The sequence below is a fragment of the Streptomyces sp. NPDC059010 genome, assembly GCF_042740355.1.
In the GTDB taxonomy this organism is placed as follows: Bacteria; Actinomycetota; Actinomycetes; order Streptomycetales; family Streptomycetaceae; genus Streptomyces.
In genome coordinates this window covers 1-42,469 of sequence record NZ_JBHYJA010000010.1, presented here as the reverse complement: position 1 = coordinate 42,469, position 42,469 = coordinate 1, and the positions used below count along the sequence as shown (strand labels likewise).

The following is a 42,469-nucleotide window of genomic DNA, read 5'->3' as shown; positions in this document are numbered from 1 at the left end:
GCCCGGGCGAGGGGCGCGCCGCCCCCCCCGCCGCTTAACCCGCCCCGGTCCGCGACCGCGCCCCCCCCCCCCCCCCCCACCGCTACGTTGGGTCCCCGGGCGCGCTCGCCCTGGGCCCAGGAGACGAACCAGGCGTACGGCGTCCCGGAGTTGCCGAGGCCGTGCTGGGCGGTGCCGGTCTTGCCGCCCACCGTCGCACCCGGGATCCAGGCGTTCGAGCCGGTGCCCTCCCGCACCACGTCCACCATCAGCTCCTTGACCAGACGGGCGGTCGACGGGCGCATCGCCTGCCGCGCCGGGCCCGACCCGGCCGCCGCGACCGTGGAGCCGCCCGCCCGGGTCGTGCGCTCCACCAGATACGGCGAGCGCACCTGCCCGCCGTTCGCCACCGCCGCCGAGACCATCGCCATCTGCAGGGGGGTGGCCCGGGTGTTGTACTGCCCGATCGACGACAGGGCGAGCTGCGCCCGGTCCACCTTCGTGTCGAAGGTGCTCTCGGCCACCGAGAACGGGATCCGCACACCGGGGTCGTTGAAGCCGAAGGCCTTCGCCGTCTCCGCCATCCGGTCCACGCCCACCCGCACCCCGAGCTTGGCGAACACCGTGTTGCACGACCACTCGAACGCCTTGCGCAGCGGAACGTCCTTGCAGCCCTTGGACGAGTTCGTCAGCGAGGTCCTGGTGCCCGGCAGACGGTAGGGGTCCGGGGAGTCGGTCGGGTCGTCCAGCTCCTCGATCACCCCCGAGTCCAGGGCCGCCGCCGCGGTCACCACCTTGAACGTCGAACCCGGCGGATACGTCTTGCGCACCGCCCGGTTGAGCATCGGCCGGTCCGGATCGCGGTTCAGTGACTGCCAGGACCGGGGGACCGCCGAGCCGTTGCCCGACAGCACCGACGGGTCGTACGACGGCGACGACACCAGGGCCAGGATCCGCCCGGTCGCCGGCTCCACGGCCGCGACCGCGCCCTTGCGGCCGCCCAGCCCCTCGAACGCCGCCTCCTGCGCCCCCCGGTGCAGGGTGGTGAGGACGTCGCCGCCGGGGTTGCGGTCGCCGACGGCGGCACCCCGCCACAGCGGGAACGGCGACAGCAGCGGGTCCGTGCCCGCCAGCACCCCGTCCTCGGAGTGCTCCAGGAGCGTCGTGCCGTACACCTGCGAGGCGAAGCCGGTGACGGGGGCGTACATCGGGCCGTTCGTGTACGTCCGCTCGTAGCGCAGATGCTCGCCGGTGTCCCGGGATCCGGTGACCGGTTCGCCGCCGACCTTGATGTCGCCGCGCGGCTGTCCGTAACGGGCGATGACGGGGCGGCGGTTGGCGACGTTGTCGTCGTAGGCGCGGGCCTCGAAGAGCTGGATGCGGGTGGCGTTCACCAGCAGGGCGACCAGCAGCAGGGCGCAGAAGAAGGCGGCGTGCCGGATGTGCCGGGTCATCGGGCCGCCTGCGCACGGTCCTCGGATCCCGTCACCACCGCGGCCTCCTCGCCCTTGGGCACGCCGAACCGGCTGCGCGCCTTGTCGCTCACCCGGATCAGCAGCGCCACGATCGCCCAGTTGGTGACCACCGACGAGCCGCCCTGCGCCAGGAACGGCATCGCCATGCCGGTCAGCGGGATCAGGCCCGTCACGCCGCCCGCGATCACGAACACCTGGAGCGCCACGATCGAGGCCAGCCCGACGGCGAGCAGCCGCCCGAAGGGGTCCCGCAGCGCGAGGCCGGCCCGGTAGCCCCGCTCCACCAGCAGTCCGTAGAGGATGAAGATCGCGGACAGGCCCGCGAGGCCCAGCTCCTCCCCGGCCGTCGCCAGGATGAAGTCCGACTTGACCGCGAAACCGATCAGGATCGAGTGGCCGAGGCCGAGTCCCGTACCCACCAGACCGCCCGCCCCGAAGGCGAACAGCGACTGGGACAGCTGGTTGGGGCCCTGACCGGCCTCGATCGACGCGAACGGGTGCCGCCAGTCCTCGACCCTGCTGTGCACATGCGGCTCCAACTGCCCGACGGCCACCGCGCCCAGCACCGCGAGGAGCAGGCCGACCGCGATCCAGCCGGTGCGCCCGGTGGCGACGTACAGCAGGACCACGAACAGTCCGAAGAACAACAGGGAAGTCCCCAGGTCCCGTTCGAGGATCAGCACTCCCACGCTCAGCAGCCAGATGGCGACGATCGGCCCGAGGACCCGCCCGGTGGGCAGCTGCATCCGGCGCAGCCCCGGAACCCGACGGCCGGTGTACGCCAGCGCGTTGCGGTTGGCGGCCAGATACGCCGCGAAGAACACCGCGAGCAGCACCTTCGCGAACTCGCCGGGCTGGATGGAGAATCCGGCGATCCGGATCCAGATCCGGGCGCCGTTCACCGACGGGAAGAAGATCGGCAGGGTGAGCAGCACGAGCGCGGCGACGACACACACGTAGGAGTAGCGCTGCAGCACTCGGTGGTCGCGCAGCAGCAGCACGACCACGATGAACAGCCCCACCCCCAGCGTGGACCACACGAGTTGGGTCGGCGCCGCCAGGTCGTCCGGCGTCTCCAGGTCGAGCCGGTAGATCAGGACCAGACCGAGCCCGTTGAGCAGCACCCCGATCGGCAGCAGCAGCGGGTCCGCGCAGGGGGCGCGCAGGCGTACGGCCACATGCGCGAAGAGCGCGAGTACGCCGAGCCCGGCGCCGTAACCGGCGGCACCGGGCGGGACGGTGCCGTGCTGGGCGAGGCCGACCGCACAGTAGCCGTACACGGAGAGCAGGACGGCCACGACGACGAGGGCCAGTTCGATGCCACGGCGCCGGGGGAGACGTACGGCGGGAGCGGGCGTGTCCGCTGCCACCAGGGTGGTTCCGGCCTTGGTCATGTCCGGAACTTACCCAAATAGTCCGTCTTGTGTGCCTAACGCCTCAGCACCAGCGCGGCGAGCGCCGGGTCTCGATGAACTGGGCCGACCCCCAGGCCCAGGTGCCGTCCGCGAGGAGGTACCAGCGGTTGTTGCCCTGGACGCTCTCGCCCACCCACTGGCAGAAGATCCTGACGATTTCCCCTTGGTGGGCGGTCCGGATCACCTGGCTGCCCCGGTTGGGCGCACTGCGCAGCAGCAGCGTGCTCGCGGTGACCCGCCCCCGGGTGAACTGCTGGTCCCCCCAGTCGCCCCCGTCCCCGCCCCAGTCCTCCTGGGACGTGGTACCCAAGTCCCCCTCGGCCTCCCACCCGTCGTCGGCGACAGCGGGCGTGACGGCAGCCGCACCGGCGAGCAGGCCGGCGGCTATGGATATCGCGAAGCGGGAGCACAGGGCCATGGGGACCTCCTGGGCAGGGGAACAAACCTGACTATCCGCCACATTAGGAGCGATATCGCCCTGTCGCTCGTCCTAATGGGCCATAGGAGAAGCGCCCCAGCAGGGGCGCGGGGCTGCATTTGATTTGCGGCTCCGCCGCGTGGGCGCGAACAACCCCCACGACCCGCAGCCGACAAACAACCCGCGGCCCCGAGCTCTCACCCGCCCAACCCACTCACGGCAGGACAAGAGTCGCCACGGCCCCACCATCCACCGCATTCGCGAACGTCAGCCGCGCCCCCAGCACCTCCGCCTGCCCCAACGCGATGGTCAGCCCCAGCCCATGCCCCTTCGCTCCCCCCTCCGTACGAAACCGCTGCGGCCCGTGCGCGAGCAGATACCCCGGATACCCGTCACCGTGATCCCGCACGGTGACCACCGCCCCGTCCACCGTCAAGGTCACCGGCCCCCGCCCATGCTTGTGCGCATTGGCCACCAGATTCCCCAGCACCCGCTCCAGCCGCCGCCGATCCGTCTCCACCACGAGATCCCGCCCGACGACGACCTCCGTGACACCTTCGGAGGAACCCCGCACCACCCGCTCCGCCAGCGCGGCGAGCGGCTCGCTGTCCAGCTCCAGCCGCTCCCGCCCGGTGTCCAGCCGCGAGATCTCCAGCAGATCCTCGGTCAGCGTGCGCAGCGCGGCCACCCGGTCCCGCACCAGCTCCGTCGGCCGTCCCGTCGGCAGCAGCTCGGCCGCCGCGTGCAGCCCGGTCAACGGCGTCCGCAGCTCATGCGCCACATCCGCGGTGAACCGCTGCTCGGCGAGCAGCTTGCTCTGCAGCGACGACGCCATGGAGTCCAGCGCCGCGGCGACCGAGGCCACCTCGTCCTGCGGCCTGCTCGGATCCTGGGTACGGGGATCATCGACCCGCGCGTCCAGATCGCCGCCGCTGATCCGCCGGGCCACCCGGGCCGTGGCGTGCAGCCGCCGCGTCACCCGCGTCACCGCGAACACGCCCACCAGTACCGTCGCCCCGATCGCCAGCACCGACGACCACAGGATCGCCCGGTCCAGCCCCTCGATGGTGCGGGACTGCTGCGAGTAGTCGATCCCGACGGCGAGGACCCGCTCGTCGTCGACCGGGCCCGCCGCCCACATCATGGGGCGCCCCCGGTGATCGGCGACCATCGTGCCCCGCTCCCCGGCCAGCGCCAGGTCCCGCAGCGACCGCGGCAGCTCCGGCGGATCGACACGGGCGCCCGGCATGAGCGGGTCCCCGGCCTCGAACGCCGCCGTCGCGTCCGCCAGCCGGGACAGCGCGCGGTCGCGGGCCTGGCCGACGGTCTGGTTCGTCACCGAGACGTGCACCAGGATGCCGAGCAGCGCGGCGAGCGCACAGCACATCACCGTGATGAAGACGGCGGCCTTCACGGCCAGCGTGCCCGACCACCGGGGCAGCCCGAACCTCATGGGGTGCTCGCAGTGGGAGAGGCCGAGCGCGAGGGCGAGGCGGAGGGCGACGGCGAGGGGGTAGGCGTCCGGTGCGGATTCTTCCGGTGCGTGCCGGTGCGCAGCATCTCGTCGTGCGTGAGCAGCATCGCCTTCTGGTCCGCGTCCCAGGTCCACTGCAGCCGGTACTCGTACCCGGCGACCTCGGACGGCGAGCGTATGATCACCGACCGCCCGGCCAGCTCGACGGCGCTGACGGCGTCGTCCCAGCTCATCACCTGCACGAGCCGGTGCTTCTCGATTGTGTACACACGCACCGCGGTCGTCATGCCGGGCATCAGCCGGAAGCCCAGCGTCAGCTCGGGGCGCCCGTCGCCGGTCAGATCCCGGTAGTAGGGCTGGAGCACCGGGCACTTACCGCGTCCGGCGCCCCTGGCGCACTGGGCCATCAGCCGGCCGGTGTCGCGGTACTGCGCGGCCTTGCCCTCGTAGTCCCCGGGGCTCTTGGCCATCTCCTTGCGTACGACCGTCACCGGGTCCACGTCGCGGATGTCGCCCCCGGGAACGGTGACGCCCTTCACGGCCTCCCGGACCACCTCGCCGATCTCATAGGCGGGCCGGGACGCCGGCGTCAGCTGGGGCCAGAGCTTGTCCGGGCTGACCGCGGTCTCGGTCGGCCCCGCGCCCTTGAGCCCTCCGGCGTCGTCGCAGGCCGTGGCGGCCGCCAGCAGCAGTGCGACAAGGGCGCTGCACACGGCGATGCGCGTGGTGCGGCTGCTGGGCACGGTTCTCCTGGTACTGGCGACAGGGCTGGGGCTTGGGCCGGGGGTTGGGCTGATGCTAGGGCTGGGCTGGAAATGGGTGTCGGCCCGCCCACCCTATTCGTACGGAAGTCCTTTTTGCGCACCCGGTGGGCGGACGGGCGAACCGGCTACTCGGCGAGTTCCTCCAGCAGCCGGGCGGTCGGCAGCCCGGCCCTGAGGTACTCCACGAACAGCTCGTTGTGCAGGGCCCACGGAGAGCGGCGGGAGCGTATCAGCCGGATCGCCCGCTCGGCGGAGTGGTTCCGGCGGATCAGGGCGTGGGCGACGACCAGCCCCGAGCGGTTGTACCCGTGGTAGCAGCGGACGAGGACCCTGCGGCCCTCGTCCAGTGCCTCGCAGGCCGCCTCGGCGAGCCGGATCACCCCCGCGAGCTGGGTGCCGTCCAGCGGCCCGTCCGGGATCGGCCACACATGGTGCTCGACGCCGGGGGCGGGTCCGTGGCCGGGCAGTCGCAGCAGGGTCTGCACAAGATCGAACTCGTGCCGTACGACGGCGAACTCCAGTTGTCCCGACTGGCCCCGGAACTCGTGTCCGCCCATCCAAAGGCCGGGCACGATCTCGCTCCACGGGCTCTCCGGAGCCGGTACGTCGGGTTGCTTCCTGCGGGTACGCAACGGCGCCTCCCCAACCACCCCTCCCGGGGGGTCTGCCCAACTCCTCACAAAGGTAACCGGGTTCTTGCCCGCGCAGCACCCCGCCTGTTCCCATGGTCAGTGGGGTGATGGTGCATGAGCGGACTGCGCGTCATACCGACCTGGCGACACGGCCAGGAGCGGCTCTACGTATGCCTCAAGGACGGGCGCAACCTCGCCTGGTACGACCGTGAGGCCGCCAGGATCAACCTGCTCAGCGAGGACCGCAGAGACGATGTGCTGGAGGTGCTCGGACCCTTCCTCACCGGGCCGGTGACGGTGGGCCCGCCGCCGGTCCCCACGCCCGCCGAGCTGGCCCGGCTGACCCTCCACCCGGACGACGACCTGGCGCCCAACCGGCCCGGTGAGGCGCTCCTGGTCGCCCTCGACCGGGACCCGGGCCCCTCTCACCGGCTCCGCGCCGACCCGCGCCGCCGGGCGCTGACCGCCGAGCAGACGGTCGGCGAGGCCCTGGACCGGCTCGACGGCGCCGGCTGGCACGCGCTGCACTCCGTGACGCTGCCCGGTGGTGACCGCATCCACCATCTGGTGATCGGCCCCGGCGGGCTGTTCGCGCTGCACGCCCTGTACGCCCGCAAGCAGAAGGTGACCGTCGCCGACCCGATGGTGTCTCTCGGCCGCCGGGAACCGTATCCCCTGCTGCGCCGCGTCCGCGCCGACGCCGACCGCGCCTCCTACGCCCTGACCGCCGAGGTCCACCCGGTCCTGGTCCTGGTCGCCCCCTCCGACGTGGCGATCCCCGGGCCGGTGCGGGAGGTACGGGTCCTCAGGGACACGGAGGTGGCAGGGCTGGCCCGGCTGGGCGGGGTGCTGAAGCCGGCGGACGTGGAGGCGCTGCATGCGATGGCGAGGGACCGGCGGGTTTGGGGTGCCGTCGGCTGAGCTGCGCGGTCGGCTTCGGCGGCCGTCACTGGGGGCTGCCGCCCCCAGACCCCCGCTTCGGCCCTGAAGGGGGCCTCGTCCTCAACGCCGGACGGGCTGGATGATGCCGGGCGGCACTGGGAGCTGACCGTTGCGGTCGTGCAGTCAGGGCAGCGCGCCCGCACGGTCCCCGTCGAGCAGCGGGGCCAGCAGGTCGCCGTAGTCCTGCAGGCGCGGTGCCAGGTCCGCGGCGAGGAAGGTCAGGGAGGTGGGGGAGCGGCAGTCCTCCACCTCCTCCCAGGTGACCGGGGCCGACACCGTCGGCTCGCTGCGGGCCCGCAGGGTGTAGGGGGTGGCCGTCGTCTTGCGGGCCGCGTTCTGGCTCCAGTCGACGAAGACCTTTCCGGGCCGCAGGCTCTTGGTCATCCGGTGGATCACCAGCCGGGGCAGGGCCTTCTCGGCCGCCACGGCGAGTTCCTTGGCGTAGTCGGTGGCCTGCTGGGAGGGGGCCGGCCGGATGGCCGCGGTGAGATGCAGCCCCTTCGAACCGGACGTCTTGGCGTACGCCTCGATGCCGTCGGCGGCCAGCCGCTCCCGTAGCCACAGGGCCACCTCGCAGCACTCCACCACGGTCGCGGGCGAACCGGGGTCGAGGTCGAGGACCAGCCGGTCGGCCTCACCGGGCGCGTCGATCACCCACTGGGGCGTATGGAACTCGGTGACCAGGTTGGCCGCCCACATCAGGCTCGCGAGGTCCTGCACGAACACCATCCGCGCCGGCCCCTCGACGCGCGGCACCTCGGCCGTGGTGATCCAGTCGGGGATGCCCGGCGGCACGTTCTTGGTGAAGAACACCTGGCCGTCCGGGCCGTCCGGGTAACGGAGGAAGGACACCGGCCGGTCGCGCAGATGCGGCAGCAGCACCTCGGCCGTGGTGGCGTAGTAGTGCAGCAGCTCGCCCTTGGTGAAGCCGGTCGCCGGATACAGCACCTTCTCCAGGTTGCTGAGCGCGAGCCGACGCCCCTCCACCTCTGTGATCGGCGTCATACGATGAGAATTCCAGAAATCGTGGTGAATGTCCGGACAGGGCGAGTGAACCGACCGAAAGGGTGCTGCACGTGCGATCCATATGGAACGGCGCCATCTCGTTCGGGCTGGTCAGCATCCCGATCAAGGTGGTGAACGCGACCGAGAGCCACTCGATCTCCTTCCGCCAGATCCATACGGAGGACGGCGGGCGTATCCGCTACCGCAAAGTCTGCGAGCTGGACGACCGTGAGGTCACCCAGTCGGAGATCGGCAAGGGGTACGAGGACGCCGACGGCACGATCATCCCGATCACCGACGAGGACCTCGCCCACCTGCCGCTTCCGACCGCGAAGACGATCGAGATCGTGGCCTTCGTGCCGGCCGACCGGATCGACCCGCTGCACATGGACAGCGCCTACTACCTCGCGGTGAGCGGGGCGCCGGCCGCGAAGCCGTACACCCTGTTGCGGGAGGCGCTGAAGCGCAGCCAGAAGGTGGCGATCGCCAAGTTCGCCCTGCGCGGCCGTGAGCGGCTGGGCATGCTGCGGGTGGTCGGCGACGCCATCGCCATGCACGGCCTGCTGTGGCCGGACGAGGTCCGGGCGCCCGAGGGCGTCGCGCCGGACACCGAGGTCACGATCAACGACAAGGAACTGGACCTCGCGGACGCCCTGATGGACACCCTCGGCGAGATCGACCTTGAGGAACTGCACGACGAGTACCAGGAGGCCCTGGAGGAGGTCGTCGCCGCGAAGGCCGCCGGTGAGGCTCCGCCGCAGGCCCCCGAACCGGCCGCGGGCGGCAAGGTCCTCGATCTGATGGCGGCCCTGGAGAGCAGCGTACGGGCGGCCAAGGAGTCGCGCGGTGAGGCGCCGGCCGAGGAGAAGGGGCAGGTCAGGAGCCTGTCGCAGCGTAAGACGGCGCGGGCGGCCCCTAAGCAGGCCACGGGCAAGAAGTCGACGGCGACGAAGAAGACGGCCGCGAAGAAGACGGCGTCCTCGGCCAAGAAGTCGACCTCGAAGACGGCCCAGGGGGCGAAGAAGACGGCGGCGAAGAGCACGACCAAGAGCACCGCGAAGAAGAGCACGGGCAAGAAGACGGCGTCCCGTAAGCGCACGGCTTGATCGGCACGGTGGGCGCCTGAGCGTCTGCCCGGGGCCGTCGTCGTGCGAGTGCGGGTGGTGTGTGGTTGTTCGCGCAGTTCCCCGCGCCCCTGGGGGCGTCGTCGTGCTGTCCGGTGATCAGCGACGGCGTCGTAGTGCCAGTACCGCGTTGTGGCCGCCGAAACCGAACGAGTTGCTCAGGAGCAGGTCGCCGTCCTCCGGCAGGGCCCGGGGCGCTCCTCTCACCACATCCAGGTCGATCGCGTCGTCGACCTCCCCGCATCCCACGGTCGGCGGCACCAGTGCGTGATGCAGGGTCAGTACGGCCGCCACGGCCTCGACCCCGCCCGCGGCGCCCTGCAGATGCCCCAGGTGGCCCTTGAGCGCGGTGACCGGGACGGACCGTCGGCCGAGTACCGCGCGCAGCGCGCCCGCCTCCGCGAGGTCGCCCTCGATCGTGGCCGTGGCATGGGCGTTCACATGGACGACGTCCTCGACCCGGCCACCGGCGTCCCGCAGGGCCCGTCGCAGGGCGAGGGCGACACCGCTGCCGGTCGGGTCGGGTGCCGCCATGTGGTGGGCGTCGGCGGAGAGCCCCCAGCCCGCGGCCTCGCAGTAGACGCGCGCCCCGCGGGCCCGGGCGTGCTCCTCGGCCTCCAGTACGAGGATCCCGGCACCCTCGCCGTTGACGAACCCCGCCCGGTCCTTGGCGAACGGACGGGAGGGCGAACCGTCCGAGGCCGGGTCCCCGTCGGCCAGCGCCCGCATCGCCGCGAAGGACGCCATGATCGCCGGCGTGACGACCGCTTCGGCGCCGCCCGCGAGCGCGACGTCGACGCGCCCGTACCGTATGCGGTCGATCGCCTGCCCTATGGCCTCCGTCCCCGACGCGCACGCGCTCGTCACGGTCCGGGCCTCGCCCGTGATGTGCAGATCGAGGGAGACCTGCGAGGCGGCCTGTGAGGGCACGGTCATCGGCGTGGTGAGCGGCGACACGGCCCGCGGCCCCTTCTCCCGCAGCCTCCGGTCCCCGCCCACCAGCACGGACGCGTCACCGAGAATGGCCCCGAGGCTCACCCCCACCCGCTCCGGGTCGACCCCGCTCTCCCGCGTACCGCCCGCCAGGAACCCGGCGTCGGCCCACGCCTCCCGCGCGGCCAGCACCCCCAGCTGCGCGGCCCGGTTCATCCGCCGGGCCACCTGCCGGGGCAGCAGCCCGGCGGGATCCACCGGTACGACCCCCGCAACCCGTACGGGCAGCCCCTCGAACTCCGCCCCCGCCAGCTCCCGGATCCCGTGCCGCCCGTCGAGCAGCCCCCGCCACAACTCCCCGACCCCGACACCCAGCGGTGTGACCGCCCCGAGCCCGGTGACGACCACCCTGCGGGGTGCGGCTGCGGCGGCCTCGCTCATCTCGGCGCTCCCCTCTGGATGTTGAAAGGGAAACATGCCCGGATTCGCGCCGCCCTGCACGTCGTCTCATGACAACTGTTCGGTGATGACGCCCAGCAACTCCGCCTTTCGCGGGGTGAGATAGAAGTGGCCGCCCTCGAAGACCCGGATGTCCGGCTCCTGTGTCGTGACGTCCGACCAGGACGTGAGCTCCTCGACCGCGCAGCCGGGATCGCGGTCGCCCCCGCATACCGTGACCGGGGTCCGCAGCCGGTGCAGGCGGGCCGGGCGGTAGGCGGCCAGCAGGCCGAAGTCCGCGCGCAGCGCCGGCATGATGAAGGGCCGCAGCTCGGGCTCCTCGTAGACGGCGGCGCCCGCGGGGTCCAGCAGGCGGACGCGGTCGAGGATCTCGCTGTCCGTCGGGGCCGGCCGGGGCGGCTCCTCCTGCGGGACGCGGGGCCTCGCTCTGCCCGACACGAACAGCCGGGTGAGGGCGAGACCGGGGACCTCCTCAAGGCGGCGGGCCACCTCGTACGCCACCGACGCACCCATGCTGTGGCCGAACAGGGCCAGCGGCCGGTCGTCGGCCCGCTCGTGCAGCAGGACCTTGGTGACCGTGTCCGCCAGTTCGTCCATGGTGGTCGGGCACGGGTCGGCAAGACGGTCCTGGCGGCCCGGGTACTGCACCGCCATGACCTCGATCTCCGGCGGGGTCAGAGCCGCCCAGTCGTGGAAGTGGCCCGCCGCTCCGCCCGCGTGCGGGAAGCACACCAGCCGGATCCTCGCGCCGGGCGCCCTCACACCCCTGAGCCATCGGGTTCGTATGTCCGTACTCATGTCCTCAGTGTGATCCATGGTCGGCCGTTGGGCTGGCCCGACCAACTGCCGTCTCTCTAGGATGTGTTGTCGGCGAGGTGATCTCCTCGGCCGGCCCTGCCCCTGGGGGAACGATGGAACCTGGAAAGCAGCTGTCCACGTCGATCGATGCCACGGTCCCGACAGCCGCGCGCATGTACGACTACTACCTCGGCGGCAAGGACAACTACGCCTCCGACCGCGCCGCCTGTGAACAGTTGGACAAGGTCGTCCCCAGCACCCGCGCCCTCGCGCTGAACAACCGGCGCTTCCTGCAGCGGGTGGTCCGGACGCTGGCCGAGGATCACGGCATCCGGCAGTTCCTCGACCACGGCTCCGGCCTGCCCACCCAGAACAACGTCCACCAGGTCGCCCAGTCCGTCGACCCGTCCTCGCGCGTGGTCTACGTCGACAACGACCCGATGGTCCTGGTCCACGGCCGCGCCCTGCTGGACCAGAACGACAACACCGCCGTCATCCACGCCGACATGCGCGAGACCGAGGGCATCTTCTCCCACCCCGACACCAAGCGCCTGATCGACTTCTCGCAGCCGGTGGCCGTGCTGTTCAACTCGGTGTTCCACTGCATCCCCGACAGCGAGACCGACGGCCCCCTCGCCGTGGCCCGCCGGGTGCGCGAACGGCTCGCGCCCGGCAGTTGCATGGTGATGTGCCAGCTGGTCAGCGAGGACCCCGAGGTCCGCAAGTTCGTCACCGACTTCATGGACCAGGCGACCCAGGGGCACTGGGGCCGGGTGCGTCAGGAGAGGGACGTCGAGGAGTTCTTCGAAGGGCTGGAGGTCCTCGAACCCGGCCTGGTGGAGGTCTCCACCTGGCGTCCGGACACCGAGGTGGCGCCCCGCCAGCTCACCCAGGAGTGGATCGAGTTCGGCGGCGTGGGACGACTCCCGTAGGAAGGCTCAGACCGACGGGGCGTACCGGGCCTTCGTCTCGCGCAGCCGCTCCAGTGACTCGCGCGGGTTGAGGGCCTCGTCGCCCAGCCGGTCCAGGGCGATGCGGTACTCCTCCGTCTCGTCCTGGTCCTCCAGGAACGCGGCGCTCTTTATGTGCTCCAGATAGACGATGTCGGGCAGGTCGACGCCGCCGAAGCGCAGATACGTGACGGGGATGGCGGGCGCCGAGGCGTTGGTGACGTCCAGGGGAACGATCTGCACCGTCACATGGGGGAGCCGGGCCATCTCCTCCAGATACTCCAGCTGCTCGCGCATCACCTCGCGGCTGCCCAGCACCCGCAGCAGCACCGACTCGTCGACGATCGCCCACAGCCGGGGCGCGTCCGCACGCTGCAGCAGCTCCCGGCGGCGCATCCGCAGCTCCACCCGCCGGTGCACCTCACGGGCCGGCGCCGTCGGCAGCCCGCGCTCCACCACGGCCTGCGTGTAGGCCCGGGTCTGCAGCAGACCGGGGACGTACTGGAGCTCGAAGGTACGGATGGCCGTCGCGGCCTCCTGCAGCCCGACCAGCCGGTCGAACCACTCCGGCATCAGCCGCTTGTCGTACCGCTGCCACCATCCGGGCTCACCGGCACGCCGCAGCAACTGCAGCAGCACCGACGCCTCGTAGTCGTCGGTCCCGTACTGCTCCAGCAGTGCGCGCACATCGGTTTCCGTGGGCGGCCGACGGCCCTTGCCCGCCTCGATGCGCGACAGCTTCGCCGGGCTGAACCCCACGGCACGCGCCGCCTGGTCCTGGGAGAGGCCGACGTCCTCGCGGATACCCGCCAGCTGCACGCCGACCAGCATCTTCAGCAGGGTCGGCGCGGGCTCGGTGCGGGTCAGATACGGTTCGAGGCGGGAGATGCGAGGTGACTCGGCGGACATCCTGACTCCCCGTAGACCGGCATAAGACAGACCGCATTATCGCATCCCGCCGCCTCCTGTCGCCGGAACCGGGAGGAACCGAGAGAAGTGGGAGTATCAACTTCCGTTTCCCGGTCGGCTTTTGGCCCCGGTCCCGCCAGGTGGCCCTCACGCACAGGTGGCTGTCACGCACAGATGGCCGTCACGCCAGGTGGTCGAACTCCCCCTCCTTGGCGCCCGCGAGGAACGCGGCGATCTCGGCGGGGGTGTAGACGAGGGCTGGCCCGTCGGGGTGGCGGGAGTTGCGCATCGCGATGCTGCCGTCGTCCAGGGAGGCCACCTCGACGCAGTTGCCCTCGGCATTGCTGTGCCGGCTCTTGATCCAGCGGACGCCCAACGAGCTTGCCCGTACGCCGTTCGGTGCTGTTGGCACTGCACTCTCCTTGCTCACGTTCCGCCACGGGTGCGTCCCGTCGCCCCGGTGGGCCCGGACCGCACCACGTGCTCAGCGTGGCACCGCTCGCGCAATTTCCCGTGAAATTGCACGGGGGAGCCTTCGGCGTGGATAATAGCCCTTGGCGTCAACTGCTGCGCAGCCGCCTCGTCCTGACCGTGTATCAGGGAGACGTTGTGTCCTTACCTGCGTACGAAGGGCTTCGACTGCCCGGCAGCGCCACGTCCCCCGCGGGGTTGACCGTGCCGCCGGAGGAGCGCCCCGGGACTTCGGGTGGGCGCCGTCTCGCCAGGTCACAGCCCCCGAGCACCCCGCCCCGCTCGGTCGCCCTGCGCCTCGCCGGCGCCGAACAGGACTGCGGCCGGGCCCGCGACTTCGTCCGTCGCACCCTGAGCGACTGGTCGCTGGACCACTGCAGCGCCGACGCCCTCATGGTGGTCACCGAGCTGGCCGCCAACGCCGTACTGCACGGCGTACCGCACTCCGTGCCCCGCCCCGCCGGGCACGGCGAGGCCGAGATCTGGCTGAGGCTGAGCCTCCGCCGCCCCGCCCATCTCGTCTGCGCCGTCACCGACCCGTGCGACAGCCCGCCCGTGTACCCGCACGCGAGCGACCCGCTCGACGAGCACGGCCGCGGTCTGCGCATCATCGACGCCCTGTCCGAGCACTGGGGCTGGACCCGGCGGCAGCCCCTGGGCAAGACGGTCTGGGCGATGCTCCCGACCGGCCGGCAGGTCTGATCCGCTGAACCGCCGGGCCCGAACCGTCGGGCCCGAACCCGAATAGGCCGTCATATTTGGGATGTCTGCGACGGCGGTGTAACACGGTTCCGATTGCATGGCGCAGAAACAGGCAGAAGCGGGTCGCCCGGCAATGGCCAGAACTCGGCTCTGCGGGGTGGCTCATCGGCCAGCAACGCGTCAGATCGGATTTCTCGTGAACACCGACCCGGTTTCCGGATACCAGACGTACGACCAGCCCTCGGAACATGACCGCGCCCGTCGCAATCAGGCCACCGCACGGAAGGTGGCCCTGACGATCTGCACGATCGCCGACGTCGCAGCAGGTGTGCTCGCTCTGTGGATCGTCCTCTTCCTGCTCGACGCGAACCAGGGGAACGCGTTCGTGGAGCTTGTGCGCGGAACGGCCGACTGGCTCGCGGGATGGGCACGAGACATTTTCACGATGGACACAGAGGGGTTGCGGGTTCTCCTTAATTACGGTCTTCCCGCCGTGTTGTATTTGTTGCTCGGGCATGGAATTGCCGCCCGACTCAACAGGGCCTGATGGCATTAACCAGTGGAAGGATCGGCAAAGTGACGCGTAGTCCCGCCGAAAACGATCACCTGCCGATTTATGAAGACTTGGTGCGTGAACGCGGAGACGTCGTGGCCGAAGCGCAAATGGCGGCCGCGCACACCCAGAACCAGGCGACGGAGCTGCTGACCGGTGGGGAGGTGAACCCCTGGGGCGCACCCACGGGGCACCCTCCTCATCAGGCTCTGCCCGCTCATCCGGACTTCGGGTAGGGATTGCGCCGAGGCCGAGGCCGCGGAGGCGGATCAGGCCGCGCTCCGCGCCCGGGCGACCAGGTCCAGCGCGATGTCGGTGATCATGTCCTCCTGGCCGCCGACCATGCCCCGGCGGCCGACCTCGACCAGGATGGAGCGGGTGTCCAGTCCGTGGCGGGCGGCGGCCGACTCGGCGTGGCGCAGGAAGCTGGAGTACACGCCCGCGTAGCCGAGGCTGAGGGTCTCGCGGTCCACCCGTACCTCGCGGTCCTGCAGCGGGCGTACGAGATCGTCGGCGGCGTCCATCAGCGGGAACAGGTCGCAGCCGTGCTCCCAGCCCATCAGGTCGGCGACCGCGATGAACGCCTCCAGGGGGCAGTTGCCCGCGCCCGCGCCCTGGCCCGCGAGCGAGGCGTCGACCCGGACCACGCCGCTCTCCACGGCGACCACGCTGTTGGCCACGCCCAGCCCGAGGTTGTGGTGGGCGTGGATGCCCAGCTCCGTAACCGGGTCGAGGACGTCGCGGTAGGCGCGGCAGCGGTCGCGGACACCGTCCATGGTGAGGCGGCCGCCGGAGTCGGTGACGTAGACGCAACCAGCGCCGTAGGACTCCATCAGCTTGGCCTGGCGGGCCAGTTCCGCGGGCTCGGCCATGTGGGACATCATCAGGAACCCGGCGACGTCCATGCCCAGCTCGCGGGCGGCGGCGATGTGCTGGGCGGCGATGTCGGCCTCGGTGCAGTGCGTGGCGATCCGGACGCTGCGGATGCCGAGGGCGTGTGCCTGCCGCAGATCGTGCAGGGTGCCGATGCCGGGCAGCAGCAAGGTGGTGGGGACCGCGTGCCGCGCGGCGTCCACCACGGCCTCGATCCATTCCCAGTCGGTGTGCGCGCCGACGCCGTAATTGATGCTGGAGCCGGCCAGACCGTCGCCGTGCGCGATCTCGATGGCGGCCACACCGGCGGCGTCCAGGGCGGCGGCGATCGCGCGGGCCTGGTCGACGGTGTAGCGGTGCCGGACGGCGTGCATGCCGTCCCGCAGGGTGACGTCCTGGACGTAGAGCGTGCTCACTTGGCTGCCTCCGAGCCACGGTGGGCGGCCATGCGTTCCGCGGTGCGCAGCGCGGCCGAGGTCATGATGTCGAGGTTTCCGGCATAGGCCGGGAGGTAGTGGGCGGCGCCCTCCACCTCCAGGAACACGGACACCTTCAGGGCGTCCGACACGTCGGGGGCGAGGCTGCGCAGGGGGTCGTCGGCCCGCACGCGGTCGAACTGGACCTTCTGCTTCAGCCGGTAGCCCGGCACATACGCCTGGACACGGCCGACCATCTCCTCGACCGACGCGGTGACCGCCTCGGTGGCGCAGTCGGAGACCAGGCAGTGCACGGTGTCCCGCATGATCAGCGGGGGTTCGGCCGGGTTGAGGACGATGATCGCCTTGCCGCGGGCGGCGCCGCCGACCTGCTCGATGGCCGAGGAGGTGGTCTCGGTGAACTCGTCGATGTTCGCGCGGGTGCCGGGCCCGGCGGAGCGGGAGGCGATCGAGGCGACGATCTCGCCGTAGTGGACCGGGGTGACGGCGCCCACCGCGGCGACGATCGGGATCGTGGCCTGGCCGCCGCAGGTGACCATGTTGACGTTCGGGGCGTCGGGATGGGCGTCCCCGTTGACCGGCGGGACGACGTACGGGCCGACGGCGGCCGGGGTGAGGTCGACGAGGGTACGGCCGAGCGGGCGCAGCACCTCGTCGTGGTGGCGGTGGGCACCGGCCGAGGTCGCGTCGAAGACGATCCCGACGTCGGCGAACTCGTCCAGCTTCACCAGCCCCTCGACGCCCTCGTGGGTCGTGGCGACCTTCAGCCGGCGGGCCCGGGCGAGACCGTCGGAGTCCGGGTCGATGCCGGCCAGGGCGGCGATCTCCAGGGTCTCCGAGAGACGCAGGACCTTGATCATGAGGTCGGTGCCGATGTTGCCGGAGCCGATGATGGCGACCTTGGTGCTCATCGCTGAGCTCCTTCCGGGACCTCCGGAGAAGCTTCCGGGGAGAACGAGACGCGTACCGGGCCGAGTTCGGAGATATGGGCCTCGAACACATCACCCGGGGTCACGGGGGCCATCGGCCCCAGCGCGCCGGTCAGCACCAGGTCGCCCGCGCGCAGCGGGTCGCCGCGCTCGGCGAGGGCCGAGGCGAGCCACACGGCCGCGTTGAGGGGACTGCCGAGACAGGCGGCGCCGTCGCCCTCGGAGGCCGTCTCGCCGTTGCGGCTCATGGTCATCGTCACGGCGCGCAGATCGACCCGGGTGAGCGGTACGGGGGTGCCGCCGAGGACGTACAGACCGCAGGAGGCGTTGTCGGCGACCGTGTCCACGAGGGCGATGTCCCAGCCCGCGATGCGGCTGTCCACGATCTCCAGGGCGGGCAGCGCGAAGTCGACGGCGCGCAGCAGGTCGACGACCGTGCACTCGCGGTGCGGCAGGTCGCGGCCGAGCACGAGCGCGACCTCGGCCTCCACCTTGGGCTGGAGCAGCCGCCCGGCGGGCACCGCGCCACCGTCCGGCACCGCCATGTCGGCGAACAGTGCGCCGAAGTCGGGCCGGTCCACGCCGAGTTGGCGCTGCACGGCCGGCGAGGTCAGACCGATCTTGCGGCCGACGATGTGGCGCCCGGCATCCAGTCCACGCCGGACGTTCAGCTGCTGCACGGCGTACGCGGTCTCCAGGTCGCAGCCGCCGTCGAACAGATCGCGCACCGGCGGACAGGCGACGCCGGTGCGGGCCGCCTCCGCCAGCACATCGGCGGCCTTGACCACGGCCGGTGGAACGCCGTCCGGGTGGGCGGCGCTGTCGGGCTCGGTCGACACGGGGGCCTCCAGAGAGGGAGCGAGGGGCAGGTGGGGCGGGGACCGCCCGGTGCGGTGCGGCCCCGCGACACCCGGTATAGACGCCGGGTCCGTCATGCGCCAATGTTTGTTCCGTGACGCGGAACAATGTGAGTGGCGGCATGCTCGACAAGGCCACGCTCATCCTGGAGGCCTTCAGTCCGAGCGGCGGACCGTTCCGTCTGTCGGAACTGTCGGACCGCACCGGCCTGCCCAAGCCGACGGTGCACCGGCTGGCGGCGGACCTCGTACGGCTGGGCTGGCTGGAGCGCTCGGGCCCGCGGTACCGGCTGGGCGCGAAACTCTTCGAGCTCGGCTCGCTCGTCCCGCACCGGCTGGATCTGCGCGAGACGGCGCTGCCGTTCCTGCAGGACCTGTTCGAGGCCACCCGCGAGACCGTCCACCTCGGCGTCCGCGAGGGCATGGAGGTGGTCTACCTCGAACGCATCCATGGCCACGAGGCCCTGCAGCTGCCCTCCCGGATCGGCGGCAGCCTGCCGCTGAGCTGCACCGGCGTGGGCAAGGCCCTGCTCGCCTTCTCCGGCCCCGAGCTGACCGAGGAACTGCTGTCCCGGCCGCTGCCCAGCCTCACGCCGTACTCGATCACCGACCCGGCACGCCTGCGCATGGCCCTGGAGAAGATCCAGGTCTCCGGCCTGGCCTACGAGGAGCAGGAGGCCGCGCCGGGCGTCGCCTGTATCGCGGCCCCCGTGTTCGCGGGCGGCGGCACCACGGTCGCCGCCCTCTCGGTGGCCGTCCCCCGCACCCGCTTCAGCCCGGCCCAACTCGCCCCCGCGGTACGGACGGCGGCACTGGGCCTGTCGCGGGTGCTGCGCGCGGGGACCTGAGCCCGGGGACCTGAGCCCGGCACCGGCCGCCGGAGCCTCAGCCGGTGCCGGCGGGCCGCTGGGGCGACCCCGAGGACATCGCCGGCGCCGACCGTCCACCTCGCGGGCGACGCCGCGCGCCCGGTCATCGGTCTCGCGTTCAGGCGGGTGTCAGGGCGAGCACGGTGTTGTGGCCTCCGAAGCCGAGGGAGTGGCTGAGGGCGAGTCCGAGACGTTGGCCGCGAGTGGCTCCTACGACGATGTCGATGCCCGCCGTGGAGTCGTCGGGTGCGCCGAAGTTGGCGGTGGGCGGGATGGTGCCGCGGGTGATCGTCAGGACGGTGAGGGCCGCCTCGATGGCTCCGGCCGCGCCCATGGTGTGCCCGAGGGCTCCCTTGGCCGAGGTGACGGGCGGATGTCGGGCGGCGAACAGGGCGCGGACGACCGCGGCTTCCGTCCTGTCGTTGAGCGCCGTGCTCGTGCCGTGGGCGTTGATGTGGTCGACGTCGTCGGCGCAGGCTCCCGCATCGGTGAGGGCCGCTTCGATCGCCGCGCGCAGTCCGGCCCCGTCGGGACGCGGTGCGGTGGTGGGCGTCGCTGGTGCTGCCGTGGCCGGCGAGCAGGGCGAGGGGTTCGGCGCCCCGTGCTTCGGCGTGGCGTCGGCGTTCGAGGACCAGCAGGGCGCTGCCCTCACCGAGGACGAATCCGTCACGCTCCCTGTCGAAGGGGCGTGAGGCCCGGCCGGGATCGTGGTTGCGCAGGGAGAGCGCCCTCATCTTGGCGAAGGCGGCGGCGCACAGCGGTGTGACCATGGCGTCGGGTGCCGCCCGCGAACCCGTCCGGGGTCCCAGTCCCGCCCGGCCAGCCCGGCCGAGACCAGGGCCTCCTCGGCCGCGAGGAGCAGGAACCGGGTACCCCGTGCCGTCTGATCGGGCACGCGGGGGGCACACGTGGCCGTCTCACGCGCTCCCAAGCCCGGGAGCGTTCTTCCCACACTGGGCCTACTCAGCGCTCACGCGGTCGGCGGAGTCTCACGAGCCCAGTCGAAAGGCATCGGCGCGCCCTGGGGAATCACCCAAGGGTGGGGATAGCGAGCCCGACAACCGGTGCAGCGCGCGGCGAACGGACCGACCTGGGGGTTCGTGAGAACGCTGTAGTGGCTGGAGGGCTGAGCCGGGAGCATGTGCCCGTTTGCCGTCGTCTCCAAGCCGGGCCACTCCGGCGAGCATCGACACGGGCGCTCTACTGCGAACGGGCCGCCATCGGGAGTCTTGGCCGTGTTCTTGAAGAGCTTGGCGAAGTTCTCTCGTATCGACACGGCGGTGGCCTCCCCTTCAGCGGGCCCGAGTTTCGGGCCCGCAGACAGTAACCGAGGTCGGCGGAGCGACTTTGGCCAGGAGCTGCTTCCCCGCCCTTCGGGCACGTCGCGGGCACGCCTTGATGAGCTTGGCACGAGCGCGGTGACCGTGAGCCCGGACTGGCAGCCTTGCAGTATGGCGATGCCCTTGGATCAGACCCGGGCGGCGTTCCGGTCGAGGATGGCCCGCAAGCGGTCGACATCCGGCGGTATCGCGGCGCCGCGCTTGGGGAGGACGACAATGCCGACGCTGTGCTTGTCGGGTGTCATGAGTACGAAGAGCGTGTCAGTCTCCGCGTACCGGGTGATCATCGGCCACCGGAACGTCGTCTCGCTGTCTTGCGAGGTCAGCCGCACCCCGGCTTCGCCCACGACAGCCCGGAATTCCCCCTGCGGGGCGACCATCCGGTGTACCTGCCGTGCCTGCAGGGCGGGTACCAGCACGTGCAGACTGATGAGCAAGGCCAGCGCCGCTAGGCAGAGCACCGTCAACCCGAGGTGGGGCCCCTTCGGCAACGTGAGGGTCACGAGAAGAGCGCCCAGCACGACGATCGCGCCGGCGAGGATAATCCCGCTCTGCAGCCGCCCCGCCGGTGTGGCCCGCGTCCGCGTGCGGAGTGCCCCCGTTGCGTCCGCGGTCGTCGGCACGTAGGCCAACTCCACGGTGCTCCTTTCCTGCACGGTCACTCCCCAGATCGTCGGGCTGCCGAGCCGCGATCGTAGCGGGGCCCGCCGACAGTTGGGGCCCCAGGGCTATGCCTTGTCGAGCTGGCCTGCTCCGTTGCGGGGGAGTGATGGATCGGGGGCTACTGGCGGGATCATCGACAGGGCGTCCTCGATCAGGCTGTGTGCGCTGAGCGCGCGGGCCACTTCGAGGCTGTGCCGTGTCCGGCGCTCGATCGGCAGACGACTGGTATCGATCTGCGGTCCGAGATCAGCAGCCACCTGCATGTCTCCCAGCTCCGCCGACGTGGCAACCCGGTGAATGGCGACGTTCGTCGGCCCGAACGCGGTCCACATGTGGTTGGCGTCCCGACCGAGCTGCTGCGCTGCATGATCCGCCTCCGCGAGGAACGCGCGAGTAGTCGAGCGGTCATCGGCACGTGCGGCCGCCATCGAACCCGCGAGGAAGAGCGTCACGTAGATCGACAGGAAACTCTGGGCCGGCATTCCTGAGGCCTGGGCGGAGGTAGTCGGCTGCGTCGCTGACGAGTTGGACGGCGGCATCAAAACGACCGTTGGACAAGAGGCAGTGCGCCACAGACCGGAAGAGTGATCCGGTGACCGCCATGTTGTCGGACTGCTGAGCCGCGCCCAACCCTCGGTCTGCTGCGATCCATGCGAGGTCTGTCTCGCCGACCTTGGTCAACACCATGGCGGCGCCCTGGTACGGCATCGCGATCAGCTCGTGCGCATGCTCACGATCCCGCCCGTCGTACGCCTGGACACCAATGAGCGCGTCGGCAAGCACGAGGGGCAGACGCCGGGTGGCGAACCCGTACCGCGAGTCTTGGTAGGCATCCCAGACTTCGGCGACGGTGTCCTCAGCTCGTCGAGCGGCGTCGGCTCGCCCTCGACGGTCACTCCGAGAAGCGGCGCAAGTTGGCGGTAGTTCATCAGCGCCGACCGAAGCGCCGGCACTGTCCGGGTACCGCTGTGAGCAGTCCAGCCCATCAGCGTGGGCTCGGCGAGCAGATCACCAAGGGCCACGTCCAGCGCATCGGCCAGAGACTTGATCACCGACAGCCGGTCCAACTCCAGCCGGTTGTTCTCAGCCTTGCCCAACCAGTCGACCGTACGGCCGACGAGGCCGGCCAAGACGTCTTGGGACATGCCGCGTCGGCGGCGGTACCAAGCGACTCGCTCACCGATCGTCAGGTTCGTCGTCATTCCTCGCATGGGAAGAGCGTCCCCCTGTCTCTTCGCGAGACCCGGAAAATTCTTCCGGGTTGGTGAGCCGGATCGGTCCTAGCGTTGCTGACCACCCGAGGAGCTGCGAAACCGAGACTGCAACGAGGTGGCCGCGATGGCGCTGACCCGAGTGGAACGGCTGGAACTGATCAACCAGATAAAGGAGCTTGGCGACGAGATGGCGGAACTGGCACGCCGCTCCGATGAGTTGGTCACCGCACTTGACCCTGCTGTCGTACGAGGTCCTCAAGCTGATCCATCCGTTCCGCGAGACGGCGAACGTCCCGGCGGACCTCCGACAGATACTCTTGTTCACCAACGAGCGCGGGGGAGTGGTTGGCTCGTCGACGTACTTCCGGGTCTGGCAGGAGGCTCGCGCACTGGCGCTCCCGCCGGCCTCCTTGGCCTCCCCGCTCGCCGCCCGGCCGTACGACCTTCGGCACTCGGCCCTGTCGACGTGGCTCAATTCCGGGGTCGACGCGACCGAGGTAGCCGAGCGTGCGGGCAACTGCGTTGAGGTCCTGCTGAGTCGCTACGCCAAGTGCATCGACGGTCGGCAGGAGATCGCCAACCGCAAGATCGAAGAGCTGCTGCGCGAGTACGAGTGATCCCAAACGCGCCGCGCTAGGCTTCAGCCCCCTGGATTCGACCGGGGGCCTTCGTCGTTCTTGGGGCTGACCAGGGACGATGCCTCAAGATCGTGTCCACGAATAGTCCACGGACGCCGACATAGGGCCGCTCAGAGTGGCATACGGCTGCATATACGCGAAGACCCCGCACTCAGCGAACACGCTGGTGGCGGGGTCTTTAGGCACCTCATACAGGGTGCCCCCGGCAGGATTCGAACCTGCGCACACGGCTCCGGAGGGCATACCCATACTTGGGGCGAAGCAAGTCCTGACCTGGGAGTTTCTCGGCGTCAGTAGACATCCGCGACTGACCTCTATCGCATACCGTGCACGCCGCTTGGGCGTGAGGCGGCGCCCATGGTGGTGGCAGCCCGTGGCCCAACGGGTCCCATGCTGTCTCCGGGAAGCGGCGCGAAGCGCTCATCCGTGCAAGCGAGTGGACCTGAAGAGGCGATGGCCTACATCCTGGCAGACGGTGCTAGCCGTAGCGGTTGGGGTACTGGGGACCTCCGCCGCTTCCCGCCCGCCGCTTGATCGTTGCCACTAGTGTTGCTGGTTGGAGAGCCAGGCATATCGACAGGTGGGGGACCGTGGACTCCTTCGATCTTCATAAACTGACAGATTTTGATTTCGAGACTCTATGTAAAGACATACTCGAAGAGATGCTTGATGTCAGACTGGAGATCTTCTCCCAGGGGCCAGACATGGGCATTGACCTGCGTCACACCTCGGCTGATGGATCGACTACTGTTATCCAGTGCAAGCATTGGATTAAGAGCGATCGCTCCACCTTCATTCGCAGAATGAAGAGAGATGAACTTCCGAAGGTTGCAAAGCTGGGCCCCGATCGCTACATCATTGCCGCAAGTGTCCCGATGAGCCCTCAGGCGAAAGAAATACTTAAGGCCGATTTTGCGCCGCACATCAAGACCCCGTCCGACATCTTGGGACTTGAGGACATCACCGCATTTCTTGCTGGCAGGCCTCACATTGTAAGGCGCCACATCAGGTTGTGGCTCAATGATGTGACTGTGCTTGAGTCGGCGCTGTCGCGTAACGTGCTCTGGAGATCTGAGCATTTCGTCGAAGAGATTCAGGAGACGCTTAGAACGTATGTGCCGAACCCTAGTTTTCGTCAAGCTCTGGGCGTGCTTGAAGACTCGCATGTCTGCGTAATTTCAGGGCTTCCCGGAGTCGGAAAAACGACCCTAGCGCGTGTCCTAGCGGCAAACTATGCGGATCAGGGTTACGAGCTGATTCACATTTCCGGGGACATAGAGGATGCGTACAGGATGTGGTCCAGAGGGGCTCGTCAACTCTTCATCTATGACGACTTCCTGGGGCAGAGTGTCCTGGATGATAAGCTGAATAAAAACGAGGATCAGCGTTTGATCTCAATCATGAAGAGAGTCAAGGGTGATTCACGTAAACGTCTAATCTGTACCACCCGCGGATATATCTTGGAGCAGGCTCGGCAGCGATACGAGCGACTGCATAATGAGGATTTTTCACCGATCACCTTCACAGTGCAAGTCGAGCAATATGATCGCGAAGTTCGGGCGGCGATTCTGTACAATCACCTTTTCTGGTCGGATTGGCCCGCCGAGATAAAGGCTATGTTTGCCAGTCCTGACAGCTATGGGCCAATCATCGATCACGTCCATTTCAATCCCCGTATCATAGCGGCCACGCTGTCGGCAGATTTCGACAGCAGTCTGGGGCATCCTGCTGCGCAGCTCGTTGATAACCTGAGCGATCCAGCGCTTGTGTGGCGGCATATTTATGAGCTGCAATTGTCACAGTGGGAACGTGACCTGCTTACCACGTTTTTCTCCATGCAGACCGGGCGGCTTCCCAATCTTGAGCAGGTTCTACTTGCTCGTCCAGGTTGGACGCGGTCGCAAGTCAGGAGAAGTCTCCAGGTCTTGGACGGCACTTTTCTCAGCGTACGCCAAGAGTCTGTTCCGGTGGTGGACTTTCACAATGCGTCAGCGTCGGAATTTGTCGCGGGGGAGCTGTTCAGTCACCCGTCAGAACTACGGAAGGTACTTTCTGTTCCGCATGCTTTTGAGCAGATAGAGAAGCTGTGGTTCCATTTTGCAGCAAAGGGGTCTGAGGGCGGCGATTTTTGGCAACATGGGAATCCATACTCCAATATCTTGGTGAGTGCGGTAATGGAGTCCCTTGCCTCGCCCAAGGAGCCGTATAAGAGTAAACCCAGCTCGTCGGTGGTACTCCCCTCTCTGGAACTGGCTGAGTATTCGAGGGATCGCAAGCTGATCAGGCGCGTGGTCGAACTCTTGTCCACCCAGGGGACTGTTTATGGGATTCGTCGCTTCGAAGACATACTTAACGTGATCAGGTCCGTCCGGGATTCTCGGATTCCGGAGATTCGTGCTTGCTATAACGAGATTCGGCTAGAGGGTCTGAGTGCTGTCCTGAACCGCGAAAAAGGTCGCTCTGCCCCAGTGAAGGCCGCCCTCTACGTGCAGGAGTTGACAGACCTTATCGACGAGTCACTACGGGAAAGGATCTCCAATGCGGCCGTTGAAGTAGCTTCGCGCATTCTTGACGATTATGAGTGGGGATGGGGTGATGTTGATTTTGTCGATGTTGAGGCGGCATTGCAGTTCGCGGACTTGCGCTCTCCTCGTGAAAGCATATGGGTGGGCTGGGAAGAATTGATGGCGTCGCTTGACGTTGGGGCATGGCGAGGTATAGGGGCAGGTGATTCGGAGCCCGATTACGAAGAATGGGAGGAGTATGACGATGATGACTATAAGGGAGATCGAGCGTATGAGCTTATGCAGTCTCTCGCGTCACTAGACGAGGTTAGTGAGGAATGACTCTGATGGGCACCGCTTGCGGCTCGTTACCCGCCGTGTGAGGTCTGCCTTCACGGGCGCGGGAAGCCGTAGAACCCTCCCGCCGGTAGGCGGTTGCCGCTATTAGGATCCGAGCCGGCCCCAGCCACAGTCCAGGGCCGGTGCATGCTGGCCGAGGTCAGCCAGTGAGGTCCTGCGCTTCTGCCTCACCTTCGTCGGGCTGGTTCGCAGCTTCTCGCCGCCGATGACGGGCAAAGCTCAGGGCCGCAAGCGCCACCGCTCGCCGATTCTCAGGCGTGTCAGGGAGCCCTTCCATGAGCACATCTGTTGATGCGTCATCAATTTCCAATGAGAGATGATCGAAGACATAGTCGAGTCCCAATGTTGCTTCGACAGTTTGATCTTCAAGCCCCATCAGTACCGTTCCGGGGCGGGCGCTAGTAGTGCCGCGATTAACGAGTCTGTCGACCACTTCGATAAGTGGCCAGGTGCCCGATTCGGCCTGCCCTCTGAGGAATTCGGTAGCCGCACCTGAATCGATCTCTGCCCATGCGTGAACTGAGCTGAAGACACTCTGATCTATAGAGGTAATGTCCCTACTTTTGGCATGCTCGAACTTCTCTGAAATGATCCGCCTGATATCTTCTGTCAGGCGCCTGGCAACCTCTTCTTTTCCTGATCGATTTGCCCTCGCCCTCGCTCGACCCAGCCCGCGAACGGCCATGCAGTAGCCGCCGTCAGACTGGGTAATTACATCCAGATTCTCTTGGAGTGGCTCTGGTTTCCCCTCAATGAAGAGGTCCGCCACGAATCCCTCGACGGATATCCTTGAGAAGGTGCTGAGAAATCCAATGTCATTTGGAATTGCGAGGTACTTCTCGGCCATTAGAAGCAATATCTTTAGGTTTCCCCCTGCTCCAAGGTCGCCGTAGTTGCGAACCTTTCTTACGATTCGCTCGGGATCCTTTTCCAGTGCTGCCAGCAACAAGGGGATCCGATCGGATTCCTCGCCCAGTGAGATGTTGTCCAATGCTGCCTCAACCACTGAGTCGGGAATGTCGTCCGCCGGGACGCCGAAGAAGAAGTAGCGTGAGAAGTAGTCCGTATGTCCGACGCCTTTACGTTTGGCTACATCCAGCAGCCAATCTCTGCCGTACTCCATTCCTTCCTGGGCTGACTTCAGCGGAAGGAACAGCTTTGCGAGGATTGCCAGCACCCCGTTTTCGTGTTCTTGCGCAACCCCCCAGGGCTTCATGTACGTGCGCCACCTGGCCAGCCTGTCCGCGGGGCTCTCGTTACGCAGACCGATCGTACGAGTGCCTGCGGTCATCGTGAGTTCTTCTCGATGTTCTTGTAGCTCGTAGTAGACCCGGGGTTCGTGCGTTCGCAGGAAGGTCAGCGCTAGGAAGTCAATGAAGTTTACCTCATCGGCCACTGTGACATAGCTTGAATCCACCTGAGCGAAAAACCGGCGGATCGCGCGCGGTGTCGTCAAGCGAGCAGAAAGAGCTTCTCCCCAGAGTGAGGCAATCGCGGTGAGAGACGCTTCCGGGAGTGAGATTGCATTGTTCTCAAGCACGGCGTTCAAAGAAGAGTTCACCAAATGTGCTCTTTGCGCGTCTCCGAGCGCTGGCATGTCTAACCTCACTTGGACCATCTTCTCAAGGTATGACCGTGCACGCTCTTGATCTGCAAAGGCCAGATCGGTTCTGCATAGAACGTCCATCAATGTCTGTTCGTCATATGACAGCAGGTAGTAAACGTTGGGTAGGCGACCTAGGAGTCGAATCATCTTGAAAACTTCGAGCAGCTCGTCGGGAGTTAGTCTGTCGAGGTCATCCATCATTACGAGAATGGAAACACTGCACTCCTTCAATGCTTCCTCGACTTTTCCCTTCTTTGTGGCTGCACTCGTGTCCCCAGCTACCTTCTCGGCAAGCTTCTCGAAAGCAGAGCTCGCATCTACGCGGGCGATACCGCCTAGTTTTCCAAGTGGTGCTGCATTTTGGATCCAGCTACCGATTGACTCTCGCGCCTCGCTCCAGCGTTCACCACCCGGCAGACACGCCCTGAGCTCGGAATAGAAGCCCACGTACATGGACAAGGAGTCGCTATGGATCCAGGGATTAAATTCCGCTACTCGCCACTCGGGTGATTCTTCGTCCTCGGCAACACTCAGCTCATCGATTGAGTCCTTCACCATTTCCAGAATCGATGACTTCCCTGAGCCCCACGGGCCGATCAACGCAATGACGCTAGATTCTGACTGTGCGCGCACGCGGTTGATAACCCGGATCATGTGCTCGCTGAATCTCTTGCGATCCAGCTCATCTCCGGCAGCGTTTACGGGGTCATCGCCGAGCAGGTGTCGAGAGTCCATGCCCTCAATGCTAGTGAGAGATGGGCGCCTTGGGTCCGGAAAGTCGTTTAGCACCTTTTAACCCATGCGTCACGCTTCAATGTCTGTAGGTCAGGGAATCGGCCGCTTCCGGAAGGATCCGTGCGTGGGAAACTTGTCCCAGACGGTACGCAGAGGTGAAGGGGGGCCCGGTGTCCCAGCAGGCTAGCCCTCGGGGGACCTTCTTGCAGATCGCGGAGGTGGTGAAGGGGCAGATCCAAGCAGACCCGCAGATGACGCAGCTTCCGGCCGCCGGAGACCTTATGCGTGATCACGGTGTCTCGCGCGGCGTAGTGCTCCGCGCGTTCAAGGAGCTTCAGGCGGATGGAGTTGCTGAACCGGTGCGGGGCGGCCGGTGGCGGGTAGTACGTCAGGGCGAGCAGGTCGACCGGCGACCGCTGGAGGAGCGCATTGCCGACATCATCGCGACCGAAGGGTTCGAGGTGGGCGCCAAGTTCCTCAGTGCGTCCGACCTGATGGGCAGGTTCAAGGTCTCTCGGCCGACCGTGACCAAGGCTCTCGACAAGCTCGAAGCCGCCGGCGTGCTGGTGAGTGAAGGTCAAGGCAAGGTGCGGACGGTCCGCGCTATGCCGAACCGAGAGGAGCGTTCGTAGCTTGTCGACGTTGACGGAGTGGGCCTATCCGCTCGCGGAGTCCCTGCTGGCTGAGCCGCTGCCGCGACGCTGGCAGCACTGCTTGGGCGTCGCCGAGAGGGCGCGCACGATCGCGCTCATCCTCGGGGAGGACGCCGAGTTGCTGGAAGCCGCGGCAGTCCTGCACGACATCGGCTACGCGCCCGACCTTGCCAAGACCGGCTTTCACCCCCTTGACGGCGCTCGCTACCTCCGGGACGTCGCGAACGCCGACGAGCGGGTCGTGCACCTGGTGGCCCACCACTCCTGTGCGTGGATGGAGGCCGATGCGCGCGGCTTGCGCGAGGAGCTGGAGGGGGAGTTCCCTCGCGAGAGCGCGCACCTGAACGACGCTCTCTGCTTCTGCGACATGAACACGACGCCCGACGGCACGCCCACGAACCCTGTGGATCGGATCAACGAGATTGCCGGCCGCTACGGGCCTGACAGCCTGATCGGCACGTTCATTCGTCGCGCTGAACCCGAGATCCTGGCGAGTACCGCGCGCGTACTTGAGAAGGTCGCCGACGCCAAGCGTCAGCCGATGTAGGGCGCTGTCCGGGCCCGGTCCATCGCGTGCTCGATGCGGAGCCGCATGGTGGGGTGGATGTCCAACTCCCGCAGGTCCGTTGGGTTGACCCAACGGACCTGCGTCGTCTCGTTGCTCGTACGCAGCTCGCCGCCGACAGGGCGTGCACGGAAGCAGATGCTGAACTGCTGACGGACTTCGCCATCGTCGTACTGCATGACGTGGCCAGGGTCGGTGTAGATCCCGGACATGTCGACGACTTCGGCCTTGATGCCTGTCTCTTCCCAGACCTCACGGACCACTGTGTCGCTGATGGACTCGCCCGCGTCGTGGCCGCCGCCCGGCAATGCCCAGCGCCCGTTGTCTGAGCGCTGAATCATGAGCACCTGGCCTGCATCGTTCTGGACGAACGCCACGACCGAAGGCACGACCGAGTTGGCCGGCGGTGCGTCGGGGTCGTGCAGGTAGTCAATGCGTCCCATGGTCAGGCTCCCGTGATGTCGAGGTCCGTCGCCTGGCGAGCGCCTCCCCAGGTCTGTTCGATGCTATTCGCATAGGTGTCGAACAGGCCGCCGCCCGGCATGCGGCGCAGGTGGAAGACGGGAGCCATGTAGGCGCCGATGCCGTAGACGTGGGGGTTGACGAGCATCTCGTCGTCGGACCGGTAGATGGAGTTGTAGAGAGTCGTGCCGTGCAAGCGGAAGCTGATCTCAGGGTGGCTCTCGAAGAGCGGCCGGTAGTTCAACAGTGCGTTCCGGATCTTGCCGTCCATGATCCGGTGCCCCTCGTCTATGCCACGCTGCCGAACGGCCTCACAGTCAGGGTCACCAAGCAGGATGCGCACCTGGGTGGTCCCCTCGACCTTCTTCTTCAGAAGGTCGATGAACAGAGGGTCCTCCGAGAGGAAGAGCCCTGAGTAGACGAGGACGTCAAGGTTCCTGTCGGCTCGCGCGTACATCTCGCGCCACAAGCCCGGGGGCACCGTGTGGCGGTGCGGGTAGACCGCCACAATCTCCGCCTTGGTCAGGTCTGTTGCAGTCTCCAGCGCGCGGCCGTCGTCCCACAGCGTCGTCACGTCGACCTTGAGGGCTGCGGCCGTGGCGTACTGGTGTCGGCGATACGGCACCTTCCCTTGCGTGATCCAACGTTCGACGGTCTTCGGGTTGACCTTGATCTCGTCGGCCAGGTCCTGAACGGTCATGCCGCGTGCCAACAGGGCTGAACGCAAACGCTCGTTGGACATCTGCCCACCTCTGAGGGACATCTAGGGACCTCTGACCGTGCCAGAAGTCCGCAAGGTTTCCAAGTAGGGGGTAACGAACTCCCCTGACCTGCGGCGATTCTGAATGTGCGCCAAGAAGTCCCGGCGCAAAACCCAGGAAGTTCAGTGCTCGTACTTGACGGACCCCTATGCGGTACCTGTAAAACAGGTACCGCATCAGCCGAACGGGATCGCTCGGCAGGAAGGCGGCTACAACCGCGCGCCTCCGGCCCCGCATCGGTCGCTGTTTGAGAACGCCCCACCGCTGGTGGAGCTGCATATGTGGGCATCTGAGCCGTCTCCCCCGAAGTGACGGCCGCGCGGCTGTAAGGCCGCGCACCTGCACGAATTCACCCCTCCGCAGCGGGCTCTGCCTGCGCTGCGGCCGGTTGCCTCCTCCGCTCGTCTCGCACGAGCGGGGCTGAGGGGAGCCGGAACACCCCTTCTCTTCCTGGGAGTCCTTCATGGCTGTTGTCGAGATCGTTTCGTTCGGCTACCTGCACGACGCCCCGCCGGCCGCGCATCTGACCATTGACCTGCGTCACCACTTCCGCGACCCGCACGTGTCGCCGGAGCTGCGCTACATGACCGCCGACGACGAGCCGGTCCGCACTGCCGTGCTGAACACTCCTGGCATCACGGACCTGGTGGAGGCCACCGCAACGGCGGTCACTGCGTTCGCCTCCGGCCCTTCCGCCGGGACCGTGACGGTCGCTGACGGATGTGCCGGTGGCCGTCACCGTGCCCCGACCTTCGCCCGCGCCCTGGCCGCGCGGCTGACCGCCGCCGGTCACGCGGTGAGCGTCTGCCACCGCGACATGGCCAAGGACGTCGTGCAGCGCTGACGACTGCCCGCGCCGCAGGACCGAGTTCCTGCGGCAAGGGGAGTCGGCCAGAGCGGCCGGCCCAACTCATCTACCAAGGAGCGTTGTTCATGGGCAAGCACAACAGCGACACCAACGGCCCCACCACGTCCGGCGAGACTGTCATCCACTCCAGCCACACGACCACCGACGCCAGCGGGCGCACCCACACGGAGACCCACACGGTCGTCCAGGGCCCCGGCAGCATCGTGGTCAACGGCGACAACCACGGCGGCATCCAGCAGAGCTTCTGATCTCTGCCCGCCACGCCCGTCTGGCACGGCCAGGGCCACCTACGGCCAAGGCACCCAGTACTCCCGCAGCATCGTCCCGGCGTTCTGCCGTGAAGGGCGCCGGATCGAATCCGGCCCGGGGCACTCTCCCTTGCCGCGCTGCGGCTCGGGTTCTTCCGGAGCAGTCGTCGTCTCACCAACACGCCTGCGGCTGCTCCGGCTCCCGTCCCTCCCATGTCAGGAGCTTTCATGCGTGCGTACATCGGCCGTCAACAGGCCGTCTCTGCCGAGGACTTCGCGGAACTGGCGCTCGGTACCCCGGTTGAGCTGTGGCTCGGGGTGGAGGGCGAACCCAGCGAGGAATGCCCGCCCTGCAAGAACCGTGCCGAGGGCGACAGGCTGTGCGCGGTCTGCGCAGAGCGTGCGGCCCGTCTGGACGCGGCGCGCGACATCCTTGCCGACAACCCGGACCTTCCCGACGACCTGCTCCGCATGGCTGCTGAGGTCATCGAGGAGCACCCGGACCTGTTCGACGTCATCCCGCTCAGCCGTCCCGCCCGGCGTCGCCGCTCGGCACACAAGGGGGTTGCGGCATGACCACCACGGCTCTTACCCCCAAGGCGCCCCCGTCCGGGGTGCCGCCGCTGACCCGTCCGGAAATGGGGCTCGCCGGATTCGGCGCGCTCGCTGCGGCCGGTGTAGGCGCGCTCGGTCTGATCGCCTCCTTCGACGCCGTGTCCGAGGCTGCGGCTCGTTGGGGGTTCGGTGAGCCGTGGATGTTGCCGGTCGGTATCGACGTTGCCATCCCGGTGTTCACCGTCGCCAACCTGTTGCTGATCCGCATGGATATGGCGCTGGCGTGGGTGCGGTTCGTGCCCTGGGTGCTCACCCTGGTCACCTGCGGGTTGAACGTCGCCGCCGGAAACTCCCTGTGGGCAAAGGTCGCGCACGGCACGATGCCCCTGCTGTGGGTGGTGTTCTCCGAGATCGGAGCGCACATCTACGCCGTCCGCATCGGCGCCGCCGTCGGCCGCCGTATGGAGAAGATCCGCTGGTCCCGCTGGCTGATGGCTCCGCTGTCGACGTTCGCGCTGTGGCGGCGCATGACGCTGTGGGAGGTCACCTCCTACAGCGTGGCGCTCACCTGCGAGCGGGAACGGCTGTTGGCCCGCGCTGACCTGCACGAGACGTACGGCTGGAAGTGGCGTTGGAAGACGCCACGGCGTGATCGCGTGATGCTGCGCATGGGCGAACTGGCCCCCGCCATCGAGCAGGAGACGCCCGCTGAGCCCCGGGTGGAGATTCCGCCGGCACCTCCGGCCGAGCCCAAGCGGCGCCCGCCCCGCCGCACTCCGGCCAAGGGCAAGGGCAAGGCTCAGCGCACCTTCGAGGACGCGCTGACCGAGGCCCGCAACGTCACCGTGGGCTGGACGGACGGGGAGCTGACCGCGGACCGTCTGCGCACCACGCTGCATGTCTCGCAGGCCAATGCCCGCAAGCTGCGCGACACCCTGAAGGGCGAGCGCGCCGACGGCCGTCCGCTGCACGCGGTGGACGCCCCGGAAGGCCAGGGGGGCCAGGAGCCCGCGGCTGAGGCCGCCTGATGCCCGCGGCATTCGGCAAGTGCTTCGACCCTTCCGGCAGCCGGTACGGCATCCCCACCTACCCGTGGCGCTACGCCCCCGACGGGCTCGCCACACGCCGCCAGCTCCGCGCCCGCGGCTTACGTCCGGGCGGTCAGTCGATCGCGGCTCAGGTGCTGCGCCCGCGCTACCGGCGCGGCCCGCTGGTCGCCTACCTCTACCGCATCGACCGTTCCAAACCCGTGCGGCCGATGACGCCGGGCAAGCGCGCCGCGCTCGCCAAGGCGATGCGCGCCCGCCGCACCTGCCCGAGCTGCCGCACCGACGCGGGCTACGTCATCCCCAGCTCGCTCGGCATGTGCGTGCCCTGCGCCTTCCCCGACACCCCCATCACCGTGCACGACACCCCGAGGAGTACCTGACCATGGGCAAGCCCAACACCCGCCGTCTCGACCGCGAGATTCAGCAGGCGACCCGAAAGCTCGACGCGGCCTGCAAGGGCGAGATGTGGCCGCTCACTGGTGCCGAGAAGCGGGCGGTGGTCCGGGCTCTGGCCGGTGGCTCGTACAAGGTCGTGCGAGGCAAGAGCACCAGCCGTGCTGACCGCAAGCTGGAGACGCTGTGGACCTCGGTCCAGACCCGACTGAAGTCGGAGCTCACCGCCTTGCAGACGGCGCGGCAGCGGCTCGTGAGCGAGGCCGCCTCCGCGAAGGCCGCCAAGAAGTCGTCCATCTGGTGGTGACAGCCCCCAAGGAGGAGTTCAGGCATGAGCCTGAAATGGATCAACCGTCTGTTCCGCGGCTTGGGTGGCTCGCTCGGTCAGCCGCTCCCGGTCGACTCAGCGCGGGTCGTCTCCCTGACCGGCAGCAGGTTCGGCGTTCACGGCGTGATCCCGGGGTCCCACGCCCGCTTCGAGGTCGGCCGACGCCGGGCATGGGGACACGACGTCTGCGTCTATCCGACCACCGGCCGCGACGGCACCCCGTTGACGGTCATCTACACCCGCGTCGCCTACGCCGACGACCCCGGCCTTGAAGTCCTTATCACGGTCTTCGAGTTCCCCGCGGGCAGCGCACTCCCGTCCGGCTTGTAAGCACACGGGCCCGGCCGCTCACCTCCTACAGCGACGGCCAGGCCCGCTCTCCCTCACACCCGAAAGTGGAAGGACCTTCAGTGAAGCACCCCGACGACGACAACGAACTCTTCAACCGGCTCGAAGCCGAGATGAACGCCGACTCCCGCCCCGACTCCGGGGGCGAGGTAGTCGACCTCGGCAAGGCGCGGTCGGCCCGCGCCGGGTCGGCCGACCCGAATGCCCGACCCGACGCCGACGCGGCGGCCGACTCCGACGCGGACCGGTCGGGTGCCGAGTCGGGCGACCCGACCGCGCGCGTGATGGTCGACCAGTCGGCCCCGACCGCGTCCGGTCCGGGCTACCTCGGTCGGCTGCTCGCCGCCAGGCGCCGCCCGGTCGTCCCTGTGTGGCTCAAGTCCGTAGCGGAGCTGAAGACTGCATCGGCGTGGGTGGCCCGGCACTACGCCCACTCGCTCGGCTACCACGCGCTGCGCTCCCCGGTCTACGCCGCCCGCCTCACCCTGCAAGCCCCGTCCGGGGCCGCGAAGTTCGTGGGTGGCACGATGCGGTGGGTGGCCGACCGTGAGGGCGAGCCGGTCCGGCTCGCCGCGGTCCGCCGCGAGGATGCTGCCGAGTACCTGAAGCTGTCGCGCCAGCGTGATGGTCGGGTCCGACTCCGGACCCTGGTGGCCGTGCTCGCGATGTTCATCGGGCTGGGCTCCGCGCTCGCCATCTATGTGCTTGCCCCCGACTGGCTTCAGGCTCTGTCGGTCGGTGCGGTCGTGCTGGCGCTCGGGTTCGCCGGCCGCAAGGCGGATGACCCGGTCATCCACCGGGCGGTGGAACTGCCCGCGGCGGTCAAGCTCACCTCGGACATCGTGCTGCGGGCGCTCGGCTCGCTCGGCATCCCCGCCATCAACCAGGCTCAGGGCAAGGGCCGTGACGGGTTCGAGTTCACCGCCCCGATCACCCGCGACGGCCCCGGCTGGCGCGCGGAGGGCAACCTGCCGTTCGGCGTGACAGTGACGGACATCATCGAGCGGCGCGAACGCCTCGCCTCGGGGCTGCGCCGCCCGCTGGGCTGTGTGTGGCCGGAGGGGGTGCCGAACGAGCACACCGGGCATCTGGTGCTGTGGGTCGGTGACCAGGACATGTCCCAGGCGAAGAAGCCGGTGTGGCCGCTGTTGAAGTCCGGTCGCACGGACCTGTTCAGGCCGGTCGCGTTCGGCACCGACCAGCGCGGACGCTGGGTCGAGATCACGCTCATGTACATCGCGGCCGTGATCGGCGCGATTCCGCGCATGGGCAAGACGTTCCTGCTCAGGCTGCTGCTGCTCATCGCCGCTCTGGACCCGCGCGCGGAGCTGCACACCTACGACCTGAAGGGCACCGGCGACCTGGACCCGGTCGGTAACGCCGTCTCGCACCGGCACCGGGCCGGGGACGAGGAGGAGGACATCGAGTACGCGGTGCGGGACCTGCGCGCGCTGCGCGAGGAACTGCGCCGCCGGGCGAAGATGATCCGCACCCTGCCGCGGGACATCTGCCCCGAGTCCAAGGTGACCTCCCAGCTTGCGGACATGAAGCAGTTGGGACTGCACCCGATCGTGGTTGGGGTGGATGAGTGCCAGGTCTGGTTCGAGCACGACAAGTACGGCAAGGAACTCGAAGAGATCTGCACCGACCTGGTCAAACGCGGTCCGGCCACCGGGATCGTGCTGCTGCTCGCCACCCAGCGCCCGGACGCGAAGGCACTGCCCACCGGCATCTCCGCGAACGCCTCGGCACGGTTCTGCCTGAAGGTCATGGGCCAGCTGGAGAACGACATGGTCCTCGGCACCTCCGCCTACAAGCGGGGCGTGCGGGCCACCATGTTCAGCTGGGGTGACAAGGGCATCCACTACTTCGTCGGCGAAGGCGCGGACGCCCGCATCGTCGGCTCCGTCTACGTGGACGCCCCGGCCGCCGAAGCCATCGGCGCCCGCGCCCGCAAGGCCCGCGAACTCGCCGGCACCCTCACCGGTCACGCGCTCGGGGAAGAGCCGGAGCAGGACGCGTCCAGCGCGTATGACCTGCTGCGCGACATCCTCGCCGTCGTCCCCGCCGACGAGCCCAAGGTGTGGTCCGAGACCGTCGTCGCCCGCCTCGCCGACCTGCGTGAGGACGTCTACGACGGATGGGACCCCGAGGGACTCGCCGCCGCGCTCAAGCCGCACGGCGTCTCCACCATCCAGGTCGGGCGCCGGGTCAACGGCAAGGTCGTCAACCGGCGCGGCATCGACCGCTCCCACATCACCGCCGCGATTGCGGAGCGTGACGGAAACCGGGACGCGGGCTGAGTATCCGGGGCCGCTAGCGCTAGCGGCACACCACGCTAACGTTAGCGGCCCCGCTAGCGCCCCAAACCCACTCTGATCAGGCCGCTAGCGGATAGCGGCCCATCTGCGGAATCCCTCAAAACCCGCCCCGGAGGGCCCTCCATGCCCCTGACCCTGCTCGCTATCACCCTGCTTCTCGGCGTAACGCTGTGTTACATGGCCGTGTGTGCGGCCTCGCCGTTCGGGACCTGCCGCAAGTGCTCCGGCTGGGGCTTTGCCATGAAGACCGACCGCAAGGGCCGCATGAAGCGGGGCAAGGACTGCCGCCGCTGCAAGGCGACCGGCAAGCGCATACGCGTCGGCCGCTGGCTCTACAACCGCTTCGCCCGCATCTACCGCGCCGGCACCAACACCCCCTGACCGAAAGGCTTCCCGATGATCCTCAGCATCTCCGCCGTGCTGCTGTTCGGCGCCGCCTCCGCACTCGCCGTCAAGACCGGCTCCGCCGGGGGCGGCGCCGCCCTGGTGCTGTTCCTGTTCGGCTTCTTCGCCGCCGGGACCGGCGCGTACGAGCCCATCCACAACCTCGTGCAGGCATCCGCCGACGCCCTGTCCGCGCTCGGCAACTGACGGGAGAGATCTCGTGAATGACGCCACCGTCGCCCGGCACTGGCTCGCCGCCGCACTGCCCAAAGCCGCGCCCGCCCTGGCCACCACGACCGTGCTCGCACTCGCCCGGATCTGGAACGCCAACGGCGCCGAACACTCCATCGGCAACGCCGTATTGATGACCGCACTGTCTCTCAGCGCCGCCGCTGCGGGCGTGGCCGCGGGCAACGCAACCGGGGACTCGGTCCTCGTCGGGACCGCGTTCGCCGCCTCCGGCGCCCTCGCCTTCGCCGGGGTCGCCGGATACTCCGACGGACTCTCGCTGCCCCTGCTGCTGTGGTCGCTCGCCACCGCTGGCGCCTACGGGCTCGCCGCCCGCTACTGGCGCACCGACCGCCGCGAACGCACCGCGCACGACCGGGATATGAGCGAGCGGCGCGAGGAGCACGCCCACATCGAACGCATCGAAACCCTCCGCGCCACCACCGAGATCGAGGTGGCCCGCACCGGCGCCGCCTACGCCGAACAACTCGCCCAGGCACTTGTCACCCGCGCCGCGCTGCCCGGCTTCGACCCCACCGCGCTGGAACGCGCCGGCCTTCCCGCACTGCCCGCCGTCGACACCAGCAAGGAGTACTGACCCATGTTCGAGATCCGCATCATCTGCGACCGGTCCGACACCGACCGCATCACGGACGCCCTGTCGCAGGCCTTCACCGTCGGCCGCGTAAGCCAGTACCCCACCCGCGGCGGCGAGCGGCTGCGCCTGTACGTCACGGCTGAACACCACAGCAACACCGGCCCGTGGCCCAGCCCGGAAGAGGCCTACGCGCTCGCCCCGAGCATCCTCAGCGAGATTGGATGGACCGGCGGGCAAGCCGCCAACCAGCCGTACGGCACCCCGAGGCCGCGTGACTACTGGCTCCGCAAAGCCGCGTTGCTGGACCGCATCGCCCTCCAGGAAGCCAGCGCCGACGCAGCCGAGGCGGCGACCTGGGAAGCAGAGCGGCTGATGAGCCTGGACGACGCCGGCGTCATCTGCGACCCGCGGCACTACGTCCGTCAGCAGTACGCCCACTGGATCAACAACCAGTAGCTACGCCCGGGGCGGGCGCCGTCTCACCACAAGCCCGCGCCCGCCCCGGCTCTCCCGTCCCTCCAAGAGAGCAGGAGACCTCCAGCATGACCCATCACCCCGCCGTGCCGTCGGACGGCGGCAACATCAGCCTGTGCACCGGCTCCGGTGCGCTGGACCTGGCCGTAGAAGCCGTCACCGGCCTGCCCACGACCCTGGTCGGCGAGAAGGACCCGGCCGCTTCCCGGCTGCTCGCCGACCGCATGCCCGGGACCCGCAACCTGGGCGACATCACGGCGGTCGACTGGCCGGCGCTGGCCGCCACGGTGCCGCGCCCGGCGGCACTCACCGCAGGCTTCCCATGCCAGAACATCTCCAACGCCGGACCTAGGGACGGGATCGCCGGTGACCGCTCCGGACTCTGGAAAACCATCGCCCGCGCCGTTCGCCATCTTCGACCCCGATACGTCTTCCTGGAAAACGTCGCCGCCCTCCGCAGCCGCGGACTCGACGTCGTCGCCGCCGACCTGGCCGCGATCGGGTACGACGCGCGGTGGATGTGCCTACGCGCTGGAGATCCCGAAGTCGGAGCCTGCCACCGCCGCGACCGCTGGTTCGCCGTCGCGTATCCCGCTGCTGAAGACCCCCACCTCCCAACTCGGACGCAACGGCGGACCCCAGCACCCGGACAAGCGCAAGGCCGGCGGGCACGGGCCCACGCTGGAGGACGAAGTGGTCTTCTTGCTGCCCCCGACCGGCGCCTGAGGCTGCTGCCCACCCCCGCCGCCTGCGACGGAACCGGCGGCCCCGGAACCTCCCCCAAGCGCCAGGGCGGAATGAACCTGCGCACCGCCGTCACCCTGCTGCCCACCCCCGCCGCGAGGGACTGGAAGTCCGGCGCCTCCAACCTGCTCGGGACCAACTCCCGTCCGCTGAACGAGGTGGTGGTCAACCTGCTGCCCACCCCGACCGCGAGCCGCTACGGCCGCAACCGGTCCGCATCGCAGGGTGCGAGCTCGCGCCCGTCCATCGAGTACCTGGCCCGCGACCTGGCCGACAGCCGTCAGTGGCTGGCCACCAACGGCACCGACTACGGACCCGCCATCCACCGCTGGGAAACCGTCCTGGGACGCCCCGCCCCGGAGCCGACCGAGCCGGGCACCAAGGGCAACCGCCGCCTGTCCCCGGCCTTCGTGGAATGGATGATGGGCGCCGATCCAGGCTGGGTGACCGGTACGGACCTGGGCCTGTCCCGCTCCGACCAGCTCAAAATCCTCGGCAACGGCGTGGTCATCCACCAAGCCGCGCTCGCCTACCGCACTCTGCTCACCGCCGACGCCCCTGAGGTCGTGGACCCCGCCCCCACCCAGCTCGCCCTGGACATCGCCTAAACACGCGCCCGAGGCGGGCGCCGTCTCACCACAAGCCCGCGCCCGCCCCGGTCCTCCCGTCCCTCCAAGAGAGCAGGAGACATCCAGCATGACCCATAACCCCCGTTCCGCGCTGCTCCGCGCGGCCCTGGATGCCGCCGAGCGCGGCTGGTCCGTCTTCCCGCTGCGTCCCGGCGACAAGCGGCCCGCCCTGCACGGTGAGGCCACCTGCACCTTCACAGGCGCGTGCGCGGCCGGTCACCTGAAGTGGGAGCAGCGTGCCACTCGCGAGCCCGAGCGCATCCGCACCGCCTGGTGGCACACGCCCTACAACGTCGGCATTGCCACCGGTCCGTCCCGGCTGCTCGTGGTCGACCTCGACATGCCCAAGTACAAGGGCAGTTCGGACGCGCCTTGCGGCGCGGCGACCTTCGCAGCGCTCTGCGAGCGCGCCGGACACGCCGTCCCTCACACCTACCGGGTGCGGACCGCGAGCGGCGGACAGCATCTGTACTTCACCGTCCCCGACGACGTCCGACTGTCCAACACCGCAGGAACCATCGGGAAGTTGGTCGACACCCGGGCGCGGGGCGGATACGTCGTCGCCGCCGGCAGCATCACCACCACCGGAACCTATGAGCCGCTGAGCGGCTCTGTGGCGGCCCCTCTGCCTCCGTGGCTGCTGACCATCCTGCGACCCGCCCCCAAGCCCGCACAGACCCCCACAGGGCCCGTTTCGGGTCAATCATGTCGATATGCGGATGTAGCGCTCACCAACGAAGCGTGGAACGTGGCCACCGCGGCGGACGGTACCCGCAACGCCACGCTGCTGCGCGCCGCACGCGCTCTGGGACGGCTGATCTCGTCCGGCGACCTCACCCGCACACAGGTTGAGCAGGCTCTTAGTAAGGCAGCGGCCGGTAACGCTTCTCAGCCGCAGCGCTACTACGACGACGTGATCCGTCGCGGCCTGGACTGGTCCATCGCTCACAACCCCGCCCGAGGCAGGACGCGATGACCAGCCCCTCCGCCTCTAAGAGCCTCACCCACACCCCGACCGGCCCGCGCGCCGCCGGACCGGCCGCACCCCAGACGGCCGAGGGCGAGCCGAAAGGCGCCGCCCGCAAGGGCGTCCGAACTGCTCTTCGCTCTGACCCGCAGCAGGGCGACGGACGGTACATCGTCGCCGTCCTGCACATCTGCGCACCCCTGTCCGGCGCGACCCCGACCGCCACGTCTAAGTGCCTGTGCGGCAGGGACCGCAGCGCCGTCGGTCGCAAGCGTGTGCTCGCCCTGATCGCCGACCACGAATCCCACCGCGATGCCTGCCCGCTCCCGAGCTCCCTGGAAGGGAGGGCCGCCGCATGACTGACGTGGAAAAACTCCCCCCGCCCGCCAACCCGTTGGCGGTTGCCCGCCGCCTGCTTCCCGACTGGCAGACCGAGGACGAACAGCTGGTGTGCCGACGCTGGCGCGGCTCATGGATGCGCTGGACCGGTACGTCATGGCGGGAGCTGGACGAAGCGCAGATGCGCGCAACCATGTACACCCGCCTGGAACACGCGGTCTACCTCGCCCCCGGCAAGGACGACCAGCCCGAAGAACGGGACTGGGCACCGACCAAGCAGAAAATCAGCAACCTGCTCGATGCCCTCGGCGCCATCACCCTGTTGCCCACGGACATCGACGCCCCGGCCTGGCTCGACACCAACGACGCGGCCAACGAGGACTGGGGGCCGATCGTCGCGTGTGACAACGGGCTGCTGCGCATCCGCGACCGCGCCTTACTCCCGCACGGCCCCAACTTCTTCAACCTCGTCTCCGTCCCCTTCGCCTACGACCCCGCCGCCACCGCCCCGACCTGGGAACGGTTCCTGGCCCAGATCTGGCCCAACGATCCCGCCGCCATCCGTGCAGTTCAGGAGTGGTTCGGCTACGTCCTGTCCGGCCGCACCGACCAACAGAAGATCCTGCTCATGGTCGGCCCGTCCCGCTCCGGCAAGGGCACCATCGCCCGCGTCCTCAAAGAGCTGGTCGGCAAGGAGAACCTCGCCGGACCGACCCTGGCCGGTCTGGGCACGAACTTCGGACTGGCCACCCTGGTCGGCAAACCACTCGCGGTCATCTCGGACGCCCGTCTGTCCGGCAACGACAACAGCCAAGTCGTGGAACGGCTGTTGACGATCTCCGGTGAGGACACCATCGACATCGACCGCAAGTACCGCGAGGCATGGACAGGGCGGCTCCCCACCCGGCTGATGCTCCTGTCCAACGAACTCCCGCACTTCGGCGACGCATCCGGCGTCATCGCCCGCCGATTCGTCGTGCTGAACATGACGGTCTCGTGGCTCGGCAAGGAAGACACCAGCCTCACCGACCGCCTCGCCGCAGAAATGCCCGGCATCCTCAACTGGGCCCTGGAAGGGCTCGCCCGGCTGGAGTCCACGGGCCGGATCACCGAACCGAGTTCCAGCCGTGAAGCGGTCACGACCATGCAGGACACCGCCTCACCGACATCCGCGTTCGTCCGCGAACGATGCGCCACCGGCCCCACATGCAGCGTCCCCGTGGACGACCTGTGGGCCGTCTGGCGGGAGTGGGCCGAGGACAACAACGTGCGGTCCGGAACGAAACAGGTCTTCGGCCGCAACCTCCTGTCCGTCGTCCCCCAGCTGAACCGCAGTCGACCCCGCGCTCCATCGGGCGAGCGGCTCGCCGTCTACAACGGCATCGCCCTCAGCGGTTGAGTCCGCATTCCCCAGGGTCGCGGCCCATCGCGACCCACTACGCCTGACCTGCGGCTTCCCCCAAGCCTGATCTCAGTCCATCGCGGCCCACCGCCCTTTATGGGGGGGGGGCCGGGAGGTGATAGGTT

The 42,469-nt window shown here is 68.6% G+C and carries 46 protein-coding genes and 3 pseudogenes; 27 read left to right on the top strand and 22 right to left on the bottom strand.

The annotated features are described in order from the left end of the window. The 6 genes from ACFWYS_RS12470 to ACFWYS_RS12445 all read right to left on the bottom strand — a co-directional run. Positions 1–1,433 (bottom strand): penicillin-binding transpeptidase domain-containing protein (locus ACFWYS_RS12470; protein WP_384766387.1); only part of this gene is annotated, 1,433 nt, incomplete at its 3' end. Further along, positions 1,430–2,848, bottom strand: a complete 1,419-nt coding sequence (locus ACFWYS_RS12465; RefSeq protein ID WP_384766385.1) for an FtsW/RodA/SpoVE family cell cycle protein — start codon at positions 2,846–2,848, stop codon at positions 1,430–1,432. The genes ACFWYS_RS12470 and ACFWYS_RS12465, both read right to left, overlap by 4 nt. 43 nt (positions 2,849–2,891) lie before the next feature. Next, positions 2,892–3,287 (bottom strand): SH3 domain-containing protein, encoded by a 396-nt coding sequence (locus ACFWYS_RS12460; RefSeq protein ID WP_384766382.1) that lies wholly within the window; start codon positions 3,285–3,287, stop codon positions 2,892–2,894. Between the two features lie 214 nt (positions 3,288–3,501). After that, the gene (locus ACFWYS_RS12455; protein WP_384766379.1) at positions 3,502–4,740 is read right to left on the bottom strand and encodes an ATP-binding protein; all 1,239 of its coding nucleotides are present in this window, start codon (positions 4,738–4,740) and stop codon (positions 3,502–3,504) included. Beyond that, positions 4,737–5,504, bottom strand: coding sequence for a hypothetical protein (locus tag ACFWYS_RS12450; RefSeq protein ID WP_384766377.1), 768 nt, complete (start codon positions 5,502–5,504; stop codon positions 4,737–4,739). Before ACFWYS_RS12450 ends, ACFWYS_RS12455 begins: the two co-directional genes overlap by 4 nt. 146 nt (positions 5,505–5,650) lie before the next feature. Beyond that, complete coding sequence (locus tag ACFWYS_RS12445) at positions 5,651–6,157, bottom strand: dual specificity protein phosphatase family protein (protein ID WP_384766375.1); 507 nt, start codon at positions 6,155–6,157, stop codon at positions 5,651–5,653. A gap of 114 nt (positions 6,158–6,271) precedes the next feature. On the opposite strand from ACFWYS_RS12445, the gene ACFWYS_RS12440 reads away from it, so the two are divergent. Then, complete coding sequence (locus ACFWYS_RS12440) at positions 6,272–7,078, top strand: nuclease-related domain-containing protein (RefSeq protein ID WP_384766372.1); 807 nt, start codon at positions 6,272–6,274, stop codon at positions 7,076–7,078. 144 nt (positions 7,079–7,222) lie between these two features. Here ACFWYS_RS12440 and ligD read toward each other — a convergent pair whose 3' ends face one another. Continuing rightward, on the bottom strand, positions 7,223–8,104 hold the full coding sequence (ligD, locus tag ACFWYS_RS12435; RefSeq protein ID WP_384766369.1) for a non-homologous end-joining DNA ligase: 882 nt from the start codon (positions 8,102–8,104) through the stop codon (positions 7,223–7,225). Positions 8,105–8,175: 71 nt separating this feature from the next. Here ligD and ACFWYS_RS12430 point away from each other — a divergent pair, with 71 nt between their 5' ends. Beyond that, positions 8,176–9,210, top strand: a complete 1,035-nt coding sequence (locus tag ACFWYS_RS12430; protein WP_384766366.1) for a Ku protein — start codon at positions 8,176–8,178, stop codon at positions 9,208–9,210. Positions 9,211–9,327: 117 nt separating this feature from the next. Here the strand turns inward: ACFWYS_RS12430 and ACFWYS_RS12425 are convergent. Both ACFWYS_RS12425 and ACFWYS_RS12420 read right to left on the bottom strand, forming a co-directional pair. Continuing rightward, a pseudogene (locus ACFWYS_RS12425) lies at positions 9,328–10,593 on the bottom strand (beta-ketoacyl-[acyl-carrier-protein] synthase family protein); the annotation flags it as partial. Between the two features lie 75 nt (positions 10,594–10,668). Beyond that, the gene (locus tag ACFWYS_RS12420; protein WP_384766363.1) at positions 10,669–11,418 is read right to left on the bottom strand and encodes a thioesterase II family protein; all 750 of its coding nucleotides are present in this window, start codon (positions 11,416–11,418) and stop codon (positions 10,669–10,671) included. A 113-nt stretch (positions 11,419–11,531) separates the two neighbouring features. Between ACFWYS_RS12420 and ACFWYS_RS12415 the strand changes: the two genes are divergently transcribed. Next, entirely contained in the window at positions 11,532–12,350 is an 819-nt protein-coding gene (locus ACFWYS_RS12415; protein WP_384766360.1) for an SAM-dependent methyltransferase, read from the top strand. Positions 12,351–12,356: 6 nt separating this feature from the next. On the opposite strand, the gene ACFWYS_RS12410 is transcribed toward ACFWYS_RS12415, so the two are convergent. Next, positions 12,357–13,277 carry a helix-turn-helix domain-containing protein gene (locus ACFWYS_RS12410; RefSeq protein ID WP_384766358.1) on the bottom strand — a complete coding sequence of 307 codons (921 nt, stop codon included), beginning with the start codon at positions 13,275–13,277 and terminating at the stop codon, positions 12,357–12,359. Positions 13,278–13,458: 181 nt separating this feature from the next. Further along, a complete protein-coding gene (locus tag ACFWYS_RS12405) occupies positions 13,459–13,689 on the bottom strand; it encodes a DUF397 domain-containing protein (protein ID WP_384766355.1) in 231 nt (76 codons plus the stop codon). Between the two features lie 197 nt (positions 13,690–13,886). Here ACFWYS_RS12405 and ACFWYS_RS12400 point away from each other — a divergent pair, with 197 nt between their 5' ends. The 3 genes from ACFWYS_RS12400 to ACFWYS_RS12390 all read left to right on the top strand — a co-directional run bounded on the left by ACFWYS_RS12400 (position 13,887) and on the right by ACFWYS_RS12390 (position 15,239). Then, positions 13,887–14,450, top strand: coding sequence for an ATP-binding protein (locus tag ACFWYS_RS12400; protein WP_384766352.1), 564 nt, complete (start codon positions 13,887–13,889; stop codon positions 14,448–14,450). A 196-nt stretch (positions 14,451–14,646) separates the two neighbouring features. After that, entirely contained in the window at positions 14,647–14,997 is a 351-nt protein-coding gene (locus tag ACFWYS_RS12395) for a hypothetical protein (RefSeq protein ID WP_384766820.1), read from the top strand. Positions 14,998–15,098: 101 nt separating this feature from the next. Then, positions 15,099–15,239 (top strand): hypothetical protein, encoded by a 141-nt coding sequence (locus tag ACFWYS_RS12390; protein ID WP_384766349.1) that lies wholly within the window; start codon positions 15,099–15,101, stop codon positions 15,237–15,239. A 33-nt stretch (positions 15,240–15,272) separates the two neighbouring features. Here the strand turns inward: ACFWYS_RS12390 and dmpG are convergent, their stop codons facing one another. The 3 genes from dmpG to ACFWYS_RS12375 are packed head-to-tail and all read right to left on the bottom strand — an operon-like array spanning position 15,273 to position 18,081. Beyond that, positions 15,273–16,292 carry a 4-hydroxy-2-oxovalerate aldolase gene (gene dmpG / locus ACFWYS_RS12385; protein WP_384766347.1) on the bottom strand — a complete coding sequence of 340 codons (1,020 nt, stop codon included), beginning with the start codon at positions 16,290–16,292 and terminating at the stop codon, positions 15,273–15,275. Then, positions 16,289–17,224 carry an acetaldehyde dehydrogenase (acetylating) gene (locus ACFWYS_RS12380; protein WP_384766344.1) on the bottom strand — a complete coding sequence of 312 codons (936 nt, stop codon included), beginning with the start codon at positions 17,222–17,224 and terminating at the stop codon, positions 16,289–16,291. The genes dmpG and ACFWYS_RS12380 overlap by 4 nt, the downstream gene beginning before the upstream one ends. Continuing rightward, complete coding sequence (locus ACFWYS_RS12375) at positions 17,221–18,081, bottom strand: 2-keto-4-pentenoate hydratase (protein WP_384766341.1); 861 nt, start codon at positions 18,079–18,081, stop codon at positions 17,221–17,223. Before ACFWYS_RS12375 ends, ACFWYS_RS12380 begins: the two co-directional genes overlap by 4 nt. 140 nt (positions 18,082–18,221) lie before the next feature. On the opposite strand from ACFWYS_RS12375, the gene ACFWYS_RS12370 reads away from it, so the two are divergent. Next, on the top strand, positions 18,222–18,947 hold the full coding sequence (locus ACFWYS_RS12370; protein ID WP_384766817.1) for an IclR family transcriptional regulator: 726 nt from the start codon (positions 18,222–18,224) through the stop codon (positions 18,945–18,947). A gap of 139 nt (positions 18,948–19,086) precedes the next feature. Here the strand turns inward: ACFWYS_RS12370 and ACFWYS_RS12365 are convergent, their stop codons facing one another. The 5 genes and pseudogenes from ACFWYS_RS12365 to ACFWYS_RS12345 form a co-directional block, all read right to left on the bottom strand. After that, positions 19,087–19,620 carry a hypothetical protein gene (locus tag ACFWYS_RS12365; RefSeq protein ID WP_384766339.1) on the bottom strand — a complete coding sequence of 178 codons (534 nt, stop codon included), beginning with the start codon at positions 19,618–19,620 and terminating at the stop codon, positions 19,087–19,089. Between the two features lie 16 nt (positions 19,621–19,636). Beyond that, a pseudogene (locus ACFWYS_RS12360) lies at positions 19,637–19,702 on the bottom strand (hypothetical protein); the annotation flags it as partial. 734 nt (positions 19,703–20,436) lie between these two features. Beyond that, positions 20,437–20,970: a YcxB family protein gene (locus ACFWYS_RS12355; RefSeq protein ID WP_384766337.1), complete on the bottom strand. Its 534-nt coding sequence runs from the start codon at positions 20,968–20,970 to the stop codon at positions 20,437–20,439. Between the two features lie 66 nt (positions 20,971–21,036). Continuing rightward, positions 21,037–21,453 carry a hypothetical protein gene (locus ACFWYS_RS12350; RefSeq protein WP_384766335.1) on the bottom strand — a complete coding sequence of 139 codons (417 nt, stop codon included), beginning with the start codon at positions 21,451–21,453 and terminating at the stop codon, positions 21,037–21,039. A gap of 231 nt (positions 21,454–21,684) precedes the next feature. After that, positions 21,685–22,173 (bottom strand): helix-turn-helix domain-containing protein, encoded by a 489-nt coding sequence (locus tag ACFWYS_RS12345; protein WP_384766334.1) that lies wholly within the window; start codon positions 22,171–22,173, stop codon positions 21,685–21,687. Between the two features lie 329 nt (positions 22,174–22,502). Between ACFWYS_RS12345 and ACFWYS_RS12340 the strand changes: the two are divergent. After that, a pseudogene (locus tag ACFWYS_RS12340) lies at positions 22,503–22,802 on the top strand (site-specific integrase); the annotation flags it as partial. 611 nt (positions 22,803–23,413) lie between these two features. Then, positions 23,414–25,669, top strand: a complete 2,256-nt coding sequence (locus ACFWYS_RS12335; protein ID WP_384766331.1) for a restriction endonuclease — start codon at positions 23,414–23,416, stop codon at positions 25,667–25,669. Positions 25,670–25,826: 157 nt separating this feature from the next. Here ACFWYS_RS12335 and ACFWYS_RS12330 read toward each other — a convergent pair whose 3' ends face one another. Beyond that, positions 25,827–28,028, bottom strand: a complete 2,202-nt coding sequence (locus ACFWYS_RS12330) for a P-loop NTPase fold protein (RefSeq protein ID WP_384766329.1) — start codon at positions 28,026–28,028, stop codon at positions 25,827–25,829. 203 nt (positions 28,029–28,231) lie between these two features. Here ACFWYS_RS12330 and ACFWYS_RS12325 point away from each other — a divergent pair, with 203 nt between their 5' ends. Together ACFWYS_RS12325 and ACFWYS_RS12320 are read left to right on the top strand one after the other, a co-directional pair. Next, on the top strand, positions 28,232–28,660 hold the full coding sequence (locus ACFWYS_RS12325; protein WP_384766326.1) for a GntR family transcriptional regulator: 429 nt from the start codon (positions 28,232–28,234) through the stop codon (positions 28,658–28,660). A gap of 1 nt (position 28,661) precedes the next feature. Further along, positions 28,662–29,228, top strand: a complete 567-nt coding sequence (locus ACFWYS_RS12320) for an HD domain-containing protein (protein WP_384766323.1) — start codon at positions 28,662–28,664, stop codon at positions 29,226–29,228. Here the strand turns inward: ACFWYS_RS12320 and ACFWYS_RS12315 are convergent. Then, positions 29,216–29,689 carry an NUDIX domain-containing protein gene (locus ACFWYS_RS12315; protein ID WP_384766320.1) on the bottom strand — a complete coding sequence of 158 codons (474 nt, stop codon included), beginning with the start codon at positions 29,687–29,689 and terminating at the stop codon, positions 29,216–29,218. The two genes, ACFWYS_RS12320 and ACFWYS_RS12315, sit on opposite strands and share 13 nt — an antisense overlap. Positions 29,690–29,691: 2 nt before the next feature. Beyond that, on the bottom strand, positions 29,692–30,450 hold the full coding sequence (locus tag ACFWYS_RS12310; protein WP_384766318.1) for a helix-turn-helix domain-containing protein: 759 nt from the start codon (positions 30,448–30,450) through the stop codon (positions 29,692–29,694). Between the two features lie 482 nt (positions 30,451–30,932). On the opposite strand from ACFWYS_RS12310, the gene ACFWYS_RS12305 reads away from it, so the two are divergent. The 16 genes from ACFWYS_RS12305 (at position 30,933) to ACFWYS_RS12230 (ending at position 42,341) form a co-directional block, all read left to right on the top strand. Continuing rightward, complete coding sequence (locus tag ACFWYS_RS12305; RefSeq protein WP_384766315.1) at positions 30,933–31,313, top strand: ATPase; 381 nt, start codon at positions 30,933–30,935, stop codon at positions 31,311–31,313. An 89-nt stretch (positions 31,314–31,402) separates the two neighbouring features. Further along, positions 31,403–31,585, top strand: coding sequence for a hypothetical protein (locus ACFWYS_RS12300; protein ID WP_384766312.1), 183 nt, complete (start codon positions 31,403–31,405; stop codon positions 31,583–31,585). A gap of 228 nt (positions 31,586–31,813) precedes the next feature. After that, positions 31,814–32,161: a hypothetical protein gene (locus tag ACFWYS_RS12295; RefSeq protein WP_384766310.1), complete on the top strand. Its 348-nt coding sequence runs from the start codon at positions 31,814–31,816 to the stop codon at positions 32,159–32,161. After that, the gene (locus tag ACFWYS_RS12290; RefSeq protein WP_384766307.1) at positions 32,158–33,168 is read left to right on the top strand and encodes a DUF2637 domain-containing protein; all 1,011 of its coding nucleotides are present in this window, start codon (positions 32,158–32,160) and stop codon (positions 33,166–33,168) included. The genes ACFWYS_RS12295 and ACFWYS_RS12290 overlap by 4 nt, the downstream gene beginning before the upstream one ends. Continuing rightward, positions 33,168–33,569, top strand: coding sequence for an RRQRL motif-containing zinc-binding protein (locus tag ACFWYS_RS12285; RefSeq protein ID WP_384766304.1), 402 nt, complete (start codon positions 33,168–33,170; stop codon positions 33,567–33,569). Before ACFWYS_RS12290 ends, ACFWYS_RS12285 begins: the two co-directional genes overlap by 1 nt. Positions 33,570–33,571: 2 nt before the next feature. After that, positions 33,572–33,889 carry a hypothetical protein gene (locus tag ACFWYS_RS12280; protein ID WP_384766302.1) on the top strand — a complete coding sequence of 106 codons (318 nt, stop codon included), beginning with the start codon at positions 33,572–33,574 and terminating at the stop codon, positions 33,887–33,889. 24 nt (positions 33,890–33,913) lie between these two features. Next, positions 33,914–34,240 (top strand): hypothetical protein, encoded by a 327-nt coding sequence (locus ACFWYS_RS12275; protein WP_384766300.1) that lies wholly within the window; start codon positions 33,914–33,916, stop codon positions 34,238–34,240. Positions 34,241–34,320: 80 nt separating this feature from the next. Then, on the top strand, positions 34,321–36,561 hold the full coding sequence (locus ACFWYS_RS12270) for a cell division protein FtsK (protein ID WP_384766297.1): 2,241 nt from the start codon (positions 34,321–34,323) through the stop codon (positions 36,559–36,561). Between the two features lie 141 nt (positions 36,562–36,702). Continuing rightward, complete coding sequence (locus ACFWYS_RS12265; protein ID WP_384766295.1) at positions 36,703–36,960, top strand: hypothetical protein; 258 nt, start codon at positions 36,703–36,705, stop codon at positions 36,958–36,960. Positions 36,961–36,975: 15 nt separating this feature from the next. Next, on the top strand, positions 36,976–37,170 hold the full coding sequence (locus ACFWYS_RS12260) for a hypothetical protein (RefSeq protein ID WP_384766292.1): 195 nt from the start codon (positions 36,976–36,978) through the stop codon (positions 37,168–37,170). 13 nt (positions 37,171–37,183) lie between these two features. After that, positions 37,184–37,789, top strand: coding sequence for a hypothetical protein (locus ACFWYS_RS12255; RefSeq protein ID WP_384766289.1), 606 nt, complete (start codon positions 37,184–37,186; stop codon positions 37,787–37,789). 3 nt (positions 37,790–37,792) lie between these two features. Then, on the top strand, positions 37,793–38,245 hold the full coding sequence (locus ACFWYS_RS12250) for a hypothetical protein (protein WP_384766286.1): 453 nt from the start codon (positions 37,793–37,795) through the stop codon (positions 38,243–38,245). An 86-nt stretch (positions 38,246–38,331) separates the two neighbouring features. Further along, positions 38,332–39,615, top strand: a complete 1,284-nt coding sequence (locus ACFWYS_RS12245) for a DNA cytosine methyltransferase (RefSeq protein WP_384766284.1) — start codon at positions 38,332–38,334, stop codon at positions 39,613–39,615. A gap of 88 nt (positions 39,616–39,703) precedes the next feature. Further along, positions 39,704–40,612 (top strand): bifunctional DNA primase/polymerase, encoded by a 909-nt coding sequence (locus ACFWYS_RS12240; protein WP_384766282.1) that lies wholly within the window; start codon positions 39,704–39,706, stop codon positions 40,610–40,612. After that, a complete protein-coding gene (locus ACFWYS_RS12235) occupies positions 40,609–40,962 on the top strand; it encodes a hypothetical protein (protein WP_384766279.1) in 354 nt (117 codons plus the stop codon). Before ACFWYS_RS12240 ends, ACFWYS_RS12235 begins: the two co-directional genes overlap by 4 nt. Then, positions 40,959–42,341, top strand: a complete 1,383-nt coding sequence (locus ACFWYS_RS12230) for a phage/plasmid primase, P4 family (RefSeq protein ID WP_384766277.1) — start codon at positions 40,959–40,961, stop codon at positions 42,339–42,341. Before ACFWYS_RS12235 ends, ACFWYS_RS12230 begins: the two co-directional genes overlap by 4 nt. Positions 42,342–42,469: the final 128 nt, after the last annotated feature.

Bases quoted from the DNA above. Each gene is read 5' to 3' on its own strand.
- ACFWYS_RS12330 (WP_384766329.1), bottom strand. From the start codon at position 28,028: ATGGACTCTCGACACCTGCTCGGCGATGACCCCGTAAACGCTGCCGGA.
- ACFWYS_RS12290 (WP_384766307.1), top strand. From the start codon at position 32,158: ATGACCACCACGGCTCTTACCCCCAAGGCGCCCCCGTCCGGGGTGCCG.
- ACFWYS_RS12455 (WP_384766379.1), bottom strand. From the start codon at position 4,740: ATGAGGTTCGGGCTGCCCCGGTGGTCGGGCACGCTGGCCGTGAAGGCC.
- ACFWYS_RS12465 (WP_384766385.1), bottom strand. From the start codon at position 2,848: ATGACCAAGGCCGGAACCACCCTGGTGGCAGCGGACACGCCCGCTCCC.
- ACFWYS_RS12295 (WP_384766310.1), top strand. From the start codon at position 31,814: ATGCGTGCGTACATCGGCCGTCAACAGGCCGTCTCTGCCGAGGACTTC.
- ACFWYS_RS12460 (WP_384766382.1), bottom strand. From the start codon at position 3,287: ATGGCCCTGTGCTCCCGCTTCGCGATATCCATAGCCGCCGGCCTGCTC.
- ACFWYS_RS12310 (WP_384766318.1), bottom strand. From the start codon at position 30,450: ATGTCCAACGAGCGTTTGCGTTCAGCCCTGTTGGCACGCGGCATGACC.
- ACFWYS_RS12280 (WP_384766302.1), top strand. From the start codon at position 33,572: ATGGGCAAGCCCAACACCCGCCGTCTCGACCGCGAGATTCAGCAGGCG.
- ACFWYS_RS12440 (WP_384766372.1), top strand. From the start codon at position 6,272: ATGAGCGGACTGCGCGTCATACCGACCTGGCGACACGGCCAGGAGCGG.
- ACFWYS_RS12315 (WP_384766320.1), bottom strand. From the start codon at position 29,689: ATGGGACGCATTGACTACCTGCACGACCCCGACGCACCGCCGGCCAAC.
- ACFWYS_RS12305 (WP_384766315.1), top strand. From the start codon at position 30,933: ATGGCTGTTGTCGAGATCGTTTCGTTCGGCTACCTGCACGACGCCCCG.
- ACFWYS_RS12285 (WP_384766304.1), top strand. From the start codon at position 33,168: ATGCCCGCGGCATTCGGCAAGTGCTTCGACCCTTCCGGCAGCCGGTAC.
- ACFWYS_RS12245 (WP_384766284.1), top strand. From the start codon at position 38,332: ATGACCCATCACCCCGCCGTGCCGTCGGACGGCGGCAACATCAGCCTG.
- ACFWYS_RS12350 (WP_384766335.1), bottom strand. From the start codon at position 21,453: ATGCCGGCCCAGAGTTTCCTGTCGATCTACGTGACGCTCTTCCTCGCG.
- ACFWYS_RS12240 (WP_384766282.1), top strand. From the start codon at position 39,704: ATGACCCATAACCCCCGTTCCGCGCTGCTCCGCGCGGCCCTGGATGCC.
- ACFWYS_RS12345 (WP_384766334.1), bottom strand. From the start codon at position 22,173: ATGACGACGAACCTGACGATCGGTGAGCGAGTCGCTTGGTACCGCCGC.
- ACFWYS_RS12275 (WP_384766300.1), top strand. From the start codon at position 33,914: ATGAGCCTGAAATGGATCAACCGTCTGTTCCGCGGCTTGGGTGGCTCG.
- ACFWYS_RS12415 (WP_384766360.1), top strand. From the start codon at position 11,532: ATGGAACCTGGAAAGCAGCTGTCCACGTCGATCGATGCCACGGTCCCG.
- ligD (WP_384766369.1), bottom strand. From the start codon at position 8,104: ATGACGCCGATCACAGAGGTGGAGGGGCGTCGGCTCGCGCTCAGCAAC.
- ACFWYS_RS12300 (WP_384766312.1), top strand. From the start codon at position 31,403: ATGGGCAAGCACAACAGCGACACCAACGGCCCCACCACGTCCGGCGAG.
- ACFWYS_RS12265 (WP_384766295.1), top strand. From the start codon at position 36,703: ATGCCCCTGACCCTGCTCGCTATCACCCTGCTTCTCGGCGTAACGCTG.
- ACFWYS_RS12235 (WP_384766279.1), top strand. From the start codon at position 40,609: ATGACCAGCCCCTCCGCCTCTAAGAGCCTCACCCACACCCCGACCGGC.
- ACFWYS_RS12420 (WP_384766363.1), bottom strand. From the start codon at position 11,418: ATGAGTACGGACATACGAACCCGATGGCTCAGGGGTGTGAGGGCGCCC.
- ACFWYS_RS12370 (WP_384766817.1), top strand. From the start codon at position 18,222: ATGCTCGACAAGGCCACGCTCATCCTGGAGGCCTTCAGTCCGAGCGGC.
- ACFWYS_RS12380 (WP_384766344.1), bottom strand. From the start codon at position 17,224: ATGAGCACCAAGGTCGCCATCATCGGCTCCGGCAACATCGGCACCGAC.
- ACFWYS_RS12410 (WP_384766358.1), bottom strand. From the start codon at position 13,277: ATGTCCGCCGAGTCACCTCGCATCTCCCGCCTCGAACCGTATCTGACC.
- ACFWYS_RS12260 (WP_384766292.1), top strand. From the start codon at position 36,976: ATGATCCTCAGCATCTCCGCCGTGCTGCTGTTCGGCGCCGCCTCCGCA.
- ACFWYS_RS12250 (WP_384766286.1), top strand. From the start codon at position 37,793: ATGTTCGAGATCCGCATCATCTGCGACCGGTCCGACACCGACCGCATC.
- ACFWYS_RS12230 (WP_384766277.1), top strand. From the start codon at position 40,959: ATGACTGACGTGGAAAAACTCCCCCCGCCCGCCAACCCGTTGGCGGTT.